Consider the following 57671-nt stretch of genomic DNA (forward strand, 5'->3'; position numbering starts at 1 on the left):
TTAAATAGATGGTTGGAGGGCCCAAATCATAGACTTGTTTGAAGGATGGGTCATAGTTGTCAAAATTATCACCATCCGTAGCATAGAGTACAAGGTCGTTGTTCGACTGTGCTGCCTTTAGATGGGATGTATAGATGTTCGACCCTGTTTCCTGAAGTATGATCAATGCTGCTGGATATTGCTTATAGATGGCTGTTTTGAGATTTTCCAAAAAGATTTTGATGCCTTCTTTTCGATAGGCTTCGGGCATGCTCAATGAAGTATCGTACATCAAAAGGATTCTTGGTGCCACCATATTTTGCTGCAACCATCCGGTAACTTCTTGGCCGTTGTCAATAATCTTGAAGTTTCCTGCCTTGAGTCCTTCCACAATGTTTCCAGTTTGATCTTTTGGGGTCAGGGTCAAACGGACTTTGGGAAAGGTTTTTGGTTCTGCCTTGAGCTCCAATGAGGAGATTTCTTGAACATTAACAGTTTGGTCACTTTCTAGGGTTTTAAGAAGTTCCAAATCCCTAAGTGGTCGTTCTCCTTCCAAGGTGAAGGGCTCCCCCAAAAAAGAGTGCTTTTCCAGATATTCCCTGTCCTTGTTCACGTCTTGTAGCGATAGACAAGGGGTGAAATTACTGATTTGATATATGGATTTGGTGGCCTGTTCGCCAAAACCCATATTGTTCAAAAATTGTATTTTAATCTGATTTCCAATTAGTTCCGAAGCTTTCCACATGCCTTCGACCAAAAGTGTCCTGTTCCAGTTGTCCAAGGCATTGGCATACTTGAGCGTGATATGGACTTCTTCATCTTTGATGGAGTTCAATGCAGGGCCATCCCGGAATTTTTTATCACCGTTGGTGGGATGTAGATTGCCTGCGGGGACGTTAGGGTCGAAAACATGTGCATATTTTTCTTCGCCATTTTCCATATAGACCACGGATGGAATCGAAGCTGGATCAAACCTAAAATTTATAGGGTCGTTCTTGATGTATTGCTCCCCCAACATCCCCAGTAGGTTATCGGCAAGGGCGTTGGAATCTTCCTCAATATTGGGTATTTCGGCAAATGACCCATTTTTCGGGGATGCTCCAAGTTTGTTTTGCCATTCCCGTATTTTTTTATCGGTGATCGGGGGAGCAAAAGGCGGAAGCTGTGGGTGGAAAACAATCTCTTTAGCCTGGTCAAGAGTGATTTCGGTCTGTTCACTGATCACTCGGGCCTCAAATCCAGCTTCAGTGAGCATTTCCTTTAAAATTTCGGCTTTTTCACGTGGAGTGGCCAATCCGCAACGCAAGGCAACTACTGTTCCATACAGGCTGTGCCGATCTATATCATGGAGGAAATCCCTTGTTCTGGGTACTATTTGAAAACTGTCCCGAACGAATTCTGTCATGGCCTCGGGGTCTTTGGAAGCCACCAATAACTTTCGCCGTCCAATCAAATGGTCAGGGCTTTTTTCCAGGGCCTCTATCATTTCTTCCCAAACATTGAAAGGTGGATTTCCCGTACCTGTTTTGATTGTCGGACTTTTGTCCTTGCAAGACTGCAAGGAAGGCCATAAGGCGATTCCTGCACTTGCCAAGACAAGTTGCTGGAAGAAGCATCTTCTAGAGGTTTCGTTGTTCATGTATCGTTATGTTAAGATTGGGTCAGTTTTTGGAGCCCAACCCCATAAAACCATTCATAAACTGAAAATCTTTCCTATAAATGGCCATGTCCTTTTGCTCCAAGGATTTTGCGGTCATGGTAAAACTGTATTTATCCTTCTTTTTATTGGTGCACACCATTTCCATGACCAATCCGTCCTTCATTTGGTCAAGCCATTTGGGGTCGAACCCCTTGGGAATACTTTTTTTGTCATCACCAAAAACCTTGAAAAAACTAACAGGAGCGTCCGTGGCATAGTATAGGGTCATCAAATACTCGTCATTTTCCATTTGAATACCCTTACAGTTATAGTTCAGGATTACCTTTGGAGGAAGTTCACTATAGATATAATGTTCTTCGTTTTTGGCATTGTTCTCCAATGCTTCTTTGGGCAATGATACCATTTGGGCCATGTTTTCGCTGCCCATCCCTTTTTGTTTCAACATGAACATCGTGGAAATTTCAAGCCCTCTGTCGGTCACTACGAATAGCTGTCCCTGACCTTTCAATTGTTCATTGCTCATTTCCATTCCGTAGTATTTCACATCACCTTCCATGAACATAAAATCCATGTTGCTTTCGTTTCCTTTACCATCTTTGATAAGGGTTTTGAACAGCCAGTTGAACTCATAGGACTCTGGTAGCATTTCGGGTTTCAGCTTGGCCGATTTACCAATAAGACCCCCGAGTTTGGTACCCAGGCTTTGTGCATTTGTTACGGAAATAACCATGCAACTTATAATGATGAGAATATTTCTTGTACGTTTCATGTGATATGGTGTTTAGTTTTTACTTGGATCAAGGCCCATTTCTATCAAATCTTGCCCGAACATTTTATTTTCAAAGGCTGCCGGAAGGTTTACCTCGCAATCTTTATAGGTGAATTTGACATACCCTTCGCTGGAGCCAAAATTGGGATTGTCCTTCATGTTGATGTTGATTTCTGCCAATCGATCCTGCCCATCAAACAGGATATAGCTCCCCTCATATCCTTCCGCGATGACATTGAATTTGGTGCAATTGGCACTTCCTCGACAAGGAACACTGGATTCTTCATAGTCTCCGTTCCTAAAATCATCCGGGGAATACATAAAGGCAAATTCTACCATCATAAAGGCATTGATTTTTAATCCTTTGTCCCTAAACTCCTCTGTAACCTCCATAAAACGGTCCATGGGTAGTTTGTAAGCACTGATGATCATGGTCGGGGCCATCATGGACATGGCTCCCAAGGACAGTAGGTTGGATTTTTCATAACGCCCATCGTGTTCGTTGTAGGAGATGAAGTAGCCTTCGCTGTCATTGAAGGCGTGTGCGGGTTTTCCAGTGTTTTGATCCGTCCAGGTCATTTTCATGGCCAGCTGGTCCGCGTCAAAATAGCTGGTGGTATAGGATTGTTTTTCATCATCATAGGTTTCCACTATGACATCAGCATTGTAAAAGGCCCGTTTGGCATCGGTGTTTACATCTTTTGATGGATTTTCATATTTGATGGTTTTGGGTTCAGACCCATCAGGGTTGACTTCATTATTATCCCCTTTACCTGTGGCAGCATCGATACCTTTATTGGTTCCTTTGGATACTTCTTCGTCGGTACGGTTCAAAATGGTACGCTCCGCTGCTTGTTCCGCTTTCTTTTTCAGTTTCTTGAGAAATTGTCCCTGTACCTGAATCCCCAAGAATAAACAAGCTAGGATAGCCAATAGATATTTCATTTTCATGGTACTGTTTTATGGTTTTATGGTGAAGGTGTGCATCAGTTTTTTCTCGTCTGCCTTCGGCACTTCAGAAATCAATACATAGTTGCCAGGTGTCAAATCCACCTCAAAAAATCCATGGGAACCGCTAGGCAGATTGTTCATGCCGCCCAAAAAGGTAAATCCTTCGGGTGCTGGGGTTCGTAGTCCCCTCGGGTCCATCCAGTTCATCCATTGGACAAGGGAATCCAAGGAAGCAGTATTGTCATATTTCACGAGATTTACATCGTGCCCTACAAAATGTTCCCAAACTTTTTGGTCCAAAAAATTAGTTCTGATAATCTGTTTTCCTTGTAATAGACTGTCCCGAAGTACGATACCCTCCGTACTGGAAATCTCCAAGGTAATGGAAGGCGCAGGAGGCTTAAGGTCCGTAGGTTCATCTTTTACAATAATCTCTTTCAACATCCCGTGGGAGGTATGCCATTCCCCGTTGAACATTTTCACATAACACTCCATGATGTAGCGGCCGGGTTCTAAATAAACGGTGCTCTTGGCAGTATGCCTTGGTGAGATAAAACCGGTTCCTCCCATGTATTTTACCTGTTGGAACCACTCGGGCAGTTTGCCAAAAGCCGCGACGGCATTTTCTATATCACCTGCCATAATAAGTTTCATACCTTCATTAAAGGGTGGTAAAATGTCTGTTTTGGTGTCCACAACTGTTTTGCCCTCAGGATAAAGGTCCAGCAGTACAAAATGCACTTCGGGCGATTGGTTTTCATAGCTCAACGTGTTCCAACCCGAGTAAAGGGTGTCAGCAGTAAAGAATTCCATGCTCTGTGTCATGATGTCGACTTCTCCCATTTTAAGCGGGGATAGGGTGGTAACTTGAGTTTCTTCTGCGGTATTTTTCTTCTCTTGCCGGCAGGATGCAAGCAAGATGATTAAGGATAGTAACAAGATTGTTCTCATAAGTAAACGCTATTATGTGTATGAATTGATTTTGATGTTGAGCACCAATAGGAATCTTCACCTCTGATTTTGGGAATAGATCCAAATGCATTTTTTGGGAGAACTGTATCAAAACTAAAAAGTCAATGCGCTTTTTTTGGAGTGCTTTTATAACTGAAGAGGGTGAATATGTAATTGAATTACAGTTGTTTATAATTGGTAAAAAACAAACGGGTCGATAGTGTCCTTCCAGTTATTGTTCAAATGGATCCTATTATGTGCCCAAAATGACCAATTATGTGATTCCGATATGCGTTGAATGCTAAATGATTATCTTTAAATGACTTAACTAAACCAAAAATGATCAAGGCCATTATTGTGGATGATGAATTCAATGCCATTAAGAACCTGAAGTGGGAAATTGAAAGGTTCTGTGGTGATGTAAAGGTATTGGATACGTTTACCGATCCGGTAGAAGCTATTTCGGCCATCAACTATTTAAAACCGGATTGTGTGTTCCTTGATATTGAAATGCCCGAAATGGACGGTTTTGAAATGCTGAACACACTCAAGTACCGCAGTTTTGACTTGATCATCACCTCCGCATACGATAATTATGCCATCAAGGCTTTTCGGCAACATGCCATGGACTATTTGTTAAAGCCAGTGGATTCGGATGATCTCATAGAGGCTATAGACAGGATCAGGGCCAACAAACAGAAAAATGTGTTGGGATCTGAACTTAAAGGTCTTTTTGAAGAATGGCGCGAAGAGGGTGAAAAACGATTGGCTTTACCCATGGCAGGCAAAACGCTTTATGTGGATCGGAATGACATTCTTTATTGCAAATCGGATGGAAACTACACCGAAGTGTTTTTTGAGAACGGCGGCAAGGAAGTGTTCAGCAAACGGTTAAAGGAATTGGAAGATTTGTTGGGCCAGGGTTTTTTTAGGGTACATAACTCCTATCTGGCACGGCTGAACGCCATTAAGGAATTTGTGAACCACGACGGCCAATATCTTGTCTTGTGTGATGGTACCAATGTGCCCGTTTCCCGATCTAAAAAGGGAGAACTATTACAAATGCTAAATGGTTGACGGAACGTTGGAACAAAGTTATCTGGAGTATTTTTACTACTACCCCTTTCAAAATGGGTTCCTGACCTTTACCTTGGGGTTTCTTTTCAGCCTCACGGTATATCATTTCTTACTCTATTTCCAACAAAAGGATACGCTCTATCTGTATTATAGCGGCTATACTTTTTTTATCGTCCTGTCACAGTTGATACATATTCCCGATGGGTTTTTATATCGGTTGCTTTACCCTGTCAAGATTGTCGTAAACTATCCCATGGTCTATACAGAGGCCTATTATATCCTCTATTTTGTGTTTGCCTTTAAATTTTTGAACGTTAAGGAACAGTTCCCGAAATGGCACAACATCTGTTTTAAGATTCTCTATGTGGTAATCGGGTTTTGTGTGCTCAAATTGGTGATATACTTTTTCACCGGGGATTATTACTATCTGGATTTCGGATATCTGATATTTACCATATTGATGAGCATTTTGGGAATCATCACCTACATCCCATTTTTTAAGATGCGCAGCCCGGTCAAATATTATTTGATCGTGGGATCTATGATCTTGTTTGTCTTTTCCGTGATTTCCTTGGTAATTTATGAAGATTTGGAAAGTAGGGGGCTGTCCATTGAAGCGCCATATAGCATTTTGTATACCGGGTATATTTTGGAAAATGTACTGTTTTCCTTGGGACTTGGGCATAAGCAAAAGTTGATCTTGGATGAACGCAATCGTTCCCAAGAAAAGCTTATTGCCCAATTCAAGGAAAACGAGGAGCTAAGAGTGGAAGTCCAGGCGCAGTTGGAAGAGAATGTGAAAACGATGAAAATAAAGGCCGAAGCAGAACGCCTAAAGGGTCTTAAAACACAATATGACAAGGAGTTGGCCGAGTTGAAACTCTTGGCATTGCGAAGCCAGATGAACCCCCATTTTATCTTCAATTCATTAAACTCGATCAAACGGTACATTATCGATAACGATAAGGAAAAAGCGGTGTATTACATGAACAAGTTCGCCAAGTTGATACGGCGGATCTTGGCATCGACCATGGAAAAGGAATCAAGTCTGGCCGACGAACTGGAGACTATGGAACTTTATGTGAACATTGAAAACCTTCGGTTCAACCATGAAATCCAATTTGATATCCAAATGGATCGTGATATAGCCGCCAACAGCGTTAAAATACCTTCATTGTTGCTACAGCCCTTTTTGGAGAATGCCATTTGGCATGGACTTTCACCCAAGAAAAAGAACATGCATCTCCAAATTGTCATAAAAAGAATAAATGACTCAGTGCTTCAAATCGGAATTCACGATAATGGAATCGGCTTGAAGAAATCCCGTCAGATCAAGGAACGGAAAGTGCATAAAAATGATTCGGTAGGTATTTCTTTGTCCCGGGAACGATTGGAGCATTTCTCAAAAAAATATCAAGGAGAAGGAAGTATCACTATTGTGGACTTACAGGATTTGGATCAAAAAGGGACAGGAACTCAGGTTTTGATTTCATTACCCATAAAATTGAATGAGCCCACGATATAAAAAAGGCTCCCCAAACCTAAGCTAAGGGAGCCTGCTAGTTTAGTTGAGATTTATATAATGTATTATACTCTTGGTAGGTCACCTTCCCCTTTTAAAGGGAGATAGGATTGCCCCATCAAATAGGCATCTACATGATGGGCGGCTTGTCGACCTTCAGAAATGGCCCAAACGATCAACGATTGTCCCCTTCTTTGATCACCGGCTACAAAAACTCCAGGTACATTGGTTTTATAGTTGGCAACCGAAGCCTTGATATTGGTCCGAGGATCCATTTCCAATCCCAATTGATCTGCAATGGTGGTCTCAGAACCGGTAAAACCTAAGGCCAAAAGGGCCAAATCGCAATCCCACTCTTTTTCGGAGCCAGCAACTTCTTTAAGAATAGGTCGTTGGCCGGGAGTGGTTACCCATTCCACTTGCACGGTTACCAAGCTTTTTAAATTGCCATCCTTATCGCCGTTAAAATGTTTGGTGGAAATACTGAAAACCCTTTCGGCACCTTCCTTATGCGACGAACTGGTTCGTAAACGCATGGGCCAAAACGGCCAAGGTTGACCTTCTGGTCGTTCTGTGGTGCCCATGGGCATGATCTCAAAATTCGTCACCGATGCAGCACCATGACGGATAGAGGTTCCGATACAGTCTGATCCGGTATCACCTCCACCAATAACGATTACTTTTTTGCCTTTGGCAGTTAGTTCCTCGCCTTTGTAAGGTATTCCATCCACCTTGCGATTGTTCTGTGGAAGAAAATCCATGGCCTGAACTACCCCTTTCAAATCGGAACCTGGTATGGGCAGCCCACGGCGTACTGTGGCACCACCACAAAGCACAATGGCATCAAAATCCTGCTTTAGTTCAGTAGCTGTTACATCAACACCAACGTGAACTCCTGTTTTAAATTCGATGCCTTCCTTCTTCATTACCTTCAAACGTCTGTCGATGACATTTTTTTCCATCTTAAAATCAGGAATGCCATAGCGCAATAGTCCTCCTATTTTTTCATCCCGTTCAAAAACTGTTACCTCGTGGCCAGCACGGTTGAGTTGTTGTGCGGTTGCCAGACCCGCGGGTCCGGAACCAATGACGGCCACTTTTTTTCCTGTTCTTTTAGAAGGAGGTTCGGGTTGGATCCAACCGTTCTTGAAAGCGGTCTCCACAATGTTCTTCTCGATATTCTCAATGGAAACTGGGTCTTCATTGATGCCTAGAACACAAGCTTCCTCGCAAGGTGCGGGGCATAATCTTCCTGTAAACTCCGGAAAGTTGTTGGTGGAATGCAGAATTTTGGCGGCTTTTTGCCATTTTCCTTGATAAACCGCATCGTTAAAATCGGGAATCAAATTGCCCAAAGGGCAACCGCTATGGCAAAAAGGGATACCGCAATCCATGCAGCGGGCTCCTTGGTTCTTGAGCTCACTTTCTTTGAGTGGCTCCGTAAACTCCTTATAGTTTTTGATGCGTTCTTCAACAGGGGCATAACCTTCCACTTTCCTGTCAAATTCCATAAATCCTGTAATCTTTCCCATCTGTCAAATTATAAGGTTTGCATTTTTTCTTGCTCCAATCGGATAAGGGCCTGTCTGTATTCTTCGGGGAAGACCTTGACGAACTTGGGCAGCACTTTTTCCCAGTTTTCCAATATATCCTGCGCCAATGGACTTAGTGTTGCATTGTAGTGGTTCTCGATCAATTCCCTAAGTTGTGCAATGTCGTTGGATTCTTCAACGGGTAGCAGATTAAGTGCCTCACCATTACATTTTTTCTCGAACGTGCCGTCCTTGTCATATACATAAGCGATACCGCCACTCATACCAGCGCCGAAGTTTCTTCCAACGGCACCCAATATTACGGCGACACCACCGGTCATGTATTCGCATCCATGGTCACCGATGCCTTCCACCACTGCTTTGGCCCCTGAGTTTCGTACACAGAAACGTTCCCCGGCCTTGCCGTTGATATAGGCTTCTCCCGAAGTAGCACCATAAAGTGCCACGTTTCCAATGATGATATTGTCCTCTGGTTTAAAGGTGGATTTAAACGGAACCTTGATGACCAATTTTGCACCCGAAAGTCCCTTGCCCAAATAATCGTTGGTGTTTCCATTGACCACCATGGTGAGCCCTTTGGTGGCAAACGCACCAAAACTTTGTCCAGCGGAACCCGTAAAGTTCAATTTAAGGGTATTGTCTGGTAAGCCATCTGCTCCATAGATTTTTGAGATTTCATTACTGATGATGGCTCCGACCGCCCTATCGGTATTGTGAATCGGGAAATCCAAAGAAGTCTTTTCCTTTCGGAAAAGGGCAGGGTGAGCCTTTGCAATAATGCCAAACTCAATGGAATCCATGATATCGTGATGCTGTTTTTGTGTATTGTAGAATTTGGTCCCTTCGGGAACATCAACCTGATATAAAATAGGAGTTAGGTCAATACCTGCAGCTTTATAATGGGCAATAGCCTTGTTTCTATCCAGTTTTTGTACTTGGCCCACCATCTCGTTGATGGTCCTAAAGCCAAGTTTGGCCATGATTTCCCTAAGTTCTTGGGCCACAAAATACATGTAGTTGACCACATGCTCCGGCTTGCCTTGGAATTTTTTGCGTAGCTCGGGGTTTTGGGTAGCGATACCGACTGGACAGGTATTCAAGTGGCACACACGCATCATAATACAGCCCGATGCTACCAAAGGTGCCGTGGCAAAACCAAATTCCTCGGCTCCCAAGAGACATGCTATGGCCACATCCCTTCCGGTTTTCAACTGGCCATCACATTCCAGTACAACCCTGTTTCGAAGATCGTTCAAGACAAGGGTTTGTTGTGCCTCGGCAATCCCAAGTTCCCATGGCAAGCCTGCATGTTTCAATGAGGTCAATGGAGATGCCCCTGTGCCGCCATCAAAACCTGAGATCAATACCACATCAGCCTTGGCCTTGGCTACCCCTGCAGCTACGGTACCCACACCTACTTCAGAAACCAATTTTACATTGATCCTAGCCTCACGGTTGGCCGATTTCAGGTCATAGATCAATTGGGACAAATCCTCAATGGAGTATATGTCGTGGTGGGGTGGTGGCGAGATCAATCCCACATACGGGGTTGAATTTCGTGTTTTGGCAATAGCGGGATCTACTTTTGGTCCTGGCAATTGACCACCTTCCCCAGGTTTTGCCCCTTGGGCCATTTTTATCTGGATTTCTTGGGCATTGGCCAAATAATTGGAGGTTACCCCGAACCTGCCCGAAGCTACCTGTTTAATGGCGCTGTTTTTCCAGTCACCGGTCTGACTTCTATAAAAACGAGCCGGGTCTTCTCCACCTTCACCTGAATTGCTTTTTCCACCGATACGGTTCATGGCAATCGCAAGATTTTCATGTGCTTCCTTGCTGATACTTCCGTAGGACATGGCCCCTGTCTTGAACCTTTTTACGATTTCGGTCCAAGGTTCCACTTCCTCAATGGGAATGGGGTCATAGTTTGAAAATTCAAACAAACCACGGATGGTCATCAAGTTTTTCGATTGCTCATTGACCAATTCGGAATACTCTTTATAAGTCTCCGGCTCGTTATTGCGTACCGATTTCTGAAGTTTGGCAATAGTCAATGGGTTGAACATGTGTTTTTCACCATTCCTTCTCCAACGGTACTCGCCACCAACCTCAATGTCGAGATTGGCTGCTAATTCCTGATTTTTGAATGCTCTGTTGTGGCGTTTCGCAATTTCCTTCTCAATTTCATACAGTCCTATGCCCTGGATGCGGGTGGGGGTATTGGGGAAATACTTGTCCACCACCTTGGTGTTGATGCCGATGCATTCGAATAGTTGGGAACCTCGATATGAATTCAAGGTGGAAATCCCAATTTTGTTCATCACTTTTAAGATGCCCTTGCCTATGGCTTTGTTGTAATTTTTGATGGCTTCTTCAAAAGTGAATTCTGTGATATTGTTCTCTGTAATCTGCTCCCCGATGATTTCATTGACCAAATAGGGGTTGATGGCACTTGCCCCAAAACCGAAAAGCAATGCAAAATGATGCACTTCACGTGGTTCAGCAGATTCTATGATGATGCTCAACTTGGAACGTTTCCCCAGTTTTTGCAAGCCGCTGTTCACATAAGAACAGGCCAAAAGTGCTGGGATAGCGGCCATTTCGGTGCTTACCATCCTATCGGAAAGGATGATGATGTTGGCACCCTCGTCAATGGCTTTTACAGCTTGTGAAAGAATGGAGTCCAAAGCCTCTTCCAGCCCATTGTGTCCTTTAGCTATTTCATAAAGGATGGAAATGGAGACCACTTTGTAATCTGGACTGGCATCGTAATTTTTGATTTTATCCAAATCTTCTTTGGAGATGACCGGATTCTGGATCTTCAATTTTCGGCAGTGTAGTTCGGAAAATTCGAAAATATTGTGGTCACTGCCCAAAGTGAGGCTGATGTCGGTGATCAACTCTTCGCGGATACCATCCAAAGGAGGGTTGGTCACCTGCGCAAAAAGTTGCTTGAAATAATTGTAGATCAATTGGGGCCTTTCAGAAAGAACGGCAATAGGTGTATCCGATCCCATGGATCCAATGGGTTCCTTGCCTTGCTTGGCCATAGGCATGATGATGGTGTTGATATCCTCATGCGTAAAACCAAAAGCGGCCCTTCTTGTTTTCAAAGGGAATTCGCCAAAGAAAACTGGGCAATCATTATAAGGAATATCGCGTAGGTGGACCAAATTGTCCTTCAACCATTTTTTATAGGGATATTTCTTGGCAATGGCTTCCTTGATTTCTTCATCGTTCACGATCCTGCCTTCTTCCATGTTCACCAAGAACATTTTTCCGGGTTCCAACCTGCCGTGCAACTCAATATCTTCTGGGTCCAATTCCACGACTCCGGTTTCGGAGGACATGATTACATATCCTTTTTTGGTTACCGAATATCTGGAGGGGCGAAGTCCGTTTCTGTCTAAAACCGCACCGATATAGTTTCCATCAGTAAATGGGATAGAGGCGGGACCGTCCCAAGGTTCCATCAAACAGCTGTTGTATTCGTAAAAGGCCTTTTTGGACTCAGACATTTCAGGGTTCTTTTCCCAAGCTTCGGGCACCAGCATCATCATCACTTCCGGAAGGGAACGACCTGTCATCAACAACAGTTCCACCACCATGTCCATACTGGCAGAATCGGATTTGCCTGGGAGCACAATGGGAAGTATTTTTTTGATATCCTCCCCGAACCAGTCGCTCTTCATCAATTCTTCGCGGGAACGCATACGGGAAACATTACCCCTCAAGGTATTAATCTCCCCATTATGGCACATATATCGGAAAGGCTGGGCCAAATCCCAGGTAGGGAAGGTATTTGTAGAAAAGCGTTGGTGTACCAGGGCCAATCGTGTAACTACCCTAGGATCTAAAAGATCCTCATAATATTTGCTGATGTCCTTTGGTACCAAAAGTCCCTTAAAAATGATAATCTTGGTGGAAAGGCTGGGCAAATAGAAAAATGGACTTTGCGACAGTTTGCTTTCTATAATGGTGTGCTCGGTAATCTTACGGGCTATGAAAAGTTTTAAATTGAACTGGAAATCGTCCAAGGCTTCTCCCTTGCCGATAAATACCTGCATGACATATGGTTCGGTTTCTGCAGCGATCCTACCAGGAACGGAACGGTTTACCGGTACATCTCTCCAGCCTAACAACTGTAGTCCTTGTTTTTCCATGTTCTCTTCAAGGACCTTGATGCAAAAATCGCGTTGATTTGCTTTTTGGGGGAGAAAAACGTTGCCTACGGCATATTCACCTGCTTCAGGAAGACTGAATTTGCAGACATCACTGAAAAAATCATGGGGAACATCAATAAGGATACCTGCCCCATCGCCAGTTTTACCATCGGCGCTTACGGCTCCCCGGTGTTCCAATTTATCAAGGATCTCAAGCGCCTTGTGTATTATATCGTTGGATTTTCTTCCTTTCAGGCTACAGATGAAACCTGCACCACAGTTATCATGCTCAAATTCCGGTAGGTATAAACCCTGTCTTTCCAATTTCATCATTAAGGTATTTCTTCAAAAATATCAAATAAGATGAACAAACAATAAGATATTTACTGATTATCAGATAAATAATCAACGTATTGAAGTAAGGGTTGAATTATATTTAATTTAGGAATTAATGGAATGTTAAATTATCATTATCATAAATTCCTTGGTCAAATAGCTTCATATCCCTATGTCCAATGGAGGGTTTGCCATAATTCCAGATGCTATTTTGCCCTTTGCCTTTTCGGTAGTAGGGGTGAACCTAGTCAAAATATCATTTTAAAAAAGAGACCCCTCTTTTTGGAGGGGTCTGGAAAATATTAATCTTTTAAAATGCTCCTCGATATGACAATTTTCTGGATTTCCGAGGTTCCTTCGTAGATCTGTGTGATCTTTGCATCGCGCATCAGACGCTCCACATGGTAGTCCTTTACATATCCATTTCCGCCATGTACCTGAACGGCTTCAATGGCGGTTTCCATGGCAACTTCTGAGGCATAAAGCTTGGCCATGGCCCCGGATAAGGTGTAGTCTTTTTTGGCATCTTTATCGCAGGCTGCCTGATATACCAAATAGCGTGCTGCCTGTATTTTTGTATGCATATCGGCCAATTTGAAGGCTATGGCCTGATGGTTGGAAATCTCTGTCCCAAAGGCTTTGCGTTGCTTGGAATATTGAAGGGCCAGTTCATAGGCTCCAGCTGCAATACCCAGGGCTTGGGCAGCAATGCCAATCCTGCCCCCAGCGAGTGTTTTCATGGCAAATTTGAACCCGAAACCATCTTCGCCGATACGGTTTTCCTTAGGAACCTTAACATCGTTGAAGAGGAGGGAGTGCGTGTCACTTCCCCGAATGCCCAATTTATTTTCCTTGGGACCGATCTCGAACCCTTCCATGCCTTTTTCAACGATTAGGGCGTTGATGCCATGATGGCCTTTTTCCACATGGGTTTGGGCGATTACGAGGTACACTTCGGCCCTTTTGCCATTGGTGATCCAGTTTTTGGTACCGTTTAATATATAATGGTCTCCCTTATCGATGGCCGTGGTTTTTTGTGAGGTGGCATCGCTCCCAGCTTCAGGTTCCGAAAGGCAAAATGCTCCAATGATCTCACCGGAGGCCAGTCGGGTCAGGTATTTTTCTTTCTGAGCTTCTGTTCCATAGGTTTCAAGCCCCCAACAGACCAATGAATTGTTCACGGATACCATAACAGATGCCGAGGCGTCCACTTTGGAAAGTTCTTCCATGGCCAAGACATAGGAAAGGGTATCGAGCCCGCTACCTCCATATTTTTCGTTGACCATCATTCCCAAAAAGCCCAACTGTCCCATTTTTTGGACCAACTCATTGGGAAATGTTTGGGTTTCATCGCGCTCTATTACTCCAGGGAGAAGCTCGGATTGGGCGAAATCCTTGGCCGCCTGCTTGATCATCAATTGCTCTTCGGAAAGTGTAAAGTCCATAAAACTGAAAAATAACTAAAAATGACCCACAAATATACTCTTACAATGGGAATTTTACATGATTTTCATCGATTAAATGAGAATGATGTAAATTACAATAGAGTATTTGTAGGCAATCTCCCAATTTCACAATATTTTATGCCAATAAGATTATGCGGAAAAACTCATTTTGAATATCTTTAGCACCATAGATAACTACTTCAAAAAATAATTCCTTAATTAAACCAAACTTAACATGGAAACCCTCTTAGTTGTTGTTTTTGTCGTTGGATATTTGGCAATAACCCTCGAACACAACTTAAAAATAGATAAACTTATTCCTGCCTTGGCCATGATGGCCGTTCTTTGGGCCTTGATTGCCTTTGGGTTGGATGGATTTTCAAGCTGGTTCGATTCTGGTGAGCACCATTTGTTAGAGAACTTTAATACTTTTGGACATGCCGAAAAATTGGAGCTTTTGGAAGAAACCCTGCTCCATCACTTAGGCAAGACCTCGGAGATTTTGGTATTCCTCTTGGGAGCCATGACCATTGTGGAAATCATTGACTATTTTGATGGTTTCTCCACTATAAAAACCTTTGTAAAGACTAGGAGCAAGAAAAAAATCCTTTGGATATTTTCGTTCTTGGCCTTTATTCTTTCCGCAATCATCGACAACCTTACCGCTACGATCGTTTTGATCTCCATCCTTCAAAAAATCGTGAAGGACAGGGATACAAGGATTTGGTATGCCGGTCTGATCATTATCGCGGCGAACGCTGGTGGGGCTTGGTCTCCGATTGGTGATGTGACCACGACCATGCTTTGGATCGGTAAAAAGGTGACTACGGCCAATCTTATCGAACATTTGTTACTTCCCTCTATGTTGTGTATGGTCATCCCATCGCTTATTGCTTCGTTCCTTCCCGTTTTCAAAGGAAAAATCGATGCCGAAGAGGAGGAGCCACCTAAGTCGAGATTTGGGGCAACTATGCTCTATCTAGGTTTGGGGGCCATCATTTTTGTGCCTATTTTCAAGACTATTACCCATTTGCCCCCTTATGTTGGTATGATGTTATCACTTGCAGTAGTATCCACATTTGCAGAAATCTACAGCAGCGCAAAATTCTCTATCTCTTCTGTTGATGAGGAAAGTGATGCAGCCTCGCACCATAGCCCAGTGCATAGGGCCCTTACTAAAATTGAACTTCCCAGTATCCTCTTTTTCTTGGGAATCTTGATGGCCGTTGCCGCTTTGGAATCCTTGGGCTTGTTGTTCAACTTTGCTGAAGGATTAAAGCAGGGGATGCCTATGATCGGCACTGAAATGTCCAGTACCCACGTATCGGATTTGGTTATCCTATTACTTGGTGTCGGATCTGCCGTAATAGACAACGTACCTTTGGTGGCTGCCAGTTTGGGGATGTTCTCCGAGCCCATGAACGACCAATTGTGGCACTTCATTGCCTACTCTGCAGGTACCGGTGGTAGTATGTTGATTATTGGATCTGCAGCAGGGGTTGTGGCCATGGGTATGGAGAAAATTGACTTTTTCTGGTACTTGAGGAAAATCTCATGGTTGGCTTTCCTTGGTTTTATTGGTGGAGCCATTTGTTTCATGATCATGCGAAATTTGTTCTAAAGAAAATACTTTAGGTCAAAAATCTCCGTTATTATTGCAACTAAAATTGGGGATTCTATATGATTATTTTTCAAGAAGCAGCGGAGGGAGCTGAGGCAGTAGCCTCTATTTCAGAAGAAAAGACCCTTTCCGTGATAGATCTTATTGTAAATGGGGGAACGGCGAGTATTGTAATTATTATGGTACTTTTTGTACTTCTCTTCGTAGCACTGTACATTTATTTTGAACGCGTTTTTGCCATAAAGGCTGCGTCAAAGATTGACAAGAACTTCATGAACCAGATTCGTGACCACGTCATGAACGGAAAGCTGGAAGCGGCCAGATTGCTTTGTGCACAGACCGATTCGCCTGTGGCCCGTTTGATTGAAAAAGGTGTCGCCCGAATAGGCAAACCATTGGATGATATCAACACGTCCATAGAAAATGCAGGAACATTGGAAGTCTACAAATTGGAGAAAAACGTCAGTGTTTTGGCTACGGTGGCAGGTGCCGCTCCTATGATCGGGTTTTTAGGTACCGTGATCGGTATGATTTTGGCTTTCCACGAAATGGCAAGCAGTGGCGGCCAGGCCGAGATGGGTTCTTTGGCATCGGGGATCTATACTGCGATGACCACTACAGTGGCCGGTTTGGTTGTGGGTATCATTGCTTACATCGGCTATAACCACTTGGTGAACAGAACGGACAAAGTGGTACACCAAATGGAGGCCAATGCCGTAGAATTTTTGGATTTGTTGAATGAACCTATATAGTATTCAGTTATGAAACTAAAGGGAAGGAACAAGATCAGCCCGGAGTTCAGCATGTCGTCCATGACAGATATTGTGTTTCTGTTGTTGGTGTTCTTCATGTTGACTTCCAATGCGCCAAATGCCTTGGATTTACTTTTGCCAAAAGCAAAAGGGAAATCTACCAATACACAGAATGTATCGGTCACCATTAACAAGGACCTGAAATATTTTGTGAACAACGAGCAAATCAACAAGGAATACATTGAAATTGAACTAAAAAAGGCACTTGAAGGTCAAGACAAGCCTACTATCATCTTAAGGGCGGAGGAAAACGTGGCCATTAAAGAAGCGGTCAATGTGATGGATATTGCCAATAGGAACAATTACAAGGTTATCTTGGCTGTGCGGCCAAAATAATGTCATTTTTAGATACGAGACACAAGAAAAAATCCTTTACGCTCACAACACTTTTGTTGAGCGGGTTACTGCTATTGCTTTTCTACATAGGCCTTACATATTTAGACCCTCCCATTGAGAACGGTATTGCGGTAAATTTTGGGACCATGGACTTTGGAAGTGGACAAGTCCAACCCAAGGAAAAAATCAAATCTGAACCCAAAGAAGTGGTGAGCGAACCTGTGGAGCAGGTGGAGCCTGTAAAACCGCAAGAAGCTGTAGCCGAAGAGGCTCCTGTGGAAAAGGTGATGACCAGCAATGACGAGGAGTCCATAAAGATCAAACAACAGCAAGAGGCCAAGCGAAAAGCGGATGAAGCTGCAGAAAAGGCCAAAGCAGAAGCGGAACGTATCGCCAAGGAAAAAAGGGATGCGGAGGAAAAGCAACGCCAGGAACAGGAAGCCAAGAAAAAGAATATCGATGCCTTGATCGGTGGTATTGGTAAATCCGTTGGGACCACTACGGGAAGCGAGGGAGACGATAACAAACCAGGGGACAAAGGACAACCTGATGGTGACCCCTATGCCACAACATCCTACGGAGCTCCCGGAACCGGAACCGGAACCGGTGGATACGGTCTGAAAGGCAGATCTTTGAAGGGCAGTGGTAAAGTGCCACAGGAATGCAATGAAGAAGGTAGGGTAGTGGTTCGTATTGTTGTGGATAGGAGTGGAAGGGTCATCGATGCACAGCCAGGGGTTAAAGGGACAACTAATAACGCTCCATGTTTGCTGGATCCTGCGAAAAAAACTGCACTTACTTACCGATGGAACCTTGATTCCAATGCACCCGCCCAACAAATAGGTTTTGTGGTGATCAACTTTAAACTGGGGCAGTAGTGACCTATAAGGAAACCTTGGACTGGATGTTTTCCCAGCTCCCCATGTACCAACAAAAAGGTATCGTAGCCCTGAATGCCAAATTGGATAATATCATCCACTTTTCCAGTTATTTGGGCAATCCGGAACAAAAATTCAAGAGCATACATGTGGCGGGCACCAACGGCAAGGGATCCAGTAGCCATATGATGGCCTCCATTCTTCAGGAAGCTGGTTACAAAGTAGGGCTCTACACATCGCCACATCTCAAGGATTTTAGGGAACGCATCAAGATCAATGGCCAAATGGTTGATAAAGGTTTTGTGAAGGATTTTATTGCCGAACACAAAACTTTTTTGGAATACCACAAGCTTTCCTTTTTTGAAATGACGGTTGGGATGGCCTTTACTTATTTTGCCAAGGAGCAGGTAGATATTGTCGTTGTGGAAGTAGGATTGGGCGGTCGTCTCGATTCAACCAATATCATAACCCCAGAAGTATCCCTGATCACCAACATTGGGTTGGACCATACCCATATTTTGGGAGATACCCTCGAAAAAATTGCTCTGGAAAAAGCAGGGATTATCAAATCTGGAATTCCTGTAGTAATCAGTGAACGCCAACCCGAAACGGAGACCATCTTCACCTTGATTGCCCGACAGCTTCGGTCCAAAATTGTTTTTGCCGATACTTTGGGCCAATTGGAATATACCACTGATTTGTTGGGGGATTATCAACAGAACAATATGAGGGGTGTGGTAGCCACGATTAAACAATTGGAACATTTTGATGTCCCCGAAAGGGCTATTTCGGAAGGACTGAAGAACGTCGTGGCGAACACAGGACTCATGGGAAGGTGGCAGATATTGCAACAAAATCCTTTGGTGGTCTGCGATACGGCACATAACAAAGAAGGTCTGCAATGGGTAATTTCGCAAATCGCTAAACAGCCGTTCGAGAAACTGCATATTGTGCTTGGATTTGTGAGTGATAAGGATGTAAAGGGTGTACTGGCTCTCTTTCCAAAGGATGCTCACTATTATTTTGTACGCCCAGACATCTCACGCGGGATGGATGTGGATATTTTGCAAAAATTGGCAGATAGTGAAGGATTGCTGGGAAAAACGTATAAATCCGTTAAAAAGGGTTTGAAAGAGGCCCTGGCCAACGCGGCAAAAGATGATATGATCTATGTAGGGGGAAGTACCTTTGTAGTCGCCGAGGTGGTTTGACCAAAGCTGTTTTACAGCCCTAACATGTGAAAAAAACTGGATTTGTAGCTTTCTCCGATGGGAATCCTCACATCGTTGATGACAATCCGGTTGCGCTGTACTGTTCGGATGCAACTGATGTTCACCACAAACGATTTATGTACCCTTAAAAATTGATGGTTGGGGAGTTTGTCCAAAATTTCCTTGAAACTCATTAGGGTCAGAATGGCCTTATTGGTACCCGTAACATGGATTTTCAGATAATCCTTTAACCCCTGTATATATTCAATCTCGTCCAGATTTATTTTCACACTTTCATATTCCGCTTTCACAAAAATATATTTGGGCGTAGCGGTCGCTGCCTCCCCATGGGAAGGAAAAACATTGTCGTTCACAGTGTTTTTTTTATAGGCCATGACTTCCTTGGCGCGTGAAATGGCTTTTATGAAACGGTTGTACGGAATGGGTTTTACCAAATAGTCTATGGCGTTCAGGTTGAAACCTTCCACGGCGTATTGTGAATAGGCCGTTGTAAAGATGAACATGGGAGTGTTGTCCAACGAAGTGATAAAATCGATACCGTTGATCTGTGGCATTTCAATATCACAGAAGATAAGGTCGATTTTTTTCTCCTTGATCACAGAAATGGCTTCCAAGGGATTGGTGAACGTGCCTTCCAATTCCACAAAATCCAATTTTTGGCAATAATCCATCAAAACATCGATTGCCAAAGGCTCGTCGTCAATAATGATACACTTCATGGGGTCACTAGGTTAGTTGCTGCCTATTGTTACAAATTTAGGTTCAAATCTACCACATACGTTTCTCCGTTGTCCGTAATCTGTAGCTTGTGCGAGTCGGGATATAACAACCGTAAACGGTTTTTGATGTTCTCCAATCCCACACCCGAGTTTTTAGTTTGCTTTCTATGTGCTCCTATCTTGTTCTCTACCCGCAGGTAAATGTTCTTTTCACTGATCAACAGACCAATGTTCACATATGTTCTGCCTTTATAATCCGTGCCGTACTTGAATGCATTTTCGATAAAAGATATGAAAAGTAAGGGAGGAACTTCCTTTCCCCGCTCTTCACCGGAGATTTTTAACTTAACATTGGCACTATCCGAGAGCCTTAAGCGCTGCAATTGCACATAATTTTTGATGTATTCCAGTTCTTTCCCCAATTTCACTTTGTCTTTGTCCGCCTCATAGAGCATGTAACGCATCAATTCAGAAAGGGAAATAATGGCCTCTGAAGTATTGGACGATCCCTTTACGGACAATGAATAAATAGCGTTGAGGGAATTGAACAAAAAATGGGGATTCAATTGGGTCTTCAAAAACTGAAGCTCCGAACTTACCTTTTCATTTTCTACTTTTTTTCTAAGGTCTTCATTTTTGCGCCATTCCACATAAACCCTGAGTAGTGCGCTTATGAAAAAAGGGGTACTGAGATTCAACATCATGAATACCTGTCTGGTCCAGCCACCATCCCTGAAATCTTCATTTCTATTGAAACCTGGAGGCGGTTTGGGTTCAAATGAAAAGTTCATGTTTATGACGACTCCTATTATGATGATAATGGCTACACATATTAGTATATAGGTCCACGTATTTTTTTTGAGCAGGAACTTGGGGACCAATAAAAAGTAATTAGAGTAGAACAGGATTATGGTAAGCAACAGCCGTACCGGAAGGTCTGGGGGAACCTGTCTTAATTGCAGAAAGAACGGATATAGAAAGAAGCCATAAAACAGGGCCCAAATGGAAAAATGGATAAGGAATACCTGTATGTGCTTTCGTTCAAGGGTCATGGGTGGGTGTTATTGACCTGAAAATACAATTTCCAATTCTTTGAGTTCATCAACGGAAACCTGTGGACTGGTTCGGTCTTGGATTTTTTTGATGACTAAATTGGCTACTTTTCGGGCATCTTTTGCAGATTGAAAAGGTTGGTTTCCACGGACTGCGGGGATAAATTCCTGTTGCACCAATAGCTTTTCACCACTGAAGATTTGATAACCATAGCCATTATGTACTTTGATGACCTCTTTCCTCAGTATGGGTTCCTGTATTTTCTCGTCAAATGAAAAGTGGGTCACTCCATATAAGAACAGACCAAGTATGAGGATCGGTGCAACAATTTTTGTGATGTTCTTCATGACATGTCCCTTTACCTTTAACTGGAAGGGACCAAGGTTTTACCCCTGGCCCCGTAACACAAACTAAAACTGACTAGTTAAAAAATTAATCTTCGTCATCATATTCATCAAAGGGGAAGAACTCGTCCAGATCATCCAGATAAAGGGTTCCTGTACGGCCCATACCAATAAAGGCCCTTGATGAATTTGAGAATGCAATTGCGTCTTGTCTGGTGGTGCCTTCAAAACTTGTCTTCTGTTCCCAAGTATCGGAGGATGGGTCGTATTCCCAAACCGTGTTGGTGGCACCGGATTGTTCTCCGCAGGCAATGTATCCGTATCCGTTGAGTTCAAATCCCACGGCATTGCTTCGGGCAACATCATAGTCATCTTCCTCATCGAGATCCAATTTTTTGGTCCAGCTTTCGGTAGTAGGGTCAAAGGCCCAAAAATCATCCAAATAAACCCCATTGGAAACCCCGGTCCCCAAATAGACCAATCCGTTTATGGTAAAAGTGGTGGCGGACCTTCTCTTGTTTCCGCCAAAACCTTCCAATTCGGTCCAAGTGTCGGCAGTGGGATCGTATTTCCAAAAATCCTTTAGATCATTTTCGCCATCATACCCAGTTCCAAAATATCCATAACCATTGGCGCCAAAGGCTACGGCACTTCTTCTTTTGGTATCGGGTAACGAGGCGATGGGTGACCAACCATTACTGGAAGGATCGTAGGCATAGAAATCACTTAATTCGTCCACTCCATCATAACCTGATCCAATATAACCCGTACCGTTGATTTGGAATCCGACTGCAGCATTTCTGGGCACTCCGGGAAAATCAGCTTTTTGAGACCAGTAATCCCCTTCCATATTGTAGGACCAAAAAGACTTCAAATAGTCATCACCGTCATAACCTACTCCCATATACCCAATATTGTCGATTACAAAACCGGATACACTGCTCCTAGGACTTCCATCAAAAACGGAGCGGTCCACCCAGTTTCCTAGATCTTCATCATCGTCATCGTTGGAACAACTATAAAAGGAAAGAATGGATAGCGCAAAAAGGAAAACCGGTTTGTAAAACTGTACTGCTTTTTTCATGCCTGTCATTTAATTTTTTGCCAAAGGTAATTTTGAACGGGTAGGGGTTGAAAGGGAATATATGAAGTCCATGATTTAACGTATGAACTTGGGGAAATGATCTATGAACGGGTCATGGGGTTTGGTCGTGAAATTTGTCGGCTTTGTCCTAAAACTACAGGGGTTGGTCTATCGACATTTTAAGGGGTTTACATTGCATCTACTTTAGCGACAAATAAAAATTATGGGAAGATTTTTAGGGCTTACGATCACCGTTATGTTGTTGGTGGTGTCTTGCAGTTCGGATAACCTCAACACCTCCGATTTTTTGGCGGGCGAAGCGTTTACAGACAGTAATCTAAGGGTGGTCCTGGTGGATACCCTGACTGTGGAGACCTCCACTATGAAATTTGATAGTATTGTTACCAGCGAATCGACTAGGATTTTGGTCGGAAAATATACCGATCCTGTGTTCGGGACCATCAAAACCTCTAGTTATATGGGGATGCTGCCCTCTTCTTACAGCATAGATTCCGAAGCGGAGTACGACAGTATAGCCTTATACCTGAAACTGGATTCTTATTACTACAATGATACCCTCCAGACCAATACCATCAAGGTAAAACGACTGAGCAAAACCCTCAAACCCAAAGAGGACGATTACATTTACAATACCGATGTTGCAGAATATTTTGAGGATGATCTTGCGGTTTTTGCTTATACCCCACGTCCTTCGGCTTCCGATACTTTGGAGATACGGCTGGTGGATGAATTGGGCACCGATCTATTTACCAAGTTTCAGGAAAAGGAAATTACCTCTTCGGATCAATTTAAGGATTATTTTAGGGGGATAGCCTTGCTTCCGGGAGATGATGACAATGGTTCCGTGATTGGATTTTCAAAAACTTCCGGAGCCAGTTATATCCGGATATATTTTAGCACTGCCGAAGAGGATGAACGTGTGCAGGATTATTTGGATATCAATTTGGATGCTTCTTCAGATCCTACGCCCTTTTTTAACCAAATACTCGCTGAAAATCCCATTGCCCCCCTTCAAACCTTAACAGACAAAGAAATCAATTTGAGCAGCGCAGATGCGGATAATTTGAGTTTTGTGCAATCTGGTATCGGAATCACGACCCGTGTTCAGATTCCCTACCTAAAAACCTTATATGACATCAAAGGGCAGGGAACTCTTTTGGATGCCGTGCTCAAGATAAAACCTGCAACGGGTACTTTTGACGACAATTTGATCCTGCGCGATACCTTATCGGTTTTTATTGTGGATCAGAACAATGACCTTACTTCCCAATTGTTGATAGGGGATTCTTCTCCGGTCTATGGTATTCTGAATCGGGATAACGAGGAATTCAACAACATCTACTACGAGATTTCTTTGGGCAGTTATTTGGAGGAATTGCTCACTACGGATAGGGACACCGAAGATGCCCTTATTCTTTTACCGGCTAATTACAACTCTACGGTGGACCGCTTTGTGCTCACTGGTATGGATGGCTCTGAATATAGCACGGTGTTGGAACTTATATATGCAATTTATGACGAAGATGATGAATAGAATTTTACCCATACTATGCGTAATCCTGGTACATACCTTGGCCATGTCACAATCCGAAGGATTGACCAGTTCCCCATATTCCCTTTACGGGTTGGGGGTGATCAACCAGACCAGTATAGGGAAGACGAACAGTATGGGGTATTCCGGTATTGGATTAAAATCGGATACCGATATAAACAACCTGAACCCTTCCAACTATTCCCTGGTCCCTAAGAACTCGTTTTTTTATGATATCGGTGTGGTGGGCGAATTCAATAACTATAGTAACAGGGGTGACAATGAGGCAAAAACCACACTGAACTTCTCCAACTTGGCCTTTGCCTTTCGGGTGGCCGATCGGTTGGGTGCGGGGGTAACCTTGGTTCCCTATAGTGATGTGGGATATACACTATTGGGTCTGGTGAGCAATATTGAGGGTTCCAACGAAACTTTTGAAAGCAACGTGTCCGGTTTGGGAGGGCTCAATGACCTTAGTCTTAACCTAGGATATGGTATTACAGATCATCTTCGGGTAGGGGCCAGGGCATCCTTTCTTTTTGGGAATATTGAGGAGACAGAAGCCTTTGTGATAAGCAATAGCTATTTCTCGCTAAGTGAGACCACCTATTATAGTGGATTGCGATTGGGACTGGGCATGCAATATGATATTACGGATACATTTACTTTTGGAAGCACGGTACAACTCCCGGTGAGCCTTACCGGACATCTGACACGCTCGGTGTACAAAACTTTGGATGGTACAGAAGTTATTGTGGAAGATGAGGAAGCGGATAATGTATCCGATTTTAAGTTGCCGTTGGAGTTGGGGTTCGGTTTTAGTGCCAAGATCAAGGAGTCACTGACATTGACGGCAGATTATAAGAGAAATCTGTGGGATGCTACCAATCAATCTGAAAGTATCGGGACCTATTCGGACCAAGATATCTACGCTTTTGGATTGGAATTTCAGAGAGATCCCAAAGGATTTAAATATGGGCAGCGAATCCGTTATCGGGCCGGTTTTAACTATGACAATGGGTATTTGGCCATCAACGATAACAAAATTGATGGTTATACGATAACGGCCGGTATCGGTTTTCCCGTTGGCTTTGCCACCAATTCTGTGATTAATCTATCCTATGCATATGGATCAAAAGGGCAGATACAGAATATTTTGGTGAAGGAAAATTACCATACGATCACCCTTAATTTTAGCTTGGAAGACCTTTGGTTCAGGAAAAGAGTGATCGATTAACATGGCGTTCGTTTTTATGTGCAATGGCAGAAAAAAATAAATTATCTCTTTTTTGATTTTTTCTTTTTTGGAATTCAAAAACTATTTTATATTTGCACTCCCATTCGAGAAAATGAATGGGCGCTTAGCTCAGTTGGTTCAGAGCACCTCGTTTACACCGAGGGGGTCGGGGGTTCGAATCCCTCAGCGCCCACAACAGAAAAAAGCGGTCATATCTTAAGATATGACCGCTTTTTATTTATGGTTTTCCATCTATTTTTTTGAGTAATCCTTCCAATATTTCGTCAGTTTCGTCCAGTAAATGATCCTTTATAAAAATATCGGGAACAACCCCCTCCTCCTTGGTGCTTCCATTGACCCGCACGATATATCCTTTGGAAACAGTAACGGGAATTCCTGTATTTGGGAGTAAATATTGAAATATTGACGCATACAGGGAAGGGTAATCACCGGTTTCTTCCCCGACAATGGCACCAAAGTCATAGTCCTGTATCTGGGCGGCAGTTACGGCCGATTGCGAGTGCGATTGCCTGTTGACCAAAGCATATACTTTGCCTGCAAATCGTTTTTGTTCAGGTTGGGGTAGATATGCCTCAAAATCGTAGGTATATATTTCACCATCTTCATGCTTCAGTACATTTTGCCAGTATACGGAGGTGGTGTCGTTATGCTTTCTGGTGTGCTCTTTCAAAAATTTACTGGTTTTTAGGGCGAAATTGGAGTTCCATTTAAATGGCTTGTCGGCAAAATAAGAAACTAGGTAATCGCTGAAGGAATCATCTCCTCCAGCATTGTTTCTGAGGTCAATGATCAGGTTTTTACAGTAATGCTCTTTTATTTTTACAAAAGAGGAATCTATAAACGCTTGGTATTTGATCTCATCGCCCGAAAAATTCCCTGGATTTAAATAAGCTGTCGGACCATAGAACTTTAAAATTTTTTCGGCATTGAGTACTTCGGTGCGTCTTGCTTCGAAACCTTCAATGACGTCAACCGCTTTAATGGTGTGTTTTTTGACCACTCCATCCGAAAGTATTTCAATCTCAAAATCATTCTGTTTTCCAAAAACTAGCCAATATAGTCGTGGAAATGAATAGAGTTCTATTTTGGCATGTTTGAAATACTGGCGCTCAGCCGAAATTTGTGGATATATCTTAGCGAGAATCTCAGTCATGGATGCTCCGTTTATACCTAGAATCTCTGAACCTGCATGTATACCGGTATCTTCGGACCAATTCTTTCTTATGAATGACCGGTTATTTTCAAAGGCGATTTCCAAAGGGAAAAGGGTCCCCCCTGCATATGCGTATTCGGCATATGATTGTCCAGGGAAACTGATTTCGGTATGACCGTTGTTGACCATAGATATCAATTGCTGGAAAAGGACCGTGGCATCAAGCAAATTCAACGATTCCTTGGTTATGGAGTTTTGGACTCTTTCATAAGCCAAATCAAAATCTTGTTTTGTTACATACGCATACAGGCTATAGTGTGCATCTTCTAAGGATTCATAAAGGTATTTTAAATCTTCACGAACCGCTTCCTTTGTGAATTTGGTGGCTGATTGCCCAAAGATATGAAGGGATGACAGGGCAAGAATACTGGTAAGGATGGCATTTTTCATAGTTTGGGTTTTCTTCAAGACGAAAGGGATGGATGTTTGTTACTCCATCAATAGGCTATTGATTGGAAGATTCTTGGGTTTTGGCCCTGGTTCAAATGCAGTATTTCTCTTTACCGGAATGTTAGCACTCTTTTATTGTATTCACATTGGTATATTTTATAAGTCCAGTAGATCTTAAAAAGCGATAAACTAAAGCTTGTTGGTTTTTGTTTAGGCTTTTTGAATATTTCACTGCCCTTCATGGGAGTGTCAACCTTCTCTTATGTGTCTAAAATGGCAGTGAGGTTTTCTGAGGAAATGGGAGCGGATATATGTTGGTGGGCCACTGTCCATCCATGGGTTCCTATGGAGAACCCTACAGTAATTCTGTTTTTCATACTTCTTAGCACAGATCCTTGCGGGGAAATCGCCTCAAATTTTATAAGCCCACTAGCAAACCCGATGGTTTCTGATTGTTGGATTTTTATCATTTCAAAGTCCACTTTCACTTTTTCATCACCCAAGGAATCCAACCAATTTTCAATACCGGGCCTCCACTTCCCTAGGTTAGGATAATAACCTTTGTCCCACATATCAAATTGGATTACATCGGCATGATATAGTTTTAATAAAGCAGTTGCGTCCTTTTGCCATACGGCTTCTTGGTAGGCGGTAAAAAAGTCTTTAATGGTTTTTATCATGCAAATATATTTTGGAAGGGTGGCTTAGGGTATTGGTTTTTTTGATGTTTCATAATAATTTGTGTGATTCCTCTAAGGCCGTAATTTTAAACGAAGGGAGTCTTGTTTTGAATTTATCTGATTTGATTTTGGTTTATTGTGTAAAATCCAATTAATAACGATTGGCTTCTTTACTGATAAAGATTTTCTTAACGGTCATGTTCCAATCAATTAGGAATACCATTTTCAATAAATACTTTTTTTAATGCATCAAACTCCACTTGTGTCTTCAAGTCCATCAAATCCCTGTTTTTTCCATTGTTCAGGGCAATGTAAAATCGCTTTTTGCCAAACGATGTTTTTTCCCTTAATCCTTGAACCATCTCAAGCGGTATTTTTTCCAAGGAAGATTTCTTGAAAAATAGGAAATAAAGAAAGGCAATGGAGGTTGCTCCCATCAAGCCCCAAAGGATTTGAATGAATCCAAATCCTTTTGATGGAACATCGGATAAATTCAGAACGGCGTTGGCCAAATTTAAGATCATCAAAAATTTCATGGTAAAATGAGAATTTTTGACACTGTCCTTGATTTCAATCGACCTATCCGTTTGGTTGTATTTGATTTTCATGGGAATTGGTTTCGTTGCCAAAACCTGAAGGTAACAATGTTTTTTCAATATCTGTAGCTAAGTAGCTTACTTGAAAAATAGGCGAAAGGTAATGTTGGGTGTAAATCCTAGGGAACGTCGGTAGATGACCTGATCCAAGAGGAGTTCACCATTTTGTTGGGAGGTGCGATGCACGATGGACAGGGGGACAACCCTGTTGTAGATGTTCAATGCCGAGAGACCGATCTGCATTCGGGAGTTTTTCCCATCCAAATCGAACTCATAGATTGCAGAAGCATCCAATCGATGAAAATCAGGTAAACGCCCTGCATTCAAGGGCCCAAAATTGACCCTTCCGGTGTCTTCATCATAACTTTCGATGAGGGTAACCGGTACGCCCGTTCGGTATTGCCATCCCAACGAAAATTGAAGGTTGTTCAGTTGCAGGCTGTTGGAGATCCTAAAATTATGGGTAATGTCGTTGTTTCCAGAGAAACTGCCTTCCTGTATCTCATCAAAAGTGAAATTCACGTCGTTGAACGAATACCCTGCCCAAAACCGATAGTTGTCGATGCGCTTTTTCAGGAGTAGGTCCATCCCAAAAATGCGACTTTTTCCCTCGCTGAGGTTGGGTTGTGGCAGAGTGAATCCCTGACTATAAGTGGTAAGCCCCGTAAGGCGTTTATAATAGGCCTCTGCATCCAAGGTCCAACCATTCTTGTCAAATAGTAGCCCTGCCGAAAATTGTTTGCTCTGCAATAAAGGAAACTCAACATCGTCCGATAGTCTCCAGAGGTTGTTGTCCAACCGGAGTTCGGTCTGGTTAAATTCTATAAGCTGTGAAATGGGTTGGTTTCGCCTTTCCAATCCTGCCCTTATCCTGAGGGCTTTTGAAAGCGGGAGTTCCATGTTCAATCGGGGTTCCAGGTAAACCCTTGCCAAACTACCGTAGTGAACCGCTCTTAGCCCTATTTTAAATATGCCCGAGTTCTCCTTTTTTAAGGCATATTCCCCAAAGACCACATTTTTGAAATTACTCTCATGTACAGGCAGACTTATATTGTTTTCCGGTTCGGCATTGGATTCGGCACTCAGGTCAATTTCCAGATTCGTGTTGGAAAGTTGGTAGCCAAAGGTCAATTGGTCATTGTTTTTTAAGGTTCTGTCCGATTTTAGTTCTACTCCAAAATCACTGATCCGGTTACCTCTGATATTGGTCTCCTCCAACGATTCGCCAAACAACTCTTCATTGCGATAATAGGAGTCATAGGATGAGAAATAGGCAGTAATCTCTTCGGTTTGGTTAGGTGAGGTATGGTGGGTCCAGTTGGCACTGATCCCGCCATTTCCTGTGGTAAGGGAGTCCTTTTTGGTTTCCCCATCATGGGCAAAGGAAAATTGGGTGCGGTTTCTGGTCATTAGGGCACTCACGGAAACCTTGTCCTTGTGGGAAGGTTGGTACACATACTTCGCGTTCAGGTCGTAGAATCGAAAGTCGTTTTGACTGTTTTCATAGGTGTAGCCGTCATCCGTGTTCACGTTCAACGGATTACCATCGCTATCGGTAATGGTGCCGGTGTTGTTGAAGATTTTCCTTTCATAGGCTTCGTAAGTAGGCCCTTCAAATACATCCAGATAGGAACTCCTTGCAAAAAAGGATACCGATGATCTTGGTGACAATGGTACTTTTATATAGCCGTCCGCGCTCAAACCATCGATCCCAAGGCCGCCCGAGATGTTTTGAGCGACTTTATCATCTGTGCTGATGTTGATGACCCCTGATACCCGATCCCCATAAACGGCACTTGTAGCCGTCTTGAAAATGGTCGCCTTTTCGGTGGCATAAGGATTGAACCGTGAAAGCATTCCGTACAGATACCCTGTATTAAAAACCCGTATATGATCAAAAAGCACCAGATTCTGGTCAGAGGTCCCACCGTGAATTTGGATGCCCGATGCCGTTTCGTCCAAACTGGAAACCCCTGGGATCATTTGTATACTCTGTAGGATGTCCGGTGTGGTCTGTCCAGGGATAGGCCCCAAAGGTTTTTGGGTCAGAGTGATGGAGCCGTCGCGGTTCCGGTCTATCCCCGTGGTGATGTATGAGGTGACCACTACTTCTTTGAGTTCTTTGTATACTGGGGAGAGATAGAGGGAGGAACATGTTCCCGTTGGTTGTAGGTGCACGGAACCATACCCTGAAACTTCCAACAGATAATCCGATTTTCCTGTGTCCTCAAACAGGATGGCCCCCTTACTATCAGTTTCCATAACAAAACTGGAGTCTATCACCACTTGATTTTCCGTTAGGGGTAAATGGGTCTCTTGGTCCAATAGAAAAACACAAACTTTGTTTGTTGTAGGGATGGGGGCAATGATCACTTGTGGCTGACCTTCAATTTTTTCAAAATGCAGTCCGGTCTGTGCTTCAAGGGCGGCTAAAAGTTCCTTCAGGGATATTCCCTCTACCTGCACCGTCACACTCTTGCCTTCAATGGCATCATCGGCAAAGGAAAAACTGAGACCCAAATCCTTTTCCAGTTGTTGGATGAGGTCTTTCAAAGGAGTGTTCTCAAATCCGTAGAATAGATTTTCTTGGGCATGGGAGGCACCAATGCCCAAAATGAACAACAGCAATACGAATACAATGTGCTTCATTTCTTATTCAGACAAGGTAACAATTCTTTTGTCTGCAGAAATGAGATATTTGATGCCCATGGGTTCCATGGTGGTCTTAAGGGCGTTTTCTAGATTATTGTGCGTGAATTTTCCTGTGAACAAACGATCCGTTTGAATGGAATCCATGTTGAAGGTGACAGGAAACTGCAGTGCCAATTCCTCCAATACCTTGGAGAAAGGTTGTCGCGAAAAACTGGAAAAACCATTCTTCCAATCGGGTACTTGCCCTGAAAAGTCCTTGGTGTTTATTTTACCGTCTCCATAGTATATTTCCATACCTTCAGAAAGTTGGGAAGGGGAGAGTTCCTTGTCTGCGGGGGTAAATACAATGGAGCCTTCATAACATTGGATTTTTAGGTCTTTACGATCTCTTACATTGAACTTTGTTCCCAAGACTGAAATGGTTCCCTTTTGCGTCCTGACCTTGAAATCCTTGCCGGAACGGACATCAAAAAAAGCCTCTCCCTCAAAATCCACCGCACGGTCTTCTTCCCAGCCAAATCGTTTATAGGACAGGGAAGAATTTGCGTTCATCTCAATTAGGGAGCCATCGGCAAGGAGGACAGATTCTTTTTCGCCAATACCCGTGGTGTAGGTTACATTTCCAAAGAAATAAGTGTATCCTGCAAAAAGTAATGCAATGGATGCCGCTGCCGCCGAAAGCCACCTTAAACGTTTTATAAGGGGCTCTTCTTTTATGGTCTGTTTGTTTTTTGCAGTAACCAGGGCCAACGCCTTTTCCACATCAATTTTTGGACTGTTCAATTTCCTAGCCTCTTCGTCAATGGCCATAAGTTGTCTGTAGACATCGGATGTCATGAACCCGACTAGCTCTTCTTCACTCAGCTCCTCTGCCAGCCATCGGGCCAAAAAATCTTCATTGGCGTATTTTTCTTCCATAGGCATTGACCTTCTTGATTATAGGACAGTTATATTATTGTTTACCCTATTTAAATTTCAATTCTTTTCCCAAAACATCACGTAATTGTAACAAGGCTTTACTCATTCTTCGTTCTATGGCCTTTACACCGAGTCCGGTAATCTCCGCGATTTCGGCATAGGTTTTTTTCTCCACCCGGCTCAACAGATATACTTCCCTCTCCTTTTGGGGAAGGGATGCAATGGCATTTTTCAGCTTTTCGTGGAACTCTTCCATTTGCATAAGGTATTCCGGATTTTCATGATCCACGGGATTGGAAACCTTTTTTAAATGCTTCAATACAATTTTTTCATGTTCTTTTTCATTGAGGAAAGCATTGTTGGCCGCCCGGTAGAGGTAAGCCTTCACTTTGGAAAAGGAAACTGAGGAACATAGCTTCCAAAGCTTAACAAAAACATTCTGGACAATATCCTCGGCTTGTTGTATGTCACCACATTTAAAATAGATGTATCGCGTCACGGCCTCATAATGGGTCCGGAAAATCCTTTCGTATACTTTTTGCTCACAAATGGAAGGCTCTTGCTCTGTCATGCTTGGCTTGGGGCAAAACGTTTTGCGCTGATCACAAAAATAATTAGAAAAAAATAGGGTGTATCCCCATTTGCCTGTCTAAGTAATAGAAAAAGAAATTTATATCCGGATGATGCACTACAAAAAATGGTTGACGGCCTTGTTCTTGGGCTGTTTTTTAGTGATACAAAACCTATCGGCCCAAGAGTGGCAAACCAACTTGGGGAAAGCCCAGGAACTGGCCAAAAAGAATAATGAAAATATCATTTTGGTGTTTCAAGGCTCCGATTGGTGTGCACCCTGCATTAAATTGGATCGTGAAATCTGGAGCACCCAAGAATTCCAAAGTCTGGCCAAGGACCATTTTGTCATGTTGAAGGCCGATTTTCCGAGAAAAAAACAGAATAAATTGCCGGTTGCCCAGGAAGAGCACAATAAAACATTGGCCTCCAAATACAATCCGAACGGATATTTCCCCTACGTGGTGGTGCTTGATGCCACCGGAAAAGTACTGGGGCAGGCAGGATACGAAAAATCTACCCCAAAGGCCTATTTCAACAAGTTGAAATCTTTTTAAGGAACAGCTATGTTTAAGTTGAAAAACATTCTTTTCAGTGCAGCCTTGTTTCTTTTAGTCATTTCGGCATATGCCGGTCGATCAAACGAAACATTGTCCGACACCACTTCCCAACTGCAGGTGTTCCAGCGTACCCTAAAATTGATGGGCAGCCGATTTGATCTCACCGTTGTAGCGGAAAATCAAGCCAAGGGGGATGAATATATGGACTTGGCCATTGCTGAGATTACCAGAATAGAGCGCCTGATTTCTTCTTGGGACCCGAATTCCCAGACTTCCATGATCAATAAGAACGCAGGTGTGTCCCCAGTGAAAGTAGATCGTGAACTTTTTAATCTGATCGAAAGGGCCATCAAAATCTCAAAATTGACCCAAGGAGCTTTTGATATCAGTTACGCATCTATGGACCGTATCTGGAAGTTTGATGGTTCCGTGATGGAAATGCCATCCGAAGAAGCAATCAAACAGTCCGTTGCCAAGGTAGGCTATCAAAATATACTATTGGATCCCGAGAACGGCACCGTTTTTCTGAAGAAAGAAGGAATGAAAATTGGCTTTGGCGCTATCGGTAAAGGATATGCGGCGGATATGGCCAAAGCATTGTTGTTGAAACACGGTGTAACCTCGGGAATCATCAATGCATCAGGAGATCTGAACGCTTGGGGCACCCAACCTGATGGTAAGGACTGGATGGTGGCCATTGTGAACCCCCTTAACAAGAACAAGGTCTTTTCGTGGTTGCCCGTGCGCGACCAAGCCGTGGTTACATCCGGGAATTATGAAAAATTCATCATCCTGAACGGGGAACGCTACACCCATATCATCGATCCAAGAACCGGGTATCCCAGCAAAGGGGTACGTAGTGCTACCATCTTTACCAAAAATGCCGAACTCGCCGATGCCCTGGCCACTTCAATTTTTGTGATGGGAGTGGAAACCGGTGTGGATTTCGTCAACCAATTAAAAGGGGTGGAGTGTATCATTGTGGATGATGACAATAAGATCATCACCTCTGAGAACATCGCCCTAAAAGGAATTGAAACACAAAGCAAATAATTGTATATGAAGAAGATAGTGATTGCCCTGTGCGCCTTGACCAGTCTATCATCCTGCGTGGTATTGCACGAATATGAAAAGGTGGACATCAACGACCCCGATATGGTGCTGGCCGACAAGAAATTTGTAAAGTTCGAAACTAATTATCAGGTGTACCGCGAAGGGGCATCTGGTGGAAATGGAGGAAAAACAGGAGGTGGTTGTGGTTGCAATTAAGATGGACATATTCAGGTTGAGATGGTTGTTGCTGCTCTTCCCCGTATTGGGTATGGCCCAACAGGAAAATGCCAATTCCTATAAAAAGAGGGTTTTGGAATCCACCGAAGTGGATATCCTTTCCAGTTATTACGAACAAACGGGTAACAACGCATCCGTTACCGGAGGTATCGGTACAGAACAGCTTACCGATATAGCACCCTCCATTGTAGTGAGCATTCCCTTGAATGACGATGATGTTCTCAGTGTTGATGTAGGGATTTCTACCTATACCTCGGCTTCTTCCAGTAATTTGAATCCATTTGATATTACCAAAACCAATGGTGGTGTGAGTGGTGCATCCACTGGTGGTGGAGGTATTGGCGGTGGTGACGACGACGGGGAGGATGATGACAACCCCGGAGGATATACCGGTGCCATCGGAAGTCCATGGGTGGCATCTTCGGGTGCATCCCGACAAGATACTTGGGGTAGTGTTTCGGTGGGGTATTCCCACAGCTCCGATGATCGCGACCAGATTGTAAGCGGAAATGTTTCCTTTGCTGCCGAGTTCGACTATATTTCCTTTGGTTTTGGAGGCGGTTATACCCGACTTTTCAATGAAAAGAATACAGAGCTTAGTCTGAAAGGAAGTGTATTCTTGGATAGTTGGTTGCCCAGATATCCCACTGAATTGGATAGTTATTTGGAAGTCAATGGCAATCTGAATGCCGGGTTTTTTACCGGAGTGGATATTTGGGACCAAAATGGGAATCTTACCAACAAGAGCGGTTCCAATACTTGGAATCCCATCAATGGGTTTAGCTTGATTTCGGACAAAAAGCGGAACAGTTATGCTTTCTCGGTGTCCTTTTCCCAAATATTGGGCAAGAATACCCAAATGTCCATTTTCGCGGATGTAGTCCGTCAAGAGGGATGGCTTTCCAACCCAATGCAACGGGTATATTTTGCGGATGTCCCCAACTATTTTATCGGAAATCCGGCCAGTATTCCTTATTACACTTCATCCCAAAACACGGAAGTCTTTATGTTGGCCGACGATATGGAACGGTTGCCGGACAATAGGCTTAAATTTCCGATAGGCATTCGTTTGAACCATTATTTCAACGAAATTTTGACGGTCCGTACCTATTACCGTTACTATTTTGATGACTGGGGATTACGGGCGCATACGGCCAGCGTGGAACTACCCATCAAGATTTCGCAAAATTTCACCTTATATCCGTCCTATCGCTATTATACACAGAACCAGATAGACTATTTCGCGCCTTTTGATACCCATTTGTCCACGGAGCAGTACTATACTTCGGATTTTGACCTGTCCAAATACGATGCGCACCAATATGGATTTGGCATATCGTACACTGACATTTTTACCAAGTTCAAAACGTGGCGGTTCGGGTTAAAGAGTATTGATTTAAAGTATAACAACTACCAGCGGAGTACTGGCCTAAAGGCCAATTATTTTGGTATTGGATTCAAATTTGAAATGGACTGAACGAGGTCTTTGAACCCCCAAAGCTCTTGCACATATTGATTGCATACATGAAAACGAGTTTAAAATTATTTCCTTCACGCTACACTTTGGTAAATGCCTTCGCAGTACTATTTCTAGTATTGTCCTTTTTGATGCGTTTGGCATTTTTGATGATGGATTTCTCACAAGTGGACCACTCTTTTATGGGTCTGTTGAAGGTATTTTTTGTGGGACTGTTCTTTGATTTGGGCACAGTGTCCTTCTTCTATGTGGCAGCCACCCTTTATTTTTTGTTGATGCCCAAACGGTTTTATGGGACTTTGGTTGACCGCATATTGGTTTACTTTGGATTTTCATTGGCTTTACTGGTGGTTTACTTTTCCTTTTTTGCTGAGGTCACCTTTTGGGATGAGTTTCAAAGGCGGTTCAATTTTATCGCTGTGGATTATCTCATCTATACCTACGAGGTGTTCAAGAACATCAACGAATCCTATCCTTTGCCTATTTTGATAGGTGGGATGTTGCTCTTGGTGGTGGTCACCGTATGGCTTTTTAAAAGGAAAGGATGGTTTCAAAAGACATTCAACGCTAGTGAAGGATTCAAACAAAAGTGGCTTCCTTCACTTGTGGTCATTGGAATCATGTTGTTCTATGCAGCATCCATTGAGAATGACTTTGCGGAAACATCAAACAATAGATATAACAACGAACTATCCAAAGCGGGTATCTATTCCTTTTTTGCTGCTTTCAGGAACAATGAACTCAGCTATACCGATTTTTATAAGACTATCCCCGAAAAACAGGCACTGACAAATGTCCAACATCAGATCAGTGGGCCGTTGGACAGTCTTTTGCATCCTGAAAAGAACATTTTCAGAACCATTAAAGGAGGGGTAGAAAAAAGACCTAATGTAATCTTGATCTGTGTAGAAAGTTTGAGTGCCGGTTATCTGGGCATTTTTGGCAATGAAAAGCATATTACCCCAAACCTGGATTCCATTGCAAAGGAGGAGACCTATTTTACCAATCTATATGCAACCGGAACCCGAACGGTAAGGGGCATGGAAGCCATCACCTTGAGCATTCCACCAACACCGGGAAGGAGTATTGTAAAGCGCAAGCATAACCAAAACTTGTTTACCATTGGAGAGGTATTCAAGAGCAAAGGATACTCCCGAACTTTTTTTTATGGTGGGGATGGATACTTCGACAACATGGATAAATTTTTTAGTGGAAACGGGTTCGATATTGTGGACCGTGGACGAGGATTTTTACCATCAGGGGATATCGTCACTACTCGAAAGAATATTGAAGATGATGAAGTCACTTTTGAAAATGCCTGGGGGGTTTGCGATGAGGATATTTTCAACAAAGTGATGAGAGAAGCAGATGCTGCATCGGAACAGGGAAGACCTTTCTTTGATTTTATCATGACCACTTCCAACCATAAACCCTATACCTATCCTGAAGGGAAAATCGACATTCCTTCGGGAACGGGACGGAGCGGAGCGGTCAAATACACCGACTTTGCCATAGGTCAATTCTTGAAGCAGGCAAGATCCAAACCTTGGTACAACAATACCGTTTTTGTGATCATGGCCGATCATTGTGCCAGCAGTGCAGGCAGATGGGAACTGGATGTGGACAATTATCACATTCCGGCCATTGTGGTGAATTTGGAGGGAGGCAAAGGGTATCAGATTACCCAACAATGCTCCCAGATCGATGTGATGCCGACCCTATTTTCCATGTTGGGTTGGGGCTACGAAAACAATTTTTTTGGTAGAGATGTTTTCGGCATGAAACCCGAGGAGCAAAGGGCTTTTGTAGGCAATTATAGAAAATTGGGACTATTGAAATCCAATGAATTGATGGTGTTGGGCGATGGCAAAGTGGCCAATCAATATACTTGGAACAAAGAAGATAACAGCCTTTCCGGTGAACCTACGGACGACGCGTTTTTGACCGAGACCATATCATATTATCAATTGGCCGATTATCTCTACAACCAAGGAGGACTAGATCTAAATGCAAATCCATGAACAAGGTCCATTTTATAGTAAATCCGATAGCAGGAAGGGGAGATGCCACTTTTAATAAGGCATCTTTGTCCGGGTATTTTGAGCCCGAGCAATATGAGCTGACCATAAAAACGTCTAACTATCCCGGGCATGCGACTTTACTGGCCAAGGAATCTTTGGCGGAAGGAGCAGGGATCATTGTGGCCTGTGGAGGCGATGGCACCATCAATGAGGTGGCCTCCTGTCTGGTGCACACCAAAGTACTGTTGGGAATCATTCCCATGGGTTCAGGCAATGGTCTGGCCGAAAGTCTGGACATTTCCCGAAACATAAAAAGAGCGGTGGAAATCATCAAAAGTGGAAAAACCAATAGAATCGATGTGGCCATGGTAAACGGCAAGCCGTTTTTCAGCAACATGGGTATCGGGTTCGACGCCACCGTGATTTCCAACTACAACGCTTCGCAGCACCGAAGGTTTTGGGCGTACCTCAAAGCGGTGATAAAATCCATCAGGGATTTTAAGTACAACGAAAAGATTAATGTGGAAATGAACGGGAAGAGTTTTAAGACCAGACCCTTTATGTTTTTCATTTCCAATTCAAAAGTAATGGGCTATGATATTTCGCTTACCCGGATGGCTTCCCTCCAGGATGGATTGTTGGATGTGGTCATCATTGATGATTTGAGCAAGTTTCAGATGCTCTTCATGGGTTTGTTCATTCTATTACGGTTGGATCAATATTTGAAAAAAATACAATACTACAAGGTCAAACATTTAAAATTGGCCTTTGAGGACAAGCAAAAGGAACATTTGATGCAAGCGGATGGAGAGCTGCACAATCTTATGGACAGGGAAATCTTTGTCAATGTAGAGGAAAAGGCTCTCCATGTTTTGTGCCCTTAGACGATTGTTTTTTGATTTATATGTATTTAAGTTGTTAAGATGGGTGTTCAAGTTGGTTTTAATTAACTAAGCTTGACGCAAGCCTCCGGGAAACCGGGGGCTTTTTTATTGGGAGATATTCTTTGGTGATTTCAAAGGTCATTTCAGTTGGAATCAATAATTTTGTGAATCCAAAAACATTAGAGAATTCACTTGCAATATGATTGCCACAATTTGTAGAAAAGCCCATTTTAATGCTGCACATAGGCTCCACAATCCCAATTGGAGCAAGGAAAAGAACGTGGAGGTTTTTGGTAAGTGCAATAGCCCAAGTTTTCATGGCCACAATTTTGATTTGGAGGTCCGGATCAGGGGAGAGGTGGATCCCAATACGGGTTTTGTGATGGATTTGGCGGAATTGGGTATTTTGATAAAGGACGAGATCGAGGAACGGTTCGATCATAAAAACTTAAATGAGGATTGCCCCGAGTTCAAAGACCTGTTACCTACTACGGAGTACTTTGTAAAGGTCATTTATGATATCTTGAAACCAAAATTGGCAAAGGGCCAGTTGCTGCACATTACCCTGCACGAAACATCAAAAAATTCGGCAGAGTATGGGGATTGGTAATAATTTCCGATATTGCACCGCTTTTTAATGGGATATTAGCTCAGTTGGTTTAGAGCGCTGCCTTGACAGGGCAGAGGTCACTGGTTCGAATCCAGTATATCCCACTTTTTTTCAATTCTTTACAAGTTTTCCAAGACCCGTTCCAGAGCCATTCCTCGTGATCCCTTGATCAAAAGTGTTCCCTTTTTTATAGGTTGATGGGTCAAAAACTCCTTGAAGTCGGCAAAGCTTTTAAACTTTTGGAAGGGAGTATCCACGCCAAAAAAGTTTTCTCCAACTAAATACACCTGTTCAAAATTCAATTGTTCGGCTAAGTCTGCAATACCCTGATGCTCTTCTGCGGCCGTCGGTCCCAATTCGAACATGTCGCCAATGATCATTATTTTATCTGGGGCATCCATGGCATGAAAGTTTTCCAAGGCAGCCTTCATACTGGTCGGGTTGGCATTATAGGCATCCAAGATGATCTTATAACCGTTTTTATCCATGATTTGGGAACGGTTGTTCTTGGGTTGATAGGATTCAATCGCAGCTTTGATATCTTCTAAAGGCACATTGAAATATTTTCCCATGAGAACGGCGGCACAACAATTCGTAAAATTGTATTTGCCGATGAGTTGTGATTCCATTCGAAGACCTTCAGCTTCCAAAACAACATAGGGATTGGCCTCTACAAATGCAATGTTGTAATACGTGCGGTCCGAAGTGCTGAATCCTATTTTTTTGGTGTAAGTCGCCAGCTTTTCCCGTTGGATGGGATCATCGGCATTCATAAATACGTACTTATCATGGGATGTCAGGTAGTCATAAAGCTCACTTTTTCCCTGGATTACGCCTTCCACTCCTCCAAATCCTTCCAAATGGGCCTTGCCAAAATTGGTAATGTACCCAAAGTCGGGTTGTGCTATTTGGCACAAATGGGCAATTTCGCGCTTGTGGTTGGCTCCCATTTCCACAATGGCCATTTCTGTGTCTTCCTTGATGGATAGAAGCGTCAGGGGCACCCCGATATGGTTGTTGAGGTTCCCTTGTGTGGCAATGGTCCTGTATTTTTTTGAAATCACTGCATTGATCAACTCCTTGGTAGTAGTCTTGCCGTTACTGCCGGTCAAGGAAATGATCTTGGCCTTGTTGCGGTTTCTATGGAAAGTGGATAACTGCTGGAGGGTTTCCAACACATCGTTCACCAGAATCGTCTTTTCTGAGGTCCGGTGTTCTTCCTCATCTATGATGGCGTATGCAGCCCCTTTTCCCAGTGCATCCTTTGCAAAGGCATTGCCATTGAAGTTGGGGCCCTTAAGGGCAAAGAACATACAGTTTTCCTCAATTTTTCGGGTGTCGGTGCAAATGATAGGATGCTCCAAAAATAGGGCATGAAGTTTTTCCAATGTCATGAATCGAAGATAAAAAAAAGCCCCGATTTTTGGTCGGAGCTTTTAAAAATATGCTTACAGTTCTTATTTGGCTTTTTTGTGCCTAACCGTTTTGTTCTTGATCTTGGATTTGGAACCCACTCTGGACATGGCACATCTAAAACCGATGTCGTCCGTGGCCATATATTGTGGCAGATACCTTCTTTGGGCAGGATCTAACCAATAGGCCCTGTCTCTCCAAGAACCACCTTTGTAAACCCTTACCTCGTCATTGATCAATGAAGTCCTGTAGTTGGATGTATCGTATTTACGAACCAGTTTTCCTGTTGAATCACGCTCAGCTTTAAACTGTGGAGAGTCGTACATTTTTCTATTGTCCTCTTCGTCGCTGAAACGATCAAAGAATCTTGAAGAACCTGGGTCACCGTCCCTGTAACCACGATTGTCACTCTTGTCAAAGTTGGTCCTTAGGTAAGTTTCTTCCTCACCAACAGGAACTTCTTTGATTTCACCAGGCAGGTTCATGGCCACCACTTTACCGTTTGGCAAGGTGTCATAAACAATCTGGTCGGTCAATATTTCTACTTTACCATCTTCACCAATGGCTTTCTTCATGAAAACGTTACCACGGTAATAGTTAAAGTCACTGATCTCATCATCCACAATGGGGCGGTATACGTCGGCAACCCATTCGCTTACATTACCGGCCATGTCGTACAGACCAAAATCGTTGGGCTTATAGGATTTTACCTGGGCTGTAATGTCGGCTCCGTCATCGGACCACTCGGCAATACCACCGTAGTCACCTTTACCTTGTTTAAAGTTGGCCAACTGATCACCACGTCCCACACGTTGTCCGTTACGGGTGTAGTCACCTTCCCATGGGTATTTCTTTCTACCCCTGTAGTTGTTGTACTCACGTGATCCGACCAAAGCTTGGGCAGCATATTCCCATTCGGTTTCGGTAGGAAGTCTATATTCGGGCATGATCACACCGCTACTTCTTTTGGCAAATACGTTCACGGAGTCACGCTTTTGTTTTCCTTGCAACGAATCGATCTCACCACCATAGACAGAAGTAGGATTGTTCAAGTAAGCTTCGGTGCTAAAAGTACCGTCTACTTCCCCGTTCAATACTTTATATTTGGTGTCATCGGCCAAATAACCTTCCCTTTCCAACATGGCTTCGTTTACCCTGTCGGTTCTCCATTCGGCGTATTGGGTAGCCTGTACCCAGTTAACACCCACAACAGGATATTCCGCATAGGCTGGGTGCCTTAGGTAGTTGTTGGTCATAGTCTCGTTAAAGCCCAATCGGTTCCTCCACACCAAGGTGTCAGGTAGGGCACCGGTATAGATATTGGTGTAGTTGGGGTTTTCCGGTGGATATACTTCCTTAAGATAATCAAGGTACTCCAAGTACATCACATTGGTTACCTCTGTTTCATCCATGTAGAAGGACTGTACGTGTTGTTGCGTAGGTGTGTTGTTCCAATCGTGCATGACATCATCTTGGACCTTACCTTTGGTAAAGGTTCCACCTTCAACAAATACGGTTCCTGGAGGAGTTTCCTGCTCCTTGAAGTCGGAATTGTATTGGAACCCTCCTTCTTTGGCGTTGATTTTCCAACCAGTGGCTCTGGAGACGTTCTTGGAAGATGAAGAGTTTTTACAGCTTGAAAAACTTCCCATCACAATAGCGCAAGAAAGGACAACTTTGATAAAGTGTTTTTTCATAATTTGGGCTTGAGTACTTTAATACTTAGGGTTTTATACCCTTGGTAACTTCAACTTGTTTAGATTTTTTTAATCCTTCAATGGCATTAAAACGACATTTTTGCCATTATATTTTGTGCTCATCAAATAATTCTGGCCACGCCTGCTTTGGCACTGGCTACACTTTTGTAACGGAGATGGTTGTAAATTAGTATGGAAGATGCACTTTTTAACGGTTGTGCCGCCTTGTTATAGTGGGCTATTTCATATATAGGTATGTCTAACATCGAAAAAGGAACAAAAAATATGCACCTTGTCACAAGAATTTGCTTAAAAGACCGTTAACAGGTAATACATCCAAAACTATTTTGGACCGTGAACTTTACTAAACGCTAAAAACTTCGAATGAAAAAGTTACTCATTTTGGTAGTGTTTCTTATCGTGGCCCCAAGGATAAGTGCACAGCAAGAAAGAGCGATCACCACAGCTGTACCCTTTTTGACCATAGCAGCCGATGCAAGGGCATCCGGTATGGGTGACATGGGTGTTGCCACTTCCTTTGATGCGTATTCCCAGCAATGGAACCCTGCAAAGTATGCCTTTGCCACGCAAAAAATGGGTGTCGGGGTGAGCTATACGCCCTACTTGGAGACAATCGTGAACGATGTTTCGTTGTTGAACGCCACTTTTTATAACAAACTTAACGATCGAAGTGCCTTTGCCTTTGGCTTGCGCTACTTTGGCCTTGGGGAAATAGAGTTGAGGCAAACGATCGATCAGGAGGCAACTTTGGTAAAACCCAATGAATTTGCCTTGGATGGTTCTTACTCGCTGAAATTGAGCCAAAGCTTTTCCATGGCCGTTGCAGGAAGGTTCATCAGCTCCAACCTAAGATTTCAGGATGGAACACAGGATTCTCAGGCGGCCAATGCCTTTGCAGTGGATGTGGCCGGATTTTACCGATCACCTGAAATTGCCTATAGTAATTTTGATGGTCGTTGGAGATTGGGTTTCAATATCTCCAATATTGGTGGGTCTTTGCAATATGATGAAGGCGGACAGCAAAACTTTTTGCCTACCAACTTAAAGGTGGGAACAGGTTTCGATTTCATTTTTGACCAAGACAATGTATTGGCCATCAATACGGAATTCAACAAACTGTTGGTGCCCACCCCTAGGGATTTTAATGGGGATGGACAGATTACTTCGGAAGACAACGACGAATATCATAATATCAGTTTTTTCAGTGGAATTTTTGAATCTTTTGGCGATGCGCCGGATGGTTTCAGTGAAGAATTGAAAGAAATTACTTGGGCGCTTGGTACCGAATACCGTTTTAGGGAAGCGTTCATGTTGCGTGGAGGGTATTTCAATGAGAGTGCGGAAAAAGGTGCCCGTAAGTATTTTACCTTGGGTGCAGGGTTTAAGTATAAGTCGGCGCAGATAGATCTATCTTATCTTTTCTCCACCTCGCAGGTTAAAAACCCTTTGGAAAATACATTGCGTTTTTCCTTGACCTTCAATTTTGGGGAGGAATTTTTAAACGACTGATCATCCAATAAATAAATAGTTGAAGACCTGTCCCCGTGGACAGGTTTTCTTATTTTTGGGTAATACGCAATATCAAATGGAAAAAAAGCGAATCGGTTTTGATCTTCTCATTTTTGAAGACGAAGCAGAGTTGTCACAAAATGATCAAAAATTGTTAGGCGCCGCAGAGGAAGCCCGCAAAAATGCCTATGCACCCTATTCCCGTTTCAAGGTAGGGGCTGCAGCTTTGTTGGAAAATGGTGAGACCGTTATCGGCAACAATCAAGAGAACGCTTCTTATCCTTCGGGTCTCTGTGCCGAACGGGTTGCCGTCTTTCAGGCTGGGGCAAGGTTCCCAGATGTGGCCATTGTTTCCATAGCTATCAGTGCGGCATCCGAGGAGCATGTGGTGGATATGCCGGCAGCTCCGTGCGGCAATTGCAGACAGTCCATCATGGAGTACGAGCACAAGCAGCAATCGCCTATTTCTCTCTTAATGAAAGCGGAAAAAGGACCTATATTCAAATGCAGTTCCATGGCCGATATTTTGCCATTGGCCTTTGATAACTCATTTTTGGGTGATTCTTAAACCAATTCTTTTTCCAAAACAGATATATATGTATTTTTGCTCTTCCCCAGCACAGGGAAATTTCAATTAATACTACCGTTGATGAAAAAAATCACCAAAGAAGTTTACCTAAAATGGTATGAGGACATGTTGTTCTGGAGAAAGTTCGAGGACAAATTGGCCGCCGTATATATTCAACAAAAGGTCAGGGGATTTCTCCACCTGTACAATGGCCAAGAAGCCGTTTTGGCGGGTTCCCTGCATGCCATGGACCTTACCAAGGACCGCATGATCACTGCCTATCGTAACCACGTTCAACCTATCGGTATGGGTGTGGATCCAAAAAGGGTAATGGCAGAGCTTTACGGGAAGGTGACCGGAACCTCCAAAGGTATGGGAGGCTCCATGCACATTTTCTCCAAGGAACACCGTTTTTATGGTGGCCATGGTATCGTGGGAGGACAGATTCCTTTGGGTACAGGTTTGGCCTTTGGCGATAAATACTTCAAAAGGGATTCCGTTACCCTTTGTTATATGGGGGATGGCGCAGTAAGGCAAGGTTCCTTGCACGAATCATTCAACTTGGCCATGTTGTGGCAGTTGCCCGTAGTCTTTATTTGTGAGAACAACGGTTATGCCATGGGAACATCGGTTGCCCGTACATCACACACCACCGATATTTGGAAATTGGGCTTGGGTTACGAAATGCCTTGTGGCCCAGTTGATGGTATGGATCCAGCGGCCGTAGCCAAAGAAGTGGACAAGGCCATTGAGCGTGCACGTTCCGGTGGCGGACCAACTTTCTTGGAAATGAAAACGTACCGTTACCGCGGTCACTCCATGTCAGATGCGCAACATTACCGAACCAAGGAAGAAGTAGAGGAATACAAGAAAATAGATCCCATCACCCAAGTAAAGGACATTATCTTTGAAAAAGGGTATGCCAGCGAAGATGAGATCAAAGAAATTGATAAAAAGGTAAAGGATTTGGTCGACGAGTGCGAGAAATTCGCGGAAGAGTCGGATTTTCCACCTATCGAGCAATTGTACGACGTTGTTTACGAACAGGAAAACTATCCATTTTTACCACATAAATTATAATTAGATGGCAGAAGTAATCACCATGCCTAGATTGAGCGATACCATGGAAGAAGGTACCGTGGCAAAATGGCTCAAAAAAGTAGGGGACAAAGTAGAAGAAGGAGATATATTGGCCGAAATCGAGACCGATAAGGCTACCATGGAGTTCGAATCCTTTCATGAGGGGACGTTGCTTCACATAGGAATTCAGGAAGGGGAAGGTGCTCCGGTGGATTCACTTTTGGCCATTATCGGTAAGGAAGGAGAGGATATTTCTTCGCTTTTGAATGGTGGGGGAACCCCTGCTAAGGAAGAAGCCAAGGAAACCACGGCTCCCAATGCTGAAGAAAAAGTTGCTGCTCCAAAAGCTGCTGCTTCCATTCCAGAAGGAGTGGAAATCGTGACCATGCCAAGGCTGAGCGATACCATGGAAGAAGGTACCGTGGCCAGCTGGTTGAAGAAAGTTGGAGATAAAGTAGAGGAAGGCGATATTTTGGCTGAAATCGAAACCGATAAGGCCACGATGGAGTTTGAATCCTTCTATTCCGGTGTACTTCTATATATAGGAATTAAGGAGGGTGAAGGCGCTCCAGTGGATTCCCTTTTGGCCATTATTGGACCAGAAGGAACCGATGTGGATGCCGTTTTGAATGCCCAAGCGGGTGGGAATGTTGCGTCAAGCGCGCCAGCAGAAGAAGCTCCAAAGACCGAAGCACCCAAAGCCGAAACAGCTACGGAAACCGTTACGGTTGCCCAAGATGGTCATCGTATTTTGGCATCGCCTTTGGCCAAGAAAATAGCCAGTGATAAAGGCATCAACCTTGCCAATGTAAAAGGCTCAGGTGATCACGGTAGGATCGTGAAAAAGGATGTTGAGAACTATCAACCTTCTGCAGCATCTGCAACTGCGCCTGCTGCCCAAACCACTGCAGCCGCTGCACCAGTGGCTCCGATGAATTTGCCGGTAGGACAGGAAAGTGTGGAAGAAGTGAAAAACTCTACCATGCGTAAGGTCATCGCCAAGCGTTTGGGTGAATCCAAGTTTACCGCGCCACATTATTACTTGACCATTGAAGTGGACATGGACAATGCCAAGGCTTCAAGGGAACAGATCAATAATTTGCCGGACACCAAGGTGTCTTTCAATGATATGGTATTGAAGGCCTGTGCCATGGCCCTTAAAAAACATCCACAGGTAAATACCTCTTGGAATGGTGATACCACAGTGTACAAACACCATGTGCATATGGGTGTGGCCGTAGCTGTGGAAGATGGATTGGTAGTGCCCGTGATCAAATTTGCCGATCAATTGACCCTATCCCAATTGGGAACAGCGGTTAAGGATTTGGCCGGTAGGGCAAGGACTAAGAAAATCAAACCGGACGAAATGGAAGGAAGTACCTTTACGGTTTCCAACTTGGGTATGTTCGGTATTTTGGAATTCACTTCCATCATCAACCAACCCAATTCGGCCATTTTATCCGTGGGGGCCATTGTGGAAAAACCCGTGGTTAAAAATGGACAGATTGTTGTCGGGAATACCATGACGGTTACTTTGGCCTGCGATCATAGAACAGTGGACGGCGCTACGGGGGCCCAGTTCCTTCAAACCTTGAGGGCTTATCTGGAGAACCCAGTAACCATGTTGGCTTAATTTTAAGTGCCCTGAGCGTAGTCGAGGTGTCACCCTGAGCGTAGTCGAAGGGAACAATATCATATGAGTGAAAGCATCCTTTTTAAGGATGCTTTTTTTATCTTTAAAAAATTCAAAAAACGAAAAGCATGAAAACCTTATTCTATGCTCTTGTAACCCTTTTGGCCATGGACTGCGGCTCATCCCAGAATATGGCGAGTCCAGCTGTGGAACCCATAACCGTCAAGGATTCCAAAGATGCCTTTACGGATGCAGAGCGCATTGGTGATATGATGAACTATTTAGCATCCAATGATATGAAAGGGAGGGATGCTGGTACCGAGGGTATAGAATTGGCTGCGACGTATATTGAGAACTACCTAAAATCCTATGGGGTAAAGCCCTATTTCCAAACCTATCGGGACACATTGTCCAATTTTACCAAGCCAGCCTATAACATCGTGGGTATTGTGGAAGGGAATGACCCCAGTCTTAAAAATGAATTTATCGTGATCGGGGCCCATTACGACCACATCGGTATCATAAAAATGGAGAACGGGGATGCGATTGCCAATGGTGCCAACGACAATGCCTCGGGTACCACAACCGTGCTTGAGTTTGCTAGATACTTTGGAACCCACAAGACCAACAAGCGTAGTTTGATCTTTGCACTCTTCAGTGCTGAGGAAAAAGGGCTGTTGGGATCCAAGCATTTGGCCAAAGAATTGAAGGAGCAAGGTTTGAACTTGTATACCATGCTCAATTTTGAGATGACTGGAGTTCCCATGAAGGATAAGGAATATTTGATGTACCTCACGGGCTATGAAATGTCGAATCTGGCAGAAGTGAGCAATGCCTATGCCAAGGAGAAGTTGGTAGGTTTTTTGCCGACGGCCAAGGAATACAGTCTGTTTAAACGTTCGGACAATTATGCGTTCCATTTGGAGCTTGGGGTGCCATCCCACACCTTCAGCACGTTCGATTTTACCAATTTTAATGACTATCACAAAGTTGGGGATGAAGCGGATAAGATGGATTTTGAACATATGGCCCATTTGGTGAACAAGACCATTCCCGTGTTGGAAGGGATTGCCAATGCACCGACCCAGGAAATCAAAAATAAGTAAGTGTCCTCATGAAGGGATGGAAGGTAAGGTTTATGGATTCCCGTTTTCACGGGAATGACAAATTATAATGATAATGGCAAATATTATAATCACAGGGACAAGTAGGGGTATTGGTTTTGAATTGGTGAAACTCTTTGCCCAAGAAGGGCATCAGGTTTTGGCCCTTTCAAGAAATTCCAAACCTGTCGAAAGCTTACACCTTTCCAATGTCCATACCTTTCCTTTCGATTTGGGAAACCCGACCGATTTTCAAAAATTAAAGGACTTTCTTGGGAGATGGCATGTGGTGGATGTGCTGATCAATAATGCAGGCAAATTGGTGAACAAACCGTTTCAGGATATTTCAGCAGAGGAATTTGAAGAGGTTTACAAAGTAAATGTGTTCGGTGTGGCGGAGATGACCAAGGCCGTACTTCCCCAAATGGGTAAAACCGGACATGTGGTCACCATCAGTTCCATGGGAGGTGTGCAGGGGAGCGTCAAGTTTCCTGGCCTGTCTGCCTATAGTTCCAGTAAAGGGGCCGTGATCACGTTGACCGAACTTTGGGCGGAGGAATTCAAGGAAACGGGTCCTAGTTTTAATGTGTTGGCCTTGGGGGCTGTACAGACCGAAATGCTGCAAGAGGCTTTTCCGGGATACCAAGCTCCCGTGACCGCCCTTGAAATGGCTGCATATATTAAAGACTTCGCCTTGACGGGACAAAAACTCTATAATGGCAAGTTGTTGCAGGTAAGTAATAGTACGCCATAACACTTGTATTTAATAAAGTTGTCCACGAAACAATTACCTTTGTTCCAGTGAACAATACCCTTCAAAAATATTTACCGGATAGGGCAGTGGAACCCTGTTTTGAGTTGATCAAAACATATAGTGTTCATCTAAAAATTGTGAACCATAGGGTTACCCGACATGGGGATTACAGAAGAATGCCCGATGGATTGCATTTGATCACGGTAAATGCATCCCTTAACAAATACCGATTTTTAATTACACTCGTCCACGAGATAGCACATTTGGTGGCTTTTGAGAGGTATGGCCGTCGAATAAAACCCCATGGAGAGGAATGGAAGCGTACCTTTCAACATTTAATGGTGCCTTTTATCAGACCCGAAGTATTCCCTACACAATTATTGCCTATCATTGCGTCCCATTTCAAGAACCCGAAGGCCAGTAGCAGTACGGATGCCAGATTGTCCATCGCGCTGAAGGCTTTTGATGCAGAGGAAAGAAAGAATAGTTATGTATACGAATTGCCCCAGGGCAGTATTTTTAGGTTGTACAATGGCAGGTTGTTCAAGAAAGGAAACAAAAAGATAAAACGTTACGAATGCGTGGAATTGTCCACGGGCAGAATGTATCTGTTTCAACCCAACGCAGAGGTGGAGTTGGTCCATGATAAGCCCATGGAGCCACCATTTTAAAACAAACAATACAGATGAACAAGAATTATTACGCAGTTTTGATGGCCGGAGGGGTAGGTTCCCGATTTTGGCCCGTAAGCACAACAGCAAACCCCAAACAGTTCCATGACATGTTGGGAACCGGGAAAACCTTGATTCAAAAAACCTTTGATCGATTGAATCGTTTTATTCCCACCGAGAATATTTTGATTTTGACCAATGAGCGATATAATGATTTGGTTCTGGAGCAATTACCAAAGGTAAAACAAGAACAGGTCGTATTGGAACCTGCCATGCGCAACACGGCGCCTTGTATTCTGTATGCCTCCTTGAAAATTCAAAAAATGAACCCCAATGCGGTGATGATCGTGGCACCCAGTGATCATTGGATCGAGGATGAGGCCGCTTTTGAAAAGGACGTTATCGCTTGTTTTGATAAGTGCGAAAAGGAAAACGTACTGTGTACCTTGGGAATCCAGCCCACTTTCCCCAATACCGGTTTCGGTTATATCGAATTTGAAAAAGGAAGTGACGCAAAACTAAAGAAGGTGTCACAATTCAGGGAAAAACCGGATTATGAAACGGCAAAAGAGTTTTTGGCCCAAGGTAATTTTCTATGGAATGCAGGCATCTTTATGTGGAGTGTAGAAACCATTGTGGGAGCCTTTAAAGCCTATCAACCGAGTCAATATGAACTGTTCGGTGGTGGGATTTCGTGTTACAACACCATGGAAGAAACGGCGTTCATTAAGGAAAACTACGCCAAGGCCGATAACATATCCATAGATTATGCTATCTTGGAACAATCCAAATCCATCTATACCTTACCTGCTACCTTTGACTGGAACGATCTTGGAACCTGGGGTGCCTTGTATGATAAATTGGACAAGGATCCTTCCGATAACGCCGTGGTCAATGCCCAGGTGGTACTTGAAAATGCAAAAGGCAATATGATCAGGTCCCCAAAAGGTAAAATTGTAGTGGTAGACGGATTGGAAGACTACATTATCGTCGATAAGGAAGATGTGCTGTTAATCTATCCAAAATCAAAACAACAGGATATTAAAAAAGTACTGGGAGTGGTAAAAGAAAAATTTGGAGAGCAGTTTGCGTAATATATGAGCGAGGAACAACTACAAGGGGCTGCCATGCCTGATCAAGACAGTGGCGACGAGGTAAAGAAGGATTTTAAGGGACTTTTGGGAAGTATAAGGAAGTTTCTTTCCGAACTTTTGGAAATACGTTCCAATACCGATGCCGTGGCCACCAAAGAGTCCATTATTGCAGACATCCCGTTTAAGGGTCACACCTCATGGATCCTTATCTGTTCCATTTTCATTGCCTCTATCGGTCTCAATGCGAACTCAACCGCAGTGGTTATCGGAGCCATGTTGATTTCACCCTTAATGGGTCCTATTTTGGGCATGGGGCTGTCTTTGGCCATCAACGATATTGATACCTTGAGAAGATCGCTCAAGAATTTCGGTGTTATGGTCGTTTTGAGTGTGATCACCGCTTTTTTGTTCTTTTATCTTTTCCCGTTAAAGGATGATTCCTCAGAATTATTGGCACGGACCAAACCTGATATCCGCGATGTACTTATCGCATTTTTTGGCGGGTTGGCATTGGTTATTGCGCGAGCAAAAAAGGGAACCATTGCCAGTGTTATCTTTGGGGTGGCCATTGCCACGGCATTGATGCCACCACTCTGTACCGTCGGTTTTGGACTGGCCATTGGAAAACCTTGGTATGCGGCAGGGGCCATGTACCTGTTCACCATCAACACCATATTTATTGGGCTGGCCACATTTTTGGTAATCAAGTTCTTGCGTTTTCCCATGGTGCGTTATGCCAACTCGCACAGAAGAAGATTGATCGCCCGGATTGCTTCCATCACCGGTATTTTGGTGATGATACCAGCAGGATTTACCTTTTATAAGGTGTTTCAGGAATCACTCTTCAATAAACAGGCCCAGGAATTTTTAAAGGAAACCATAGAGATGTACCAATTTAATGGTGCGGGTAGGTATGTGGACAACCTGACCAAGATTGAATATAATGATGGTAAGACACCATTGATCGAGCTGGTATGTATGGGGGATGAACTGATTCCAGAAAACGTGGTGAACACATGGAGGACCCAGAAAAATCAATATTCCCGATTGAAGGATGCCGATCTGCATATCATTCAGGGTGGTAAGGATGATTCGGAAGAAAAGTTCAATTATGTGAGCGAGCTTTATGAAAAGAACAAGGCCGAATTGCTCAACAAGGATGAACAGATCAAGATGCTGAAGGAGGAAGTGTCCCATCTATCAAAAAATGCCGAAAAGCAGATTCCGTTTAAGGAAATCAGTGCCGAGGCCAGGGCCAATTATGAAAATTTGGCCGAGATGGGATTTTCGTATCAAATCAGCACAGATTTTAAGAAACTGGACACGGTTCCTGTTTTCAGTATCAAATGGAAAGATGGAATACGTTCCCCCCAAAAGGAGGCCGATGCCAAAAAAATGTTGGCCTGGTTAAAGTTGAGGCTTCAGGATTCCACCCTAGTGGTTAAAGAAGTAGAGTGATTTTGAAGTTGTCAGAAGTCTGAAATCTGAACTCTGATGTCTGAAGAAGCCTACAAGTTGCTTAGTTACGCTCCTCAATATACATTTGGCGTACTTTTTTGAAAAGTTCCGAGGAGTAAACAAAATCCGTTACGGCCTGATTGTCCGTTTTAAAGATTTCCTTATTGGTCCCTTCCCATTCCTTAAAACCATTTTTCAAAAAAATAATCTTTTCCCCGATTTCCATCACCGAGTTCATATCGTGTGTATTGATCACAGTGGTAATGTCGTATTCCTGTGTAATCTCGTGGATGAGGTTATCGATCAAGATGGCCGTCTTGGGGTCAAGTCCAGAGTTGGGCTCATCGCAGAAAAGGTATTTGGGGTTCATCACAATGGCACGTGCAATGGCGACCCGTTTTTGCATTCCGCCGGAGATTTCTGCTGGAAATTTTTTATGGGCATCGATCAGGTTCACCCGTTTCAATACAAAATCCACACGATCCTGCATTTCGGATTTGGATTGGTTGGTGAACATGTCCAGAGGGAACATCACATTGCCTTCCACCGTCATGGAATCAAAAAGTGCACTGCCCTGAAAGACCATGCCCATTTCCTGTCTTAGGTTTCGGCGCTCCTTTATTGAAAGCTCGGAATAATATTGCCCATTGTAACAGATCTGGCCTTCATCCGGCTCGAATAATCCCAAAAGGCATTTTAAAAAGACTGTTTTTCCGGAACCACTCTGGCCAATAATCAGATTGGTCTTTCCTTTTTCAAAAGCGGTAGAAATACCCTTGAGCACATGGTGCTCCCCAAATGATTTATGTACGTTCTCTACTTCGATCATCAGCCAAGGAGTAATTGGGTTAAAACATAGTTGACAATAATGATGACCACACTGGTCCAGACAAAGGAAGTGGTACTGGCCTTGCCCACTTCCAATGCCCCGCCTTTCATGTAATATCCATGGAAGGAAGGAACGGTGGCAATTACAAAGGCAAATACGATTGATTTGATAAAAGCATAGGTAACGTGGAACGAATCAAAATCCATTTGAAGCCCTTTGATGAACTCCCCACTGGGGGCATAGCCTCCAAAAACGGCGGCCACCCATCCACCCAAAATACCAACGAACATGGATACGGCTACGGCAAATGGATACATCATGGTCGCGATGATCTTGGGGAATACAAGGTAGTTCAGGGAATTCACCCCCATGACCTCCAAGGCATCTATCTGCTCCGTCACCCGCATGGTTCCGATACTAGAGGTAATGTACGACCCCACTTTACCCGCCATGATGATAGAGGTAAAGGTCGGGGCGAACTCCAATATGACCGATTGACGTGTGGCAAAACCGATAAGGCTTTTGGGTAAAAAGGGACTGTTCAGGTTAAGCGCGGTCTGGATGGTAACCACACCTCCGATAAAGAAGGATATGAATATGATGATGCCCATGGCCCCGAATATCAGCTCATCTATTTCCTTTAAGATCAAAGATCTCATGATGGGCCATTTGGTTGGTTTTTTAAATACTTCCCAGATCATGATGAAGTATTTTCCAATCGCTTCTAGGTATTTCATGCGTTTGTTATGGACTTGAGGTGATAAAAATAAGAATATTGTGGAGCATTTAACCTTCATTTAAATTTTTAAACACGATAAATGAATAGCTTTGTTGTTGTTTTTACTAATTCCATTCCATGAAAAGGACCAACCTTATTTTATCGTTTCTATTATTATGTATGATCAGTCTGTCCTATGGACAGCGAAAGAAAAAGACCGTCGAAGAAGTCCAATCTGAACTTATTGCCCAATCACCCAAATTGGTAGTGGGAATCGTGATAGACCAAATGCGGTTCGATTATCTCACCCGATTTTGGGACCAATACGGGGAAGATGGCTTTAAACGGATGGTAAATGAGGGGTTCAACTGTAAAAACAACCATTATAACTATGCACCGACCAGCACAGGCCCAGGGCACACCTCAGTATATACAGGTACGTTTCCGGCCATGCACGGGATTATCGGGAATGATTGGTATGACAAGGAATCCGGTAAAATGGTTTATTGTGCTGGGGATGATAGTGTTGCTTCTGTAGGTACCACTTCGGATGCAGGGAAAATGTCGCCCCATCGCATGTTGACCACTACCATAACCGATCAATTGCGTTTACATACGCAACAAAGGGGTAAGGTCATAGGGATTGCCCTGAAAGATCGTGGTGCCATTTTGCCCGCAGGGCACTCTGCTAATGGGGCTTTCTGGTATGAGGGTGGTGAAACAGGAAACTGGATTACGAGCTCTTACTATATGGATGCCCTTCCACAATGGGTAGTGGACTTTAATGACTCCGATGCTGTGGAGGTATATAAAAAATCTTGGACTACCCTTAAACCAATAGGAACTTATCTGGAAAGTGGGACGGATGCCAATACATACGAAGGTATGTTCAAAGGGGAAACCACTACGGCTTTTCCACATGACCTTCCAGCCATATGGGATGCCAATGGGCAGTTCAGTTTGTTGAGGAGCACACCTTACGGAAATAGCATTACGGCCGATTTTGCCTTGGCCGCTTTGGAAGGGGAAGACTTGGGCGCAGATGCCATAACCGATTTTCTGGCCATTAGTTTTTCCAGTACGGATTATGTTGGACACTTTTTTGGGGTGAATTCCAAAGAAATTGAAGATACGTATATTCGGTTGGATCAAGACCTGGCAAGATTGTTTGCAGCGCTTGATGCCAAGGTGGGAGCAGGGGAGTATACAGTATTCTTGACCGCGGATCATGCAGCCATCAATGTTCCAGCCTATCTACACGATCAAAAATTGCCAGGAGGCTATCTTGACATGAAGGGTATGAAGGAGAAGTTCGATGAATTTCTGAAATATAAATATGGAACAACCGATGTGGTAAAAAACCAATCCAACTCCCAACTCTTTTTAGACCATAAAATTTTGGCCAACTTGGACATTGACTTGGATGATGCCCAGGAAGACATTGCCAAAGAATTACTAGGTTATGAAGGAATTGGGCAGGTCTACACAGGTCATCAAATGTGGGAGAACGACTATACCGAAGGTATTCCCTATATTCTGCAGAACGGATATAACCAAAAGCGTTCGGGGGATGTGTTGATCGTTCCAAGTCCTGGTTATATCTCATATAGCAGAACTGGTTCCACCCATGGATCTCCACAGATTTATGATACCCATGTTCCCCTCCTTCTTTTTGGAAAAGGTATTAAGCATGGTAGCACCGTGAACAGGACCGAGATTCCAGATATTGCGCCAACGATAGCATCTCTATTGGGTATTGCCTTCCCAAGTGGTACCACCGGAAAACCTATTGGAGAGGTTTTGGATTTTGAATGAATCCTGGAGGTCAGGTTGTATTAAAAACATTGCGTCTTAAATCTTTTGGGGTTTAAGATGCAGTACTATACCATCAAATGATAATGTTAAAAACCGCTTTGACCTTATTGATGTTCCTAATACCGTTGCCACGGTTGAACAAGCTGGTCAATAGATGGGGTTTGCTCTGAACTTCAATAAGACTTTGATTTTCATCTATCTCGGATATATGGATCAATATCGTTTCGCTACACGATGCAAAGGAAGATTTTACTTTGTATTTAAGACTGAGTTCTGACCCATGGTCCAATAATCGATACCACCCTTTAAAGGTGAGACCTTTGTCCAATCTGGCTAAGATTTCGCTGGCACTGAGTTCAATCTCGAATTTTGATGCCTCCTGAACGACTGGTTTCATGATGAGGTTTTGTTTTTTCTACCATTATCAATGATTTGTAGGAAAATTTGGCAACAGCTTAAAATACGGCGAGTTTGGTAATCATATCATCTAAATTGATAGATGCAGGATTCCAATATATGAATGCATGTTTTGGATTGATGAATAGGAAATATGGTGTCGGAGGCATCAGAGTTTTGATACGATTCCCTTCCATCTATATTTTCGGATGAATTTACCCTCTTGTCTAGTTACGTAGTGGGGTCTTTGTAGTAAAAAAGCTTTCAGAAAACCGAAAATCATTTGAATATATAATCTTGGACTTTTGGCTTGCCAAGCCATTTTTAAGGCAGCTATTTTGGCAAGGACAATTCCATACCGCATTTTATAAAGTGCTTCACCCTTTGCTTGATAGTTTTTGGAACTGTACCCATGCCCGGTAGGACGCAAGTGCTTTACATGAAGTTCAGGGAAAGTCTCCGTTTCAAAATCATGGTATTTGGCCAATAACGTATCCACGGTATCCCAACCAATTCCAGTTCGCAATCCACCAATTTTATGGAAACAGGCCTTGTGATATAATTTGATGGGGCCTCGGATATGACCTTTGTCCGCAATGTTTTCGTAAATCCAATCATTACCTTTTTTGATGTAGAGAAGTCCAGAGCACATCCCCAATTTCCAGTTGGCCTGAAAATGATTGACCATGATTTCGAAATAATCGGGCGGTAAAACGATATCGGCATCGAATTTTCCAATAAGATCAAAATCAGAAGTTTGCGACAATCCAAAATTAAAGGTGTCCACCACTTTTTTGCCAGGGATATGTTCATCCACTGATTTCCGTTGAAACACTTTGATCCATGGATGATTTTGAGCAAAACCTTGGGCGATTTCAAAAGTGGCATCAGAAGAATTGTCATCCACCACAATGACTTCGTTGGGTTGATAGGTTTGGTCAACAAAAGAATCTAAACAGTCTTTTAAATAGGCTGCTTCATTATGGGCTGGGATAACAATGCTGATCTGCATGGCTTAAAATTCCTAAAAACAATTTACAATTCCCAATAGGTTTTAACCGCTGATAGGAATTTAATGGGCTTGGTCATTTTGAAAGAGCAAAGTGATGGAAGAATCTCTGAAAATCTTTTAACAGGGGCTGGCTTGCAGGAGATTTCTCGACTGCGCTCGAAATGACAAACTAATCATTTCTTTCTGCGTAAACAATATAATATCGATTGGTGAAGTACCGTAACAATGGTCGAATCCCAATCTTTTTGGTGGGATTGGTCCATTTGGCCGTATCCTTTATCGTCCATCCAGCTTTTTCCAATAACCAATCGAACTGCCAATCCTCAAACTCGTGATAATGTCGGTCCCAAGGGTCGGTTTTACTTCTATAGGCAGATGAAAACCATAAACGCATGGGAATACTGGCCACCAATTTTTTGGCCTTCATCTCCTTCAACACATTAAAAGGGGCCACCAAATGTTCAAAAATTTCAAAGGCCGTGACTACATCGGCATCGGATTGGGCAACCGCTGCAAAGTCAATATCGAGATCCTCACCTTTGGTGTTCTCGACTTGGTAGCCTTTGGCTTTCATAATTTCTGAAAAGGGATTCTCGACCCCAAGATCCAAAATGGATTCTTTGGTGGTTACATGTTTTTGCAGAAACGCCAAGGTGTGCCTGTAGCGTTTGTTCGGAAAGTTGTTCTCGTACATCTAGTATCTATATACAATGGCATTGACGTTCATTCCGGCGCCAACGCTTG

General features: G+C 43.4%; 51 protein-coding genes and 2 tRNA genes (2 of these 53 only partly in view). 28 read left to right on the forward strand and 25 right to left on the reverse strand.

What is annotated here, in order from left to right; translation table 11 throughout:
* The 4 genes in view from D2V05_RS01820 to D2V05_RS01835 are tightly spaced (at most 22 nt apart) and all read right to left on the reverse strand, a layout consistent with a single transcriptional unit that may run on beyond the window.
* Nucleotides 1-1618 carry the 5' portion of a vWA domain-containing protein gene (locus D2V05_RS01820; protein WP_119645890.1) on the reverse strand. The gene continues 1415 nt to the left of window position 1, outside the view, so 1618 of the gene's 3033 nt are visible here — the first part of the coding sequence; it begins with the start codon at nucleotides 1616-1618; its stop codon lies beyond the left edge, outside the window.
* Nucleotides 1619-1640: 22 nt separating this feature from the next.
* A complete protein-coding gene (locus D2V05_RS01825) occupies nucleotides 1641-2408 on the reverse strand; it encodes a hypothetical protein (protein ID WP_119645891.1) in 768 nt (255 codons plus the stop codon).
* 12 nt (nucleotides 2409-2420) lie between these two features.
* Nucleotides 2421-3359, reverse strand: coding sequence for a hypothetical protein (locus D2V05_RS01830; RefSeq protein ID WP_147378204.1), 939 nt, complete (start codon nucleotides 3357-3359; stop codon nucleotides 2421-2423).
* A 9-nt stretch (nucleotides 3360-3368) separates the two neighbouring features.
* Nucleotides 3369-4310 (reverse strand): hypothetical protein, encoded by a 942-nt coding sequence (locus tag D2V05_RS01835; RefSeq protein ID WP_119645893.1) that lies wholly within the window; start codon nucleotides 4308-4310, stop codon nucleotides 3369-3371.
* A 339-nt stretch (nucleotides 4311-4649) separates the two neighbouring features.
* Between D2V05_RS01835 and D2V05_RS01840 the strand changes: the two genes are divergently transcribed.
* Nucleotides 4650-5387, forward strand: a complete 738-nt coding sequence (locus D2V05_RS01840) for a LytR/AlgR family response regulator transcription factor (RefSeq protein WP_119645894.1) — start codon at nucleotides 4650-4652, stop codon at nucleotides 5385-5387.
* Nucleotides 5380-6912: a sensor histidine kinase gene (locus D2V05_RS01845; RefSeq protein ID WP_119645895.1), complete on the forward strand. Its 1533-nt coding sequence runs from the start codon at nucleotides 5380-5382 to the stop codon at nucleotides 6910-6912. Before D2V05_RS01840 ends, D2V05_RS01845 begins: the two co-directional genes overlap by 8 nt.
* Before the next feature lie 62 nt (nucleotides 6913-6974).
* Here the strand turns inward: D2V05_RS01845 and D2V05_RS01850 are convergent, their stop codons facing one another.
* The 3 genes from D2V05_RS01850 to D2V05_RS01860 form a co-directional block, all read right to left on the reverse strand.
* Nucleotides 6975-8441 (reverse strand): glutamate synthase subunit beta, encoded by a 1467-nt coding sequence (locus tag D2V05_RS01850; RefSeq protein WP_119645896.1) that lies wholly within the window; start codon nucleotides 8439-8441, stop codon nucleotides 6975-6977.
* 8 nt (nucleotides 8442-8449) lie between these two features.
* Nucleotides 8450-12955 carry a glutamate synthase large subunit gene (gene gltB / locus D2V05_RS01855; RefSeq protein WP_119645897.1) on the reverse strand — a complete coding sequence of 1502 codons (4506 nt, stop codon included), beginning with the start codon at nucleotides 12953-12955 and terminating at the stop codon, nucleotides 8450-8452.
* Between the two features lie 308 nt (nucleotides 12956-13263).
* Nucleotides 13264-14406, reverse strand: coding sequence for an acyl-CoA dehydrogenase (locus D2V05_RS01860; protein ID WP_119645898.1), 1143 nt, complete (start codon nucleotides 14404-14406; stop codon nucleotides 13264-13266).
* 235 nt (nucleotides 14407-14641) lie between these two features.
* Here D2V05_RS01860 and nhaD point away from each other — a divergent pair, with 235 nt between their 5' ends.
* The 5 genes from nhaD to D2V05_RS01885 are packed head-to-tail and all read left to right on the forward strand — an operon-like array spanning nucleotide 14642 to nucleotide 19264.
* Nucleotides 14642-16027: a sodium:proton antiporter NhaD gene (nhaD, locus tag D2V05_RS01865; RefSeq protein ID WP_119645899.1), complete on the forward strand. Its 1386-nt coding sequence runs from the start codon at nucleotides 14642-14644 to the stop codon at nucleotides 16025-16027.
* Nucleotides 16028-16086: 59 nt separating this feature from the next.
* Nucleotides 16087-16779, forward strand: coding sequence for a MotA/TolQ/ExbB proton channel family protein (locus tag D2V05_RS01870; protein WP_119645900.1), 693 nt, complete (start codon nucleotides 16087-16089; stop codon nucleotides 16777-16779).
* A gap of 9 nt (nucleotides 16780-16788) precedes the next feature.
* The gene (locus D2V05_RS01875; RefSeq protein WP_119645901.1) at nucleotides 16789-17175 is read left to right on the forward strand and encodes an ExbD/TolR family protein; all 387 of its coding nucleotides are present in this window, start codon (nucleotides 16789-16791) and stop codon (nucleotides 17173-17175) included.
* Nucleotides 17175-18053, forward strand: a complete 879-nt coding sequence (locus tag D2V05_RS01880) for an energy transducer TonB (protein WP_119645902.1) — start codon at nucleotides 17175-17177, stop codon at nucleotides 18051-18053. The genes D2V05_RS01875 and D2V05_RS01880 overlap by 1 nt, the downstream gene beginning before the upstream one ends.
* Nucleotides 18053-19264 (forward strand): bifunctional folylpolyglutamate synthase/dihydrofolate synthase, encoded by a 1212-nt coding sequence (locus D2V05_RS01885; protein WP_119645903.1) that lies wholly within the window; start codon nucleotides 18053-18055, stop codon nucleotides 19262-19264. Before D2V05_RS01880 ends, D2V05_RS01885 begins: the two co-directional genes overlap by 1 nt.
* An 11-nt stretch (nucleotides 19265-19275) precedes the next feature.
* On the opposite strand, the gene D2V05_RS01890 is transcribed toward D2V05_RS01885, so the two are convergent.
* The 4 genes from D2V05_RS01890 to D2V05_RS01905 form a co-directional block, all read right to left on the reverse strand.
* On the reverse strand, nucleotides 19276-20004 hold the full coding sequence (locus D2V05_RS01890) for a LytR/AlgR family response regulator transcription factor (RefSeq protein WP_119645904.1): 729 nt from the start codon (nucleotides 20002-20004) through the stop codon (nucleotides 19276-19278).
* Nucleotides 20005-20033: 29 nt separating this feature from the next.
* The gene (locus tag D2V05_RS01895) at nucleotides 20034-21056 is read right to left on the reverse strand and encodes a sensor histidine kinase (protein ID WP_119645905.1); all 1023 of its coding nucleotides are present in this window, start codon (nucleotides 21054-21056) and stop codon (nucleotides 20034-20036) included.
* Between the two features lie 9 nt (nucleotides 21057-21065).
* Nucleotides 21066-21404 carry a DUF4907 domain-containing protein gene (locus D2V05_RS01900; protein ID WP_119645906.1) on the reverse strand — a complete coding sequence of 113 codons (339 nt, stop codon included), beginning with the start codon at nucleotides 21402-21404 and terminating at the stop codon, nucleotides 21066-21068.
* Between the two features lie 85 nt (nucleotides 21405-21489).
* Nucleotides 21490-22485 carry a Kelch repeat-containing protein gene (locus D2V05_RS01905; RefSeq protein ID WP_119645907.1) on the reverse strand — a complete coding sequence of 332 codons (996 nt, stop codon included), beginning with the start codon at nucleotides 22483-22485 and terminating at the stop codon, nucleotides 21490-21492.
* Between the two features lie 223 nt (nucleotides 22486-22708).
* Between D2V05_RS01905 and D2V05_RS01910 the strand changes: the two genes are divergently transcribed.
* The 3 genes from D2V05_RS01910 (at nucleotide 22709) to D2V05_RS01920 (ending at nucleotide 25467) form a co-directional block, all read left to right on the forward strand.
* Nucleotides 22709-24040, forward strand: coding sequence for a DUF4270 family protein (locus D2V05_RS01910; RefSeq protein ID WP_119645908.1), 1332 nt, complete (start codon nucleotides 22709-22711; stop codon nucleotides 24038-24040).
* On the forward strand, nucleotides 24030-25274 hold the full coding sequence (locus D2V05_RS01915; protein ID WP_235855359.1) for a BamG family beta-barrel-assembly machinery protein: 1245 nt from the start codon (nucleotides 24030-24032) through the stop codon (nucleotides 25272-25274). The genes D2V05_RS01910 and D2V05_RS01915 overlap by 11 nt, the downstream gene beginning before the upstream one ends.
* Before the next feature lie 118 nt (nucleotides 25275-25392).
* Nucleotides 25393-25467, forward strand: a tRNA-Val gene (locus D2V05_RS01920).
* A 45-nt stretch (nucleotides 25468-25512) separates the two neighbouring features.
* Here the strand turns inward: D2V05_RS01920 and D2V05_RS01925 are convergent.
* The 6 genes from D2V05_RS01925 to D2V05_RS01955 all read right to left on the reverse strand — a co-directional run bounded on the left by D2V05_RS01925 (nucleotide 25513) and on the right by D2V05_RS01955 (nucleotide 32315).
* Nucleotides 25513-26898, reverse strand: coding sequence for a S41 family peptidase (locus D2V05_RS01925; protein ID WP_119645910.1), 1386 nt, complete (start codon nucleotides 26896-26898; stop codon nucleotides 25513-25515).
* A gap of 260 nt (nucleotides 26899-27158) precedes the next feature.
* The gene (locus tag D2V05_RS01935; RefSeq protein ID WP_220473529.1) at nucleotides 27159-27578 is read right to left on the reverse strand and encodes a YybH family protein; all 420 of its coding nucleotides are present in this window, start codon (nucleotides 27576-27578) and stop codon (nucleotides 27159-27161) included.
* A 206-nt stretch (nucleotides 27579-27784) separates the two neighbouring features.
* Nucleotides 27785-28186: a hypothetical protein gene (locus D2V05_RS01940; protein ID WP_119645911.1), complete on the reverse strand. Its 402-nt coding sequence runs from the start codon at nucleotides 28184-28186 to the stop codon at nucleotides 27785-27787.
* 66 nt (nucleotides 28187-28252) lie between these two features.
* The gene (locus D2V05_RS01945) at nucleotides 28253-30823 is read right to left on the reverse strand and encodes a TonB-dependent receptor plug domain-containing protein (protein WP_119645912.1); all 2571 of its coding nucleotides are present in this window, start codon (nucleotides 30821-30823) and stop codon (nucleotides 28253-28255) included.
* A gap of 3 nt (nucleotides 30824-30826) precedes the next feature.
* A complete protein-coding gene (locus D2V05_RS01950; RefSeq protein ID WP_183114769.1) occupies nucleotides 30827-31744 on the reverse strand; it encodes a FecR family protein in 918 nt (305 codons plus the stop codon).
* A 46-nt stretch (nucleotides 31745-31790) separates the two neighbouring features.
* Nucleotides 31791-32315, reverse strand: a complete 525-nt coding sequence (locus D2V05_RS01955; protein ID WP_119645914.1) for an RNA polymerase sigma factor — start codon at nucleotides 32313-32315, stop codon at nucleotides 31791-31793.
* Between the two features lie 109 nt (nucleotides 32316-32424).
* On the opposite strand from D2V05_RS01955, the gene D2V05_RS01960 reads away from it, so the two are divergent.
* The 8 genes from D2V05_RS01960 to D2V05_RS01995 all read left to right on the forward strand — a co-directional run bounded on the left by D2V05_RS01960 (nucleotide 32425) and on the right by D2V05_RS01995 (nucleotide 39260).
* Nucleotides 32425-32871, forward strand: coding sequence for a thioredoxin family protein (locus D2V05_RS01960; RefSeq protein ID WP_119645915.1), 447 nt, complete (start codon nucleotides 32425-32427; stop codon nucleotides 32869-32871).
* A gap of 9 nt (nucleotides 32872-32880) precedes the next feature.
* Nucleotides 32881-33927 carry an FAD:protein FMN transferase gene (locus tag D2V05_RS01965; RefSeq protein WP_119645916.1) on the forward strand — a complete coding sequence of 349 codons (1047 nt, stop codon included), beginning with the start codon at nucleotides 32881-32883 and terminating at the stop codon, nucleotides 33925-33927.
* Between the two features lie 6 nt (nucleotides 33928-33933).
* Entirely contained in the window at nucleotides 33934-34143 is a 210-nt protein-coding gene (locus D2V05_RS01970) for a DUF4266 domain-containing protein (protein ID WP_119645917.1), read from the forward strand.
* Between the two features lies 1 nt (nucleotide 34144).
* Nucleotides 34145-35641, forward strand: a complete 1497-nt coding sequence (locus tag D2V05_RS01975; protein ID WP_235855360.1) for a DUF3570 domain-containing protein — start codon at nucleotides 34145-34147, stop codon at nucleotides 35639-35641.
* Between the two features lie 47 nt (nucleotides 35642-35688).
* The gene (locus D2V05_RS01980) at nucleotides 35689-37662 is read left to right on the forward strand and encodes an LTA synthase family protein (protein WP_119645919.1); all 1974 of its coding nucleotides are present in this window, start codon (nucleotides 35689-35691) and stop codon (nucleotides 37660-37662) included.
* Nucleotides 37659-38546, forward strand: a complete 888-nt coding sequence (locus D2V05_RS01985) for a diacylglycerol/lipid kinase family protein (protein WP_119645920.1) — start codon at nucleotides 37659-37661, stop codon at nucleotides 38544-38546. The genes D2V05_RS01980 and D2V05_RS01985 overlap by 4 nt, the downstream gene beginning before the upstream one ends.
* Nucleotides 38547-38745: 199 nt before the next feature.
* Nucleotides 38746-39156 (forward strand): 6-carboxytetrahydropterin synthase, encoded by a 411-nt coding sequence (locus D2V05_RS01990; protein WP_119645921.1) that lies wholly within the window; start codon nucleotides 38746-38748, stop codon nucleotides 39154-39156.
* Between the two features lie 29 nt (nucleotides 39157-39185).
* A tRNA-Val gene (locus tag D2V05_RS01995) sits at nucleotides 39186-39260 on the forward strand.
* A gap of 15 nt (nucleotides 39261-39275) precedes the next feature.
* On the opposite strand, the gene D2V05_RS02000 is transcribed toward D2V05_RS01995, so the two are convergent.
* Together D2V05_RS02000 and gldJ are read right to left on the reverse strand one after the other, a co-directional pair.
* Nucleotides 39276-40550, reverse strand: coding sequence for a UDP-N-acetylmuramoyl-tripeptide--D-alanyl-D-alanine ligase (locus tag D2V05_RS02000; RefSeq protein ID WP_119645922.1), 1275 nt, complete (start codon nucleotides 40548-40550; stop codon nucleotides 39276-39278).
* Between the two features lie 63 nt (nucleotides 40551-40613).
* Nucleotides 40614-42266: a gliding motility lipoprotein GldJ gene (gene gldJ, locus D2V05_RS02005; RefSeq protein ID WP_119645923.1), complete on the reverse strand. Its 1653-nt coding sequence runs from the start codon at nucleotides 42264-42266 to the stop codon at nucleotides 40614-40616.
* A 384-nt stretch (nucleotides 42267-42650) separates the two neighbouring features.
* Between gldJ and porV the strand changes: the two genes are divergently transcribed.
* From porV to D2V05_RS02050, 9 genes are all read left to right on the forward strand, one after another.
* Entirely contained in the window at nucleotides 42651-43796 is a 1146-nt protein-coding gene (porV, locus tag D2V05_RS02010; RefSeq protein WP_119645924.1) for a type IX secretion system outer membrane channel protein PorV, read from the forward strand.
* A gap of 76 nt (nucleotides 43797-43872) precedes the next feature.
* The gene (cdd, locus tag D2V05_RS02015) at nucleotides 43873-44364 is read left to right on the forward strand and encodes a cytidine deaminase (protein WP_119645925.1); all 492 of its coding nucleotides are present in this window, start codon (nucleotides 43873-43875) and stop codon (nucleotides 44362-44364) included.
* An 81-nt stretch (nucleotides 44365-44445) separates the two neighbouring features.
* Nucleotides 44446-45444 carry a pyruvate dehydrogenase (acetyl-transferring) E1 component subunit alpha gene (pdhA, locus tag D2V05_RS02020; RefSeq protein WP_119639360.1) on the forward strand — a complete coding sequence of 333 codons (999 nt, stop codon included), beginning with the start codon at nucleotides 44446-44448 and terminating at the stop codon, nucleotides 45442-45444.
* 4 nt (nucleotides 45445-45448) lie between these two features.
* Nucleotides 45449-47077, forward strand: coding sequence for a pyruvate dehydrogenase complex dihydrolipoamide acetyltransferase (locus D2V05_RS02025; protein WP_119645926.1), 1629 nt, complete (start codon nucleotides 45449-45451; stop codon nucleotides 47075-47077).
* A 128-nt stretch (nucleotides 47078-47205) separates the two neighbouring features.
* Nucleotides 47206-48183: a M28 family metallopeptidase gene (locus D2V05_RS02030; protein WP_119645927.1), complete on the forward strand. Its 978-nt coding sequence runs from the start codon at nucleotides 47206-47208 to the stop codon at nucleotides 48181-48183.
* 73 nt (nucleotides 48184-48256) lie between these two features.
* Nucleotides 48257-48934: an SDR family NAD(P)-dependent oxidoreductase gene (locus D2V05_RS02035; RefSeq protein ID WP_119645928.1), complete on the forward strand. Its 678-nt coding sequence runs from the start codon at nucleotides 48257-48259 to the stop codon at nucleotides 48932-48934.
* 47 nt (nucleotides 48935-48981) lie between these two features.
* A complete protein-coding gene (locus D2V05_RS02040) occupies nucleotides 48982-49605 on the forward strand; it encodes a SprT-like domain-containing protein (protein ID WP_119645929.1) in 624 nt (207 codons plus the stop codon).
* Between the two features lie 14 nt (nucleotides 49606-49619).
* Nucleotides 49620-50699, forward strand: a complete 1080-nt coding sequence (locus D2V05_RS02045) for a mannose-1-phosphate guanylyltransferase (RefSeq protein WP_119645930.1) — start codon at nucleotides 49620-49622, stop codon at nucleotides 50697-50699.
* 3 nt (nucleotides 50700-50702) lie between these two features.
* The gene (locus D2V05_RS02050) at nucleotides 50703-52157 is read left to right on the forward strand and encodes a DUF389 domain-containing protein (RefSeq protein WP_119645931.1); all 1455 of its coding nucleotides are present in this window, start codon (nucleotides 50703-50705) and stop codon (nucleotides 52155-52157) included.
* 61 nt (nucleotides 52158-52218) lie between these two features.
* On the opposite strand, the gene D2V05_RS02055 is transcribed toward D2V05_RS02050, so the two are convergent.
* Nucleotides 52219-52986, reverse strand: a complete 768-nt coding sequence (locus tag D2V05_RS02055) for an ABC transporter ATP-binding protein (RefSeq protein WP_119645932.1) — start codon at nucleotides 52984-52986, stop codon at nucleotides 52219-52221.
* The gene (locus tag D2V05_RS02060) at nucleotides 52986-53723 is read right to left on the reverse strand and encodes an MlaE family ABC transporter permease (protein ID WP_119645933.1); all 738 of its coding nucleotides are present in this window, start codon (nucleotides 53721-53723) and stop codon (nucleotides 52986-52988) included. The genes D2V05_RS02055 and D2V05_RS02060 overlap by 1 nt, the downstream gene beginning before the upstream one ends.
* Nucleotides 53724-53842: 119 nt before the next feature.
* On the opposite strand from D2V05_RS02060, the gene pafA reads away from it, so the two are divergent.
* A complete protein-coding gene (pafA, locus tag D2V05_RS02065; RefSeq protein WP_119645934.1) occupies nucleotides 53843-55519 on the forward strand; it encodes an alkaline phosphatase PafA in 1677 nt (558 codons plus the stop codon).
* A 73-nt stretch (nucleotides 55520-55592) separates the two neighbouring features.
* Here the strand turns inward: pafA and D2V05_RS02070 are convergent, their stop codons facing one another.
* From D2V05_RS02070 to D2V05_RS02085, 4 genes are all read right to left on the reverse strand, one after another.
* Nucleotides 55593-55916, reverse strand: coding sequence for a hypothetical protein (locus tag D2V05_RS02070; protein ID WP_119645935.1), 324 nt, complete (start codon nucleotides 55914-55916; stop codon nucleotides 55593-55595).
* 168 nt (nucleotides 55917-56084) lie between these two features.
* A complete protein-coding gene (locus tag D2V05_RS02075) occupies nucleotides 56085-56927 on the reverse strand; it encodes a glycosyltransferase family 2 protein (protein WP_119645936.1) in 843 nt (280 codons plus the stop codon).
* A gap of 169 nt (nucleotides 56928-57096) precedes the next feature.
* A complete protein-coding gene (locus tag D2V05_RS02080) occupies nucleotides 57097-57621 on the reverse strand; it encodes a class I SAM-dependent methyltransferase (RefSeq protein WP_119645937.1) in 525 nt (174 codons plus the stop codon).
* A protein-coding gene (locus tag D2V05_RS02085) for a 3-oxoacyl-ACP synthase III family protein (protein WP_119645938.1) crosses the window boundary here: on the reverse strand, nucleotides 57622-57671 show its 3' end. 1009 nt of this gene lie beyond the right edge of the window; 50 of the gene's 1059 nt are visible here — the last part of the coding sequence; the start codon falls outside the window, past its right edge; it ends in the stop codon at nucleotides 57622-57624.

The sequence above is a fragment of the Flagellimonas pelagia genome, from assembly GCF_003584135.1.
Lineage (GTDB): Bacteria > Bacteroidota > Bacteroidia > Flavobacteriales > Flavobacteriaceae > Flagellimonas > Flagellimonas pelagia.

What these genes read in the sequence shown, in the direction of transcription:
- D2V05_RS01825 (WP_119645891.1), bottom strand. Translation starts at nt 2,408, where the DNA reads ATGAAACGTACAAGAAATATTCTCATCATTATAAGTTGCATGGTTATT.
- D2V05_RS01830 (WP_147378204.1), bottom strand. Translation starts at nt 3,359, where the DNA reads ATGAAAATGAAATATCTATTGGCTATCCTAGCTTGTTTATTCTTGGGG.
- D2V05_RS01835 (WP_119645893.1), bottom strand. Translation starts at nt 4,310, where the DNA reads ATGAGAACAATCTTGTTACTATCCTTAATCATCTTGCTTGCATCCTGC.
- D2V05_RS01840 (WP_119645894.1), top strand. Translation starts at nt 4,650, where the DNA reads ATGATCAAGGCCATTATTGTGGATGATGAATTCAATGCCATTAAGAAC.
- D2V05_RS01845 (WP_119645895.1), top strand. Translation starts at nt 5,380, where the DNA reads ATGGTTGACGGAACGTTGGAACAAAGTTATCTGGAGTATTTTTACTAC.
- D2V05_RS01850 (WP_119645896.1), bottom strand. Translation starts at nt 8,441, where the DNA reads ATGGGAAAGATTACAGGATTTATGGAATTTGACAGGAAAGTGGAAGGT.
- gltB (WP_119645897.1), bottom strand. Translation starts at nt 12,955, where the DNA reads ATGAAATTGGAAAGACAGGGTTTATACCTACCGGAATTTGAGCATGAT.
- D2V05_RS01860 (WP_119645898.1), bottom strand. Translation starts at nt 14,406, where the DNA reads ATGGACTTTACACTTTCCGAAGAGCAATTGATGATCAAGCAGGCGGCC.
- nhaD (WP_119645899.1), top strand. Translation starts at nt 14,642, where the DNA reads ATGGAAACCCTCTTAGTTGTTGTTTTTGTCGTTGGATATTTGGCAATA.
- D2V05_RS01870 (WP_119645900.1), top strand. Translation starts at nt 16,087, where the DNA reads ATGATTATTTTTCAAGAAGCAGCGGAGGGAGCTGAGGCAGTAGCCTCT.
- D2V05_RS01875 (WP_119645901.1), top strand. Translation starts at nt 16,789, where the DNA reads ATGAAACTAAAGGGAAGGAACAAGATCAGCCCGGAGTTCAGCATGTCG.
- D2V05_RS01880 (WP_119645902.1), top strand. Translation starts at nt 17,175, where the DNA reads ATGTCATTTTTAGATACGAGACACAAGAAAAAATCCTTTACGCTCACA.
- D2V05_RS01890 (WP_119645904.1), bottom strand. Translation starts at nt 20,004, where the DNA reads ATGAAGTGTATCATTATTGACGACGAGCCTTTGGCAATCGATGTTTTG.
- D2V05_RS01895 (WP_119645905.1), bottom strand. Translation starts at nt 21,056, where the DNA reads ATGACCCTTGAACGAAAGCACATACAGGTATTCCTTATCCATTTTTCC.
- D2V05_RS01900 (WP_119645906.1), bottom strand. Translation starts at nt 21,404, where the DNA reads ATGAAGAACATCACAAAAATTGTTGCACCGATCCTCATACTTGGTCTG.
- D2V05_RS01905 (WP_119645907.1), bottom strand. Translation starts at nt 22,485, where the DNA reads ATGAAAAAAGCAGTACAGTTTTACAAACCGGTTTTCCTTTTTGCGCTA.
- D2V05_RS01910 (WP_119645908.1), top strand. Translation starts at nt 22,709, where the DNA reads ATGGGAAGATTTTTAGGGCTTACGATCACCGTTATGTTGTTGGTGGTG.
- D2V05_RS01915 (WP_235855359.1), top strand. Translation starts at nt 24,030, where the DNA reads ATGATGAATAGAATTTTACCCATACTATGCGTAATCCTGGTACATACC.
- D2V05_RS01925 (WP_119645910.1), bottom strand. Translation starts at nt 26,898, where the DNA reads ATGAAAAATGCCATCCTTACCAGTATTCTTGCCCTGTCATCCCTTCAT.
- D2V05_RS01935 (WP_220473529.1), bottom strand. Translation starts at nt 27,578, where the DNA reads ATGATAAAAACCATTAAAGACTTTTTTACCGCCTACCAAGAAGCCGTA.
- D2V05_RS01940 (WP_119645911.1), bottom strand. Translation starts at nt 28,186, where the DNA reads ATGAAAATCAAATACAACCAAACGGATAGGTCGATTGAAATCAAGGAC.
- D2V05_RS01945 (WP_119645912.1), bottom strand. Translation starts at nt 30,823, where the DNA reads ATGAAGCACATTGTATTCGTATTGCTGTTGTTCATTTTGGGCATTGGT.
- D2V05_RS01950 (WP_183114769.1), bottom strand. Translation starts at nt 31,744, where the DNA reads ATGGAAGAAAAATACGCCAATGAAGATTTTTTGGCCCGATGGCTGGCA.
- D2V05_RS01955 (WP_119645914.1), bottom strand. Translation starts at nt 32,315, where the DNA reads ATGACAGAGCAAGAGCCTTCCATTTGTGAGCAAAAAGTATACGAAAGG.
- D2V05_RS01960 (WP_119645915.1), top strand. Translation starts at nt 32,425, where the DNA reads ATGATGCACTACAAAAAATGGTTGACGGCCTTGTTCTTGGGCTGTTTT.
- D2V05_RS01965 (WP_119645916.1), top strand. Translation starts at nt 32,881, where the DNA reads ATGTTTAAGTTGAAAAACATTCTTTTCAGTGCAGCCTTGTTTCTTTTA.
- D2V05_RS01970 (WP_119645917.1), top strand. Translation starts at nt 33,934, where the DNA reads ATGAAGAAGATAGTGATTGCCCTGTGCGCCTTGACCAGTCTATCATCC.
- D2V05_RS01975 (WP_235855360.1), top strand. Translation starts at nt 34,145, where the DNA reads ATGGACATATTCAGGTTGAGATGGTTGTTGCTGCTCTTCCCCGTATTG.
- D2V05_RS01980 (WP_119645919.1), top strand. Translation starts at nt 35,689, where the DNA reads ATGAAAACGAGTTTAAAATTATTTCCTTCACGCTACACTTTGGTAAAT.
- D2V05_RS01985 (WP_119645920.1), top strand. Translation starts at nt 37,659, where the DNA reads ATGAACAAGGTCCATTTTATAGTAAATCCGATAGCAGGAAGGGGAGAT.
- D2V05_RS01990 (WP_119645921.1), top strand. Translation starts at nt 38,746, where the DNA reads ATGATTGCCACAATTTGTAGAAAAGCCCATTTTAATGCTGCACATAGG.
- D2V05_RS02000 (WP_119645922.1), bottom strand. Translation starts at nt 40,550, where the DNA reads ATGACATTGGAAAAACTTCATGCCCTATTTTTGGAGCATCCTATCATT.
- gldJ (WP_119645923.1), bottom strand. Translation starts at nt 42,266, where the DNA reads ATGAAAAAACACTTTATCAAAGTTGTCCTTTCTTGCGCTATTGTGATG.
- porV (WP_119645924.1), top strand. Translation starts at nt 42,651, where the DNA reads ATGAAAAAGTTACTCATTTTGGTAGTGTTTCTTATCGTGGCCCCAAGG.
- cdd (WP_119645925.1), top strand. Translation starts at nt 43,873, where the DNA reads ATGGAAAAAAAGCGAATCGGTTTTGATCTTCTCATTTTTGAAGACGAA.
- pdhA (WP_119639360.1), top strand. Translation starts at nt 44,446, where the DNA reads ATGAAAAAAATCACCAAAGAAGTTTACCTAAAATGGTATGAGGACATG.
- D2V05_RS02025 (WP_119645926.1), top strand. Translation starts at nt 45,449, where the DNA reads ATGGCAGAAGTAATCACCATGCCTAGATTGAGCGATACCATGGAAGAA.
- D2V05_RS02030 (WP_119645927.1), top strand. Translation starts at nt 47,206, where the DNA reads ATGAAAACCTTATTCTATGCTCTTGTAACCCTTTTGGCCATGGACTGC.
- D2V05_RS02035 (WP_119645928.1), top strand. Translation starts at nt 48,257, where the DNA reads ATGGCAAATATTATAATCACAGGGACAAGTAGGGGTATTGGTTTTGAA.
- D2V05_RS02045 (WP_119645930.1), top strand. Translation starts at nt 49,620, where the DNA reads ATGAACAAGAATTATTACGCAGTTTTGATGGCCGGAGGGGTAGGTTCC.
- D2V05_RS02050 (WP_119645931.1), top strand. Translation starts at nt 50,703, where the DNA reads ATGAGCGAGGAACAACTACAAGGGGCTGCCATGCCTGATCAAGACAGT.
- D2V05_RS02055 (WP_119645932.1), bottom strand. Translation starts at nt 52,986, where the DNA reads ATGATCGAAGTAGAGAACGTACATAAATCATTTGGGGAGCACCATGTG.
- D2V05_RS02060 (WP_119645933.1), bottom strand. Translation starts at nt 53,723, where the DNA reads ATGAAATACCTAGAAGCGATTGGAAAATACTTCATCATGATCTGGGAA.
- pafA (WP_119645934.1), top strand. Translation starts at nt 53,843, where the DNA reads ATGAAAAGGACCAACCTTATTTTATCGTTTCTATTATTATGTATGATC.
- D2V05_RS02070 (WP_119645935.1), bottom strand. Translation starts at nt 55,916, where the DNA reads ATGAAACCAGTCGTTCAGGAGGCATCAAAATTCGAGATTGAACTCAGT.
- D2V05_RS02075 (WP_119645936.1), bottom strand. Translation starts at nt 56,927, where the DNA reads ATGCAGATCAGCATTGTTATCCCAGCCCATAATGAAGCAGCCTATTTA.
- D2V05_RS02080 (WP_119645937.1), bottom strand. Translation starts at nt 57,621, where the DNA reads ATGTACGAGAACAACTTTCCGAACAAACGCTACAGGCACACCTTGGCG.